The 56578-nt window shown below is 57.7% G+C and carries 57 protein-coding genes and 1 tRNA gene (1 of these 58 cut by a window edge); 36 read left to right on the top strand and 22 right to left on the bottom strand.

Annotated elements, in window-relative coordinates:
* From ABJM11_RS09825 to ABJM11_RS09795, 7 genes are all read right to left on the bottom strand, one after another.
* On the bottom strand, nt 1–1459 hold the 5' portion of the coding sequence (locus ABJM11_RS09825) for a 3-hydroxyacyl-CoA dehydrogenase NAD-binding domain-containing protein (protein WP_348296108.1). 662 nt of this gene lie to the left of the window's left edge; 1459 of the gene's 2121 nt are visible here — the first part of the coding sequence; the start codon lies at nt 1457–1459; its stop codon lies off the left edge, out of view.
* A gap of 48 nt (nt 1460–1507) precedes the next feature.
* Entirely contained in the window at nt 1508–2848 is a 1341-nt protein-coding gene (locus ABJM11_RS09820; protein ID WP_348296109.1) for an acetyl-CoA C-acetyltransferase, read from the bottom strand.
* 163 nt (nt 2849–3011) lie between these two features.
* The gene (locus ABJM11_RS09815) at nt 3012–3476 is read right to left on the bottom strand and encodes a universal stress protein (protein ID WP_348296110.1); all 465 of its coding nucleotides are present in this window, start codon (nt 3474–3476) and stop codon (nt 3012–3014) included.
* Entirely contained in the window at nt 3448–5067 is a 1620-nt protein-coding gene (locus ABJM11_RS09810; RefSeq protein ID WP_348296111.1) for a BCCT family transporter, read from the bottom strand. The genes ABJM11_RS09815 and ABJM11_RS09810 overlap by 29 nt, the downstream gene beginning before the upstream one ends.
* 78 nt (nt 5068–5145) lie before the next feature.
* The gene (locus tag ABJM11_RS09805) at nt 5146–5619 is read right to left on the bottom strand and encodes a hypothetical protein (protein ID WP_348296112.1); all 474 of its coding nucleotides are present in this window, start codon (nt 5617–5619) and stop codon (nt 5146–5148) included.
* 131 nt (nt 5620–5750) lie between these two features.
* Nucleotides 5751–6494 (bottom strand): copper resistance protein B, encoded by a 744-nt coding sequence (locus ABJM11_RS09800; RefSeq protein WP_348296113.1) that lies wholly within the window; start codon nt 6492–6494, stop codon nt 5751–5753.
* Complete coding sequence (locus ABJM11_RS09795) at nt 6491–7228, bottom strand: multicopper oxidase domain-containing protein (protein ID WP_348296114.1); 738 nt, start codon at nt 7226–7228, stop codon at nt 6491–6493. The genes ABJM11_RS09800 and ABJM11_RS09795 overlap by 4 nt, the downstream gene beginning before the upstream one ends.
* On the opposite strand from ABJM11_RS09795, the gene ABJM11_RS09790 reads away from it, so the two are divergent.
* From ABJM11_RS09790 to ABJM11_RS09770, 5 genes are all read left to right on the top strand, one after another.
* Nucleotides 7220–7975 (top strand): response regulator transcription factor, encoded by a 756-nt coding sequence (locus ABJM11_RS09790; RefSeq protein WP_348296115.1) that lies wholly within the window; start codon nt 7220–7222, stop codon nt 7973–7975. The genes ABJM11_RS09795 and ABJM11_RS09790 overlap by 9 nt on opposite strands.
* Nucleotides 7962–9311 (top strand): sensor histidine kinase, encoded by a 1350-nt coding sequence (locus tag ABJM11_RS09785; protein WP_348296116.1) that lies wholly within the window; start codon nt 7962–7964, stop codon nt 9309–9311. The genes ABJM11_RS09790 and ABJM11_RS09785 overlap by 14 nt, the downstream gene beginning before the upstream one ends.
* A 6-nt stretch (nt 9312–9317) precedes the next feature.
* The gene (gene cadR / locus ABJM11_RS09780; protein WP_348296117.1) at nt 9318–9782 is read left to right on the top strand and encodes a Cd(II)/Pb(II)-responsive transcriptional regulator; all 465 of its coding nucleotides are present in this window, start codon (nt 9318–9320) and stop codon (nt 9780–9782) included.
* A gap of 79 nt (nt 9783–9861) precedes the next feature.
* Nucleotides 9862–10497, top strand: coding sequence for a cation transporter (locus tag ABJM11_RS09775; RefSeq protein WP_348296118.1), 636 nt, complete (start codon nt 9862–9864; stop codon nt 10495–10497).
* A gap of 121 nt (nt 10498–10618) precedes the next feature.
* Nucleotides 10619–11182, top strand: a complete 564-nt coding sequence (locus ABJM11_RS09770; RefSeq protein WP_348296119.1) for a ferritin-like domain-containing protein — start codon at nt 10619–10621, stop codon at nt 11180–11182.
* 51 nt (nt 11183–11233) lie between these two features.
* Here the strand turns inward: ABJM11_RS09770 and ABJM11_RS09765 are convergent, their stop codons facing one another.
* On the bottom strand, nt 11234–12154 hold the full coding sequence (locus ABJM11_RS09765; RefSeq protein ID WP_348296120.1) for an AEC family transporter: 921 nt from the start codon (nt 12152–12154) through the stop codon (nt 11234–11236).
* A gap of 201 nt (nt 12155–12355) precedes the next feature.
* On the opposite strand from ABJM11_RS09765, the gene ABJM11_RS09760 reads away from it, so the two are divergent.
* Nucleotides 12356–13054, top strand: coding sequence for a Crp/Fnr family transcriptional regulator (locus tag ABJM11_RS09760; RefSeq protein WP_348296121.1), 699 nt, complete (start codon nt 12356–12358; stop codon nt 13052–13054).
* Nucleotides 13055–13127: 73 nt separating this feature from the next.
* On the opposite strand, the gene wrbA is transcribed toward ABJM11_RS09760, so the two are convergent.
* Nucleotides 13128–13727, bottom strand: coding sequence for an NAD(P)H:quinone oxidoreductase (wrbA, locus tag ABJM11_RS09755; protein WP_348296122.1), 600 nt, complete (start codon nt 13725–13727; stop codon nt 13128–13130).
* A gap of 172 nt (nt 13728–13899) precedes the next feature.
* Between wrbA and ABJM11_RS09750 the strand changes: the two genes are divergently transcribed.
* The 5 genes from ABJM11_RS09750 to ABJM11_RS09730 all read left to right on the top strand — a co-directional run bounded on the left by ABJM11_RS09750 (nt 13900) and on the right by ABJM11_RS09730 (nt 21261).
* Complete coding sequence (locus ABJM11_RS09750) at nt 13900–14589, top strand: hemolysin III family protein (RefSeq protein WP_348296123.1); 690 nt, start codon at nt 13900–13902, stop codon at nt 14587–14589.
* 84 nt (nt 14590–14673) lie between these two features.
* A complete protein-coding gene (locus ABJM11_RS09745; protein ID WP_348296124.1) occupies nt 14674–15816 on the top strand; it encodes an NnrS family protein in 1143 nt (380 codons plus the stop codon).
* Between the two features lie 235 nt (nt 15817–16051).
* The gene (locus tag ABJM11_RS09740) at nt 16052–18715 is read left to right on the top strand and encodes an MFS transporter (RefSeq protein WP_348300467.1); all 2664 of its coding nucleotides are present in this window, start codon (nt 16052–16054) and stop codon (nt 18713–18715) included.
* 215 nt (nt 18716–18930) lie between these two features.
* Nucleotides 18931–20292: a nitrate/nitrite transporter gene (locus ABJM11_RS09735; protein WP_348296125.1), complete on the top strand. Its 1362-nt coding sequence runs from the start codon at nt 18931–18933 to the stop codon at nt 20290–20292.
* 138 nt (nt 20293–20430) lie between these two features.
* Nucleotides 20431–21261 carry an ion transporter gene (locus ABJM11_RS09730; RefSeq protein WP_348296126.1) on the top strand — a complete coding sequence of 277 codons (831 nt, stop codon included), beginning with the start codon at nt 20431–20433 and terminating at the stop codon, nt 21259–21261.
* Nucleotides 21262–21279: 18 nt separating this feature from the next.
* Here ABJM11_RS09730 and ABJM11_RS09725 read toward each other — a convergent pair whose 3' ends face one another.
* Nucleotides 21280–21651, bottom strand: coding sequence for a SirB2 family protein (locus ABJM11_RS09725; protein WP_348296127.1), 372 nt, complete (start codon nt 21649–21651; stop codon nt 21280–21282).
* A gap of 129 nt (nt 21652–21780) precedes the next feature.
* Between ABJM11_RS09725 and ABJM11_RS09720 the strand changes: the two genes are divergently transcribed.
* Nucleotides 21781–22965 carry an NnrS family protein gene (locus ABJM11_RS09720; protein ID WP_348296128.1) on the top strand — a complete coding sequence of 395 codons (1185 nt, stop codon included), beginning with the start codon at nt 21781–21783 and terminating at the stop codon, nt 22963–22965.
* A 41-nt stretch (nt 22966–23006) separates the two neighbouring features.
* On the opposite strand, the gene ABJM11_RS09715 is transcribed toward ABJM11_RS09720, so the two are convergent.
* Nucleotides 23007–23519 (bottom strand): SRPBCC domain-containing protein, encoded by a 513-nt coding sequence (locus tag ABJM11_RS09715; protein ID WP_348296129.1) that lies wholly within the window; start codon nt 23517–23519, stop codon nt 23007–23009.
* Between the two features lie 180 nt (nt 23520–23699).
* Here ABJM11_RS09715 and fabA point away from each other — a divergent pair, with 180 nt between their 5' ends.
* Together fabA and fabB are read left to right on the top strand one after the other, a co-directional pair.
* Nucleotides 23700–24209 carry a bifunctional 3-hydroxydecanoyl-ACP dehydratase/trans-2-decenoyl-ACP isomerase gene (fabA, locus tag ABJM11_RS09710; RefSeq protein WP_348296130.1) on the top strand — a complete coding sequence of 170 codons (510 nt, stop codon included), beginning with the start codon at nt 23700–23702 and terminating at the stop codon, nt 24207–24209.
* A gap of 10 nt (nt 24210–24219) precedes the next feature.
* Complete coding sequence (fabB, locus tag ABJM11_RS09705) at nt 24220–25431, top strand: beta-ketoacyl-ACP synthase I (protein ID WP_348296131.1); 1212 nt, start codon at nt 24220–24222, stop codon at nt 25429–25431.
* Nucleotides 25432–25488: 57 nt separating this feature from the next.
* Here the strand turns inward: fabB and ABJM11_RS09700 are convergent, their stop codons facing one another.
* Complete coding sequence (locus tag ABJM11_RS09700) at nt 25489–25842, bottom strand: helix-turn-helix transcriptional regulator (RefSeq protein ID WP_348296132.1); 354 nt, start codon at nt 25840–25842, stop codon at nt 25489–25491.
* Nucleotides 25843–26020: 178 nt separating this feature from the next.
* Between ABJM11_RS09700 and yegQ the strand changes: the two genes are divergently transcribed.
* From yegQ to ABJM11_RS09660, 8 genes are all read left to right on the top strand, one after another.
* Complete coding sequence (gene yegQ, locus ABJM11_RS09695) at nt 26021–27337, top strand: tRNA 5-hydroxyuridine modification protein YegQ (protein ID WP_348296133.1); 1317 nt, start codon at nt 26021–26023, stop codon at nt 27335–27337.
* 501 nt (nt 27338–27838) lie between these two features.
* Entirely contained in the window at nt 27839–29287 is a 1449-nt protein-coding gene (gene sufB, locus ABJM11_RS09690; protein WP_348296134.1) for a Fe-S cluster assembly protein SufB, read from the top strand.
* Nucleotides 29288–29549: 262 nt separating this feature from the next.
* On the top strand, nt 29550–30323 hold the full coding sequence (gene sufC / locus ABJM11_RS09685) for a Fe-S cluster assembly ATPase SufC (RefSeq protein WP_348296135.1): 774 nt from the start codon (nt 29550–29552) through the stop codon (nt 30321–30323).
* A gap of 12 nt (nt 30324–30335) precedes the next feature.
* Nucleotides 30336–31622, top strand: a complete 1287-nt coding sequence (gene sufD / locus ABJM11_RS09680; protein WP_348296136.1) for a Fe-S cluster assembly protein SufD — start codon at nt 30336–30338, stop codon at nt 31620–31622.
* A gap of 6 nt (nt 31623–31628) precedes the next feature.
* Nucleotides 31629–32882, top strand: coding sequence for a cysteine desulfurase (locus tag ABJM11_RS09675; protein WP_348296137.1), 1254 nt, complete (start codon nt 31629–31631; stop codon nt 32880–32882).
* Nucleotides 32883–32895: 13 nt separating this feature from the next.
* Nucleotides 32896–33249 (top strand): iron-sulfur cluster assembly accessory protein, encoded by a 354-nt coding sequence (locus ABJM11_RS09670; RefSeq protein WP_348296138.1) that lies wholly within the window; start codon nt 32896–32898, stop codon nt 33247–33249.
* Between the two features lie 30 nt (nt 33250–33279).
* Entirely contained in the window at nt 33280–33822 is a 543-nt protein-coding gene (sufT, locus tag ABJM11_RS09665; RefSeq protein ID WP_348296139.1) for a putative Fe-S cluster assembly protein SufT, read from the top strand.
* Nucleotides 33822–34283, top strand: a complete 462-nt coding sequence (locus tag ABJM11_RS09660) for a SufE family protein (protein WP_348296140.1) — start codon at nt 33822–33824, stop codon at nt 34281–34283. Before sufT ends, ABJM11_RS09660 begins: the two co-directional genes overlap by 1 nt.
* A gap of 18 nt (nt 34284–34301) precedes the next feature.
* Here ABJM11_RS09660 and ABJM11_RS09655 read toward each other — a convergent pair whose 3' ends face one another.
* Nucleotides 34302–35492, bottom strand: a complete 1191-nt coding sequence (locus ABJM11_RS09655) for a flagellar assembly protein T N-terminal domain-containing protein (protein WP_348296141.1) — start codon at nt 35490–35492, stop codon at nt 34302–34304.
* Nucleotides 35493–35506: 14 nt separating this feature from the next.
* Nucleotides 35507–36040 (bottom strand): LPP20 family lipoprotein, encoded by a 534-nt coding sequence (locus ABJM11_RS09650; protein ID WP_348296142.1) that lies wholly within the window; start codon nt 36038–36040, stop codon nt 35507–35509.
* Between the two features lie 254 nt (nt 36041–36294).
* Here ABJM11_RS09650 and traF point away from each other — a divergent pair, with 254 nt between their 5' ends.
* The 6 genes from traF (at nt 36295) to ABJM11_RS09620 (ending at nt 42040) form a co-directional block, all read left to right on the top strand.
* Nucleotides 36295–37554, top strand: coding sequence for a conjugal transfer protein TraF (gene traF / locus ABJM11_RS09645; RefSeq protein WP_348296143.1), 1260 nt, complete (start codon nt 36295–36297; stop codon nt 37552–37554).
* 132 nt (nt 37555–37686) lie between these two features.
* The gene (locus tag ABJM11_RS09640) at nt 37687–38784 is read left to right on the top strand and encodes a multifunctional CCA tRNA nucleotidyl transferase/2'3'-cyclic phosphodiesterase/2'nucleotidase/phosphatase (RefSeq protein ID WP_348296144.1); all 1098 of its coding nucleotides are present in this window, start codon (nt 37687–37689) and stop codon (nt 38782–38784) included.
* A gap of 32 nt (nt 38785–38816) precedes the next feature.
* Complete coding sequence (locus ABJM11_RS09635) at nt 38817–39563, top strand: pteridine reductase (protein ID WP_348296145.1); 747 nt, start codon at nt 38817–38819, stop codon at nt 39561–39563.
* A 90-nt stretch (nt 39564–39653) separates the two neighbouring features.
* Nucleotides 39654–40832, top strand: coding sequence for an acetyl-CoA C-acetyltransferase (locus ABJM11_RS09630; protein ID WP_348296146.1), 1179 nt, complete (start codon nt 39654–39656; stop codon nt 40830–40832).
* Nucleotides 40833–40839: 7 nt separating this feature from the next.
* Nucleotides 40840–41304 carry a tRNA (uridine(34)/cytosine(34)/5-carboxymethylaminomethyluridine(34)-2'-O)-methyltransferase TrmL gene (gene trmL / locus ABJM11_RS09625; RefSeq protein WP_348296147.1) on the top strand — a complete coding sequence of 155 codons (465 nt, stop codon included), beginning with the start codon at nt 40840–40842 and terminating at the stop codon, nt 41302–41304.
* Nucleotides 41282–42040 (top strand): hypothetical protein, encoded by a 759-nt coding sequence (locus tag ABJM11_RS09620; protein ID WP_348296148.1) that lies wholly within the window; start codon nt 41282–41284, stop codon nt 42038–42040. The genes trmL and ABJM11_RS09620 overlap by 23 nt, the downstream gene beginning before the upstream one ends.
* Before the next feature lie 75 nt (nt 42041–42115).
* On the opposite strand, the gene secB is transcribed toward ABJM11_RS09620, so the two are convergent.
* Nucleotides 42116–42616, bottom strand: coding sequence for a protein-export chaperone SecB (secB, locus tag ABJM11_RS09615; protein ID WP_348296149.1), 501 nt, complete (start codon nt 42614–42616; stop codon nt 42116–42118).
* Nucleotides 42617–42758: 142 nt separating this feature from the next.
* Complete coding sequence (locus ABJM11_RS09610; protein WP_348296150.1) at nt 42759–43175, bottom strand: rhodanese-like domain-containing protein; 417 nt, start codon at nt 43173–43175, stop codon at nt 42759–42761.
* A gap of 146 nt (nt 43176–43321) precedes the next feature.
* Here ABJM11_RS09610 and gpmM point away from each other — a divergent pair, with 146 nt between their 5' ends.
* The 4 genes from gpmM to ABJM11_RS09590 all read left to right on the top strand — a co-directional run bounded on the left by gpmM (nt 43322) and on the right by ABJM11_RS09590 (nt 48332).
* On the top strand, nt 43322–44869 hold the full coding sequence (gene gpmM / locus ABJM11_RS09605; RefSeq protein ID WP_348296151.1) for a 2,3-bisphosphoglycerate-independent phosphoglycerate mutase: 1548 nt from the start codon (nt 43322–43324) through the stop codon (nt 44867–44869).
* The gene (locus tag ABJM11_RS09600; protein WP_407069988.1) at nt 44866–46002 is read left to right on the top strand and encodes a murein hydrolase activator EnvC family protein; all 1137 of its coding nucleotides are present in this window, start codon (nt 44866–44868) and stop codon (nt 46000–46002) included. The genes gpmM and ABJM11_RS09600 overlap by 4 nt, the downstream gene beginning before the upstream one ends.
* A gap of 105 nt (nt 46003–46107) precedes the next feature.
* A complete protein-coding gene (locus ABJM11_RS09595; protein ID WP_348296152.1) occupies nt 46108–47505 on the top strand; it encodes a S41 family peptidase in 1398 nt (465 codons plus the stop codon).
* Between the two features lie 11 nt (nt 47506–47516).
* Nucleotides 47517–48332, top strand: a complete 816-nt coding sequence (locus ABJM11_RS09590) for a divergent polysaccharide deacetylase family protein (RefSeq protein WP_407069990.1) — start codon at nt 47517–47519, stop codon at nt 48330–48332.
* 14 nt (nt 48333–48346) lie between these two features.
* Here the strand turns inward: ABJM11_RS09590 and hisF are convergent, their stop codons facing one another.
* The 5 genes from hisF to ABJM11_RS09565 all read right to left on the bottom strand — a co-directional run bounded on the left by hisF (nt 48347) and on the right by ABJM11_RS09565 (nt 51719).
* Nucleotides 48347–49120 carry an imidazole glycerol phosphate synthase subunit HisF gene (gene hisF, locus ABJM11_RS09585; protein ID WP_348296154.1) on the bottom strand — a complete coding sequence of 258 codons (774 nt, stop codon included), beginning with the start codon at nt 49118–49120 and terminating at the stop codon, nt 48347–48349.
* 8 nt (nt 49121–49128) lie between these two features.
* A complete protein-coding gene (hisA, locus tag ABJM11_RS09580; protein WP_348296155.1) occupies nt 49129–49866 on the bottom strand; it encodes a 1-(5-phosphoribosyl)-5-[(5-phosphoribosylamino)methylideneamino]imidazole-4-carboxamide isomerase in 738 nt (245 codons plus the stop codon).
* Entirely contained in the window at nt 49860–50501 is a 642-nt protein-coding gene (hisH, locus tag ABJM11_RS09575; RefSeq protein WP_348296156.1) for an imidazole glycerol phosphate synthase subunit HisH, read from the bottom strand. Before hisH ends, hisA begins: the two co-directional genes overlap by 7 nt.
* Before the next feature lie 49 nt (nt 50502–50550).
* Entirely contained in the window at nt 50551–51144 is a 594-nt protein-coding gene (gene hisB, locus ABJM11_RS09570; RefSeq protein WP_348296157.1) for an imidazoleglycerol-phosphate dehydratase HisB, read from the bottom strand.
* A gap of 113 nt (nt 51145–51257) precedes the next feature.
* On the bottom strand, nt 51258–51719 hold the full coding sequence (locus ABJM11_RS09565; protein WP_348296158.1) for an SRPBCC family protein: 462 nt from the start codon (nt 51717–51719) through the stop codon (nt 51258–51260).
* A gap of 197 nt (nt 51720–51916) precedes the next feature.
* Here ABJM11_RS09565 and ABJM11_RS09560 point away from each other — a divergent pair, with 197 nt between their 5' ends.
* The 4 genes from ABJM11_RS09560 (at nt 51917) to ABJM11_RS09545 (ending at nt 55683) form a co-directional block, all read left to right on the top strand.
* Nucleotides 51917–54112, top strand: coding sequence for an AsmA family protein (locus ABJM11_RS09560; RefSeq protein ID WP_348296159.1), 2196 nt, complete (start codon nt 51917–51919; stop codon nt 54110–54112).
* Nucleotides 54112–55176, top strand: coding sequence for an A/G-specific adenine glycosylase (mutY, locus tag ABJM11_RS09555; protein WP_348296160.1), 1065 nt, complete (start codon nt 54112–54114; stop codon nt 55174–55176). Before ABJM11_RS09560 ends, mutY begins: the two co-directional genes overlap by 1 nt.
* A gap of 52 nt (nt 55177–55228) precedes the next feature.
* On the top strand, nt 55229–55501 hold the full coding sequence (locus ABJM11_RS09550) for an oxidative damage protection protein (protein WP_348296161.1): 273 nt from the start codon (nt 55229–55231) through the stop codon (nt 55499–55501).
* A 106-nt stretch (nt 55502–55607) separates the two neighbouring features.
* Nucleotides 55608–55683 (top strand) — tRNA-Phe (locus ABJM11_RS09545).
* Nucleotides 55684–56176: 493 nt separating this feature from the next.
* Here ABJM11_RS09545 and ABJM11_RS22500 read toward each other — a convergent pair.
* Nucleotides 56177–56443, bottom strand: coding sequence for a hotdog domain-containing protein (locus ABJM11_RS22500; protein WP_407069987.1), 267 nt, complete (start codon nt 56441–56443; stop codon nt 56177–56179).
* Nucleotides 56444–56578 lie beyond the last annotated feature (135 nt).

Below are 56578 nucleotides of genomic sequence, written 5' to 3'. Positions count from 1 at the left end.
CCACTTTTTTAGCGGCCTTATCATGGTTAACCACCTCAACCAGTGGCATCAGGGCAACCGGATTAAAGAAATGCAGGCCGACCAGGCGTTTCGGGTCCTTGAGTTTCTCACCCAGGGTTTCCAGGGGAATGCTTGAGGTATTGGTGGCCAGGATAGCGCCCTGTTTCAACCTGGGCTCCACCTCTTCATAGACTTTCTGCTTGAGGTCCACCTTCTCGGGCACCGCCTCAATCACCAGGTCAGCCTGTTCAACGCCCCGGTTCGAGAAATCAGGTGTCAGGCGATCCAGTATATCCCGGCGCTGGGAGTCGGAACGGTGCTTCTTTTCACACAGAGCGGACAGCTTCCCGACCGCATCCGCCAGCTTTTCCGCCTCCATATCAAAGAGGGTGACGTTCAGGCCCTGGAAGGCGCACCAACCGGCGATATCAGCCCCCATCTCACCGGCGCCGACAACGTGCACATACCTGACCGGTTCTGCCCCGGTACGGGTCAGGCCCTTCATTTTTTCGCGCAGGAAGAACACCTTCACCAGATTACGGGAGGTGTCCGTCATCATCAGCCTGGCAAATGAGGCGATTTCTTCCTTGCGCATGGATGGACCAGAATCACCCCCGTACTGCTCCCACAGCTCGATCAGTGCTTCGGGGGCGGGATAATTCTCAGGGGGTGCTTTTTTGGCCGCCTGTGAACGCATCTGCCGGGCTTCCAGCTGGCGCGCCGGCTTTGTTGTAAGCACCCGACCACGCATGCTTTTGCTACTTTGCTCAATGTCGCCGGCAATCGCCGCCGCGATCGCTGCTTCAACGTGACGTTCCTCGAGCACCTGGTCTACCAGCCCCAGTTTCCTGGCCTTGAAATGGGGGACTGTCTTGCCGGTCAGCATCATGGTCATGGCTTCAATGGGGTCCACCAGCCTGGTAAAACGGGCGGTGCCGCCCAGGCCCGGATGCAGACCCAACTGCACTTCGGGGAATCCCAGTTTCGCACCCGGAATGGCAAACCGATAGTCACATGCCAGGGCCAGTTCCAGGCCGCCACCCAGACAGGAACCATGGATGACGGCGATAGTGGGAAACGACAATGCCTCAAACCGGTCGACCACTTCATGGGCCCGGCTGAGCTTTTCAACCACCTCGGATTCCGACTTGAGCTCGGTGAATTCCGAGATATCCGCCCCGAGGCAAAAGCCCGTGGGCTTGGTGGAGCGCAATACCAGCCCCTTGGGCGGCTTGCTCTCAAGTTCGCTGACAATCCTGTCAAGCTCTTCGAGAACCCCGGCCGAGATTACGTTTGCGCCGGCATCTTTTTTGTCAAAAATAAGCCATGCAACTTCATTACTGTCGCGATCAAGGTGCCAGTGCTGCCAGTTTTCTGCCTGTGCAGCGCTATCCGGGTTTTCAAATGGCCCCCGGGCCATTTCACGGGTACTCAGTGCTTCCAGAATATGACCTGTCATTGCTGCCTCCTGAATCCTGTGGCTAAAGCGTACTCGCTGAGAGAGTCGCTATACCGCCTCAATCAGCATGGCTCCGGACTGGCCCCCACCAATACATTCGGTGGCAATGCCCCGCCTCAGGCCCTTGCGGTGCAGAGTGTTCATCAGATGCAGCACAATGCGGTTACCGCTGGTGCCAACCGGATGGCCTATCGCCACCGCGCCGCCATCGACATTCAGCCGTTCGGGATCAAGTCTCCCCATGGGCTTGTCCAGACCCAGGGCCACCCTGCAGAACTCCGGGTCGTTCCAGGCCCTGGTGCAGGCCAGCACCTGCGCCGCAAACGCTTCATTGATTTCCCACAGGTCAATGTCTTCAAGGTCTGCCTTGTGTCGTTGCAGCAGCGCGGTGGAGCTTAGCACCGGGCCAAGCCCCATGATTTTGGGGTCGAGGGCGGCCCACTCACTATCAACCAGGACCGCCTTGGGCTTGAGCCCGTATTTTTTCACCGCCTCCTCGGATGCCAGTATCATCCAGGAGGCTCCGTCAGTGACCTGGGAACTGTTACCGGGCGTCACCTGCCCGAAAGGCGGTTCAAAGGCGGGCTTCAGTTTGGCCAGGGACTCGGTGGAGGTATCGGCGCGGACACCATCATCCTGCGTGAACAACGCTCCTTCCGGCGAGATGGCGGGCTCTACCTCGTCGTCCAGCCAGCCCTTTTCCTGGGCCCGGGCCAGGCGTTGATGGCTTGATACGGCGTACTCATCGGACTCCTGCCGGGAAATGTTGAACTGCTGGGCCAGAACCTCAGCCGTCTGCCCCATACTCAATCCGACAATGGGGTCCGTCAGCCCCTTGGCCAGGCTGATTTCCGGCTTGAAGTCCTTCGGGCTGAACTGGCCTAGCTGGCGGGCATAATCCTGGGGAGAAGAAGCAGCATTGAGCCCCGCCAGCCACTCCACTGCTTCAGTTTGCAGAACCATGGGAGCGTGGCTGAGAGCCTCGGTGCCGCCCGCCAGGATCAGGTCACTGTCACCCTCACGAATGTATTTGTAGGCGGTATCAATGGACTGCATACCGGAACCGCAGTTGATCTGCACGGTAAATGCGGGCATGGCTTCTCCCATCCCCAGCCGCAGGGCGGCGATCCGTGCCGGGTTCATCTCTGAGGGCACCACGTTAACGCAGCCAAGTATGACCTGGTCGTATGCGTCCGCCGGGATCGGCTGGCGCAACAGCAACGGGCGACCACACTGGACCGCGAGGTCCACCGGCGAGAATGGACCAGGGCGCCCCCTGGCCTTGAGAAACGGGGTTCGCGCGCCGTCGACGAGATAGACCCTGCGAGGCTTTGGCTCCCCTTGTGCCTTTGTATTTCCAGTAGTTGCTTTTGAAGTGCTCTGTGTCATTGGGATCTCCCTGTAAGCTGATTTCGAAAGTCAGCAAAACCATCGCACTACTACATACAACCGTGGACTCGATATCGGCTGTTTCAAGTGTAGCCTCCGCTGGACCCATTGGTTAGAAACCAGCACTTCCCCTATAGTTCTTCTCCGTTAATACCCGGGCCGATTATTCGCGGTGTTCTTCACTTTTCTCCAGTTCGGCTTTGTCCATTGACGGCAGAACCAGTACCGCACAGGTCGCATTTACTGCGACATACTCCACGGTTGCCCGTCGCAACGGCCAGTGCCCGCTGCTGCCACGGGAGACCAGTATCATCAGTTCAACGCAGAGCTGTCCGGCCAGGCCCACCAGCTTTTCTCCGGCACTGCCCGCCACCACGTGCAAGGTAGCGCTCCGGTTCAGGGGCAGGTATTTACGCACGAGAAGATCCAGCATTTCCCGAACCTCCGCCTCTTTTCGCTCAGGCGCCTCCTCCGTCACGTGTGGGAAAAACCCGCCACCGCCCGGGCTGAACACACTGGCAAGGTGGAGTTCACCGTCCTCGGCCAGCAGATCCATAGCGGCCTCCAGAGCGCGCTTGCCTTCGCCGTCGTCTTCCGGATCAATGGCGATCAACAGTTTCTGATACATAGTCGTTCTCCTGTGTGGATACGGAAGCGCCCTCCACTTCCGGGAAAGCCCTCCCCTGGACCAGTTCGTTCATGCTGTATCCGCGGTAATCTGCCCGCAGCGCCCTGAACAGCGCTACAGCCATAAAAACCAGCAAAATACAGAAAGGCAGGCCCAGCGACGTAATCACGTTCTGCAGCGCATCCAGCCCGCCCGCCAGCAGCAGGGTTGCAGCAATAACCCCCTGCGCGGCGGCCCAGAAGATCCGCTGGCGCACCAGAGACGGCTGATCGTCCCGCCGGGTCAGCATATCGATCACCAGGGAGGCGGAATCGGATGACGTGGTAAAGAAAATAACGATGATGACCACGCTCAGGGCCGATGCCACGTCTGCAAGCGGGAAGGCTTCGAGAAAGGCAAAAATGGCGACAGAGGGATCCTCTGCCACCTGTTCGGCCAGTGCGATCTGGCCGTTCATCTCCACCTGAATGGCGGATAACCCGAAAATACCAAACCACACCAGCGTAAACGCCGTGGGGGCAAACAGAACACCGGCGACAAACTCGCGGATGGTTCGTCCACGGGAGATCCGGGCAATAAAAATCCCCACATACGGAGCCCAGGAGATGGTCCAGGCCCAGTAGAACAGAGTCCATTGCCGTTGCCAGTCGGTTTCCTTGAAGGTTTGAGTCCAGAAGGCCAGCCAGGGCAAGTCATGGAGGTAATTGCCCACACTCTGGACCATGCCCTCGGCGATGAATACGGTTGGCCCCACGACAAGCACGAAGCCGAGCAGAATCATGGCCAGCACGATATTGAGCTGGGACAGCCGGCGCACTCCCTTGTCCAGCCCGAGAGCCACTGAAGTGGCAGCAATACTGGTAATCGTCGCAATCAGGAGAACCTGGACAAGGCCGTTGGAAGGTGTGCCGAACAGATAGCTCAGGCCACTGTTCAACTGCAGAGTCCCCAGCCCCAGCGAGGTCGCCACACCAAACAGGGTTCCCAGCACGGCGATGACATCGACCGCCCAACCCCAGGGCCCGAACGCCCGTTCTCCCAGAATCGGATAGAACAGACTGCTGATACGCATGGGCAGATTGTGACGGTAGGCAAAGTAGCCAATGGCAAGCCCTGGCAGTGCAAAAATGGTCCAGGTATGCAGGCCGAAGTGGTAGAGCGCTACCGTCATGGCATCGCTGGCTGCACGTTCAGAACCCGGTTGCACGCCCTCAAAGGGCGGATTGGCGAAGTGGGAAACCGGTTCCGCCACACCCCAGAACATCAGGATGGTACCGATGCCGGCGGCAAACAGCATGGTAAACCAGGTCAGGTTGGAATAGTCCGGCCGGCTGTCGTCTGCTCCCAGGCGGATATTGCCGTATCGGCTGACGGCCAGGCCAAGCAGGAACACCAGCAGAGAGGTAACGGCGAGAATATAAAACCAGCCGAGGTTGCGGGCTACCCAGCCAGTGAGTAGCCCGAAACTCCTGGCCACCACCTGGTCAAAAGGAACCGCCAGAGCGACAAACAGCGCCGCCACCCCGGCGGAGGTGAAAAACACCCCCGGGATAGTCTGCAGTCCCAATCGGCGTTGCAGCCGTTCCAGCACATGAGCCTCCGCTTCTTCAGAAAAGATCCACGAAAGGCCTTAAGCTACCACACGCAACAAACGGGTGTGGGACAGAGATCAATTCCGGTTCAGTTGCCGCTGGTGTTCCAGCATCTGTTCCATCATAAGCTGCATCTGATTCATGCGATTTTCCATCATGTTCAGACGCTGCCCGTTGTCCATCCCTGCTCCACCGGAGCGGTTGCCCTGCGAGTTACCACCCTGCTTTTTACCCTGGTTGTTCATCATGCCCTGGCCATCACCCATCATTCCCTGGCCCTGGCCCATCATGCCGCCACGCATCATACCCATGTGCTCGTGCATGGCTTCCATGTGTTTTTCGCGGAGACGCTGGCGCTCAGTCTCTGATGTTGCGCTTCGCATTTCCTGCATCATGGACTGCATCTGCGACATATTCTCATGCATTTGCTGCATCTGTTCCTGGTTCATCATGCCGCCATGGGACATTTGCTGGGAATTCCCCTGGGCAAAGACTAAAGCTGGCGCTGCCACGAGTACGGAACACGCGATTAAACGACGAAATCTGTTCATGAGATCCTCCTTAATAACTGCGCCTGACAGTTTTATATTCAGTAAAGACCATGAAGCTGAATCGAGGCTGAGAGAACCTCAAAGTCAGGTAAGAAATCGAGTCAAACTTGACCTGAATCATCAAGCGCGAGTCAAAACATCATCCGTGCCCCTAGCACTGCAAACCAGTCTTCGGTACTGCCACCTGAATCCCGCGCGAGATCGGCCGTGTCTCCATACTTACGCTCATGAACGACCCCCACATAGGGGGCGAAGGAACGGTCAAGCAAGTCGTAACTCAGCCTCAGGCCCACTTCGGTGGAATTGAGCCCCTTGCCCACGCCGATTGCCCGATCTTCCGAGAACGCCACGAGACTCTCAAACGAAGCTGACATAATCCAGAAGTTGGTGACCAACAGCTCGTATTCCGCCTCAAAGTCTACCGACGCGTCGCCTTCATCACTGACATAAAGGTTGGTGTCCACCTCGAACCAGTACGGTGCCAGTCCAGTGAGCCCGAGCACGCCATAGACCCGGTCCGGCCCCTCGGGAGTGTCAATGCGGACACCCGCCTTGGCATCCCAGAAGTCGTCCACTGGAGTCTGGGCAACAAACTGGTTTTCAAGGGTTTCCCACGCGTTGTGGGCTTCTTCCCACTCGCCCTCAAACAGCCAGCGGAACTTGAGCTCATCGGTGCCGTAATAGGCGTCACCCTCAATAACCGCCAGTTCCTCGTCTGAATCACTGTAACGGTACTCAAATTTTTCGGCAGACACGCCCCAGAAGGTCTTGGCTGTCTGGGTTTTCTTGGCAGGATCTTCCTGAGCGACAGCGGGGTTTGCCAGTGCAGCCACCGCCAGGGACAGACCACACATGGATACAGCCAGACGATTCATGATTCACCCCCCTGGTTCCCGCTTTGCTTGCCTTCAGCCACAGCACTATCCGGGCCACCCTCAACCACGATCTTGCGGAACATGCCGGAGGCCGCGTGATAAGACAGATGACAGTGGAAAGCCCACTCACCCGGCGCATCCACTTCCGTTTCCATATACACCGTAGTGGCAGGCGCCACGCTGATGACGTGCTTCAGGGGATTCCACTTGCCTTCGCCCACGTCGAGAATCGACCACATACCGTGCAGGTGCATCGGGTGGGTCATCATGGTCTCGTTGACGAATTTGAAGCGGACCCGCTCGCCGTATTGCAGCACGATGGGGTCGGCATCCTCGTACTTGGTGCCGTTGATGCTCCACTCGTAACGCTCCATGTTGCCGGTAAGGCGGAGCTCAATTTCCCGGGTGGGCTCTCTGTCTTCGTACAGCGGGTTCTGGGCTTTCAGGTCCGCGTAGGAGAGGAATTTACCGCCATTGCTCGCCGTAGGCATCAGCCCGCTGCCCTTGGCATAGAAGGGGTCTTCCGGAAGGGTTTCTCCTTCACCCTGGCCCATACTGCCATGGCCCATGGCGCTGTGATCCATCTTGGCATTGCCGCCCATGTCACTGTGATCCATGCCGGCCATGTCGTCACTCTTCATGTCACTGTGGTCCATGCCAGCCATGTCGTGACTGTTCATGTCCTTGTGATTCATCCCACCCATGTCATCGTGGTCCATGTTGCCATGATCCATTCCGCCATGGTCCATATGCCCGGCCATGTCGGCCATGGTCAGCAACGGGGCCTCACGCAATTCGGGCACTTTCGCAGTCATTCCTTTTTCTGGCGCCAGGGTGCCCCGGGCAAAACCGGAACGCCCCATGGATTCAGCGAAGATGGTGTAGGCTTTTCCGTCGATGAGGCTGGCACCGCAAAGCAGGCCGAGCATCTTGGCAAACAGGAAGACTACCGGGCTGTGGTACTGGACCTGGGACTACCTGATGGAAACGGCCTGGATGTTCTCAAAAGCTGGCGGGCGGACAAACTGGCGATGCCGGTGCTTATCCTGACCGCCCGGGGCGACTGGCAGGACAAGGTGAATGGCCTCAAGGCCGGGGCGGACGATTACCTGGCCAAGCCCTTCCAGACCGAGGAACTGCTGGCACGGCTGAATGCCCTGATTCGCCGCAGTGAAGGCCGGGTAGAGGCAAAGCTGAGCGCCGGTGGCTTCGAGCTGGATGAACACCGCCAATGCCTGCATACACCGGATGGCCAGGAGCACTCGCTGACGGGCACCGAGTTTCGCCTGCTGCGTTGCCTGATGAGCCGTCCGGGGCAACTGTTCTCCAAGGAGCAATTGCTGGAGCAGCTCTACAACCTCAACGACAGCCCCAGTGACAACACCATTGAGGCCTACGTGCGCCGGCTGCGAAAAATCACCGGAGCGGAAGCCATCACCACCCGTCGCGGCCAGGGATATATTTTCAATGCATCGGATTGATCCCCGGCGCTCTATCCGCAGAAGCCTGCTCACCTTGCTGCTGCCAGCCGCCATTGCGCTGATGGTTGCGGCCTGGATTGTCCATGGATTGTTGCTCGAGCGTATGGCCCGGGATTTTGTTGAAGACCGGTTGCAGGATGAAGTTTCCTTCCTGGAGCACCAGCTGCGGCAATCCGGCCCGCAGGAAATTCGCGACATTGCCGAAGGGGACTATTTCGAGGAAGTCTTCCACCATGCATTTGCCCTGCGCGCAGGCAGCCAGATTCACAGCTCTCCCGCTCAATGGTCGACGGTTCTCGAGCCGCTTCTCATCGAGGAAGACACCGGCCTGGTCCGCAAAACCACTCCTGGATCCAATGCCTCCATTGCTGATTTTCTGGCGTACCGCAAAGCCTTTTCACTCAATGGTGAAACCGTGGTGATCGTAGTGGCCGAGGACCTTAGCCACCTGCAGCAAAGTCAGCAGGAGCTGCACCTTTGGACGGCCGTGGTTTCCGCCATCCTGCTGGCACTGCTGATACTCGCAATTTGGCTCGCAATCCGGCTGTCCCTGAGCTCCGTTAACCGCATTCAACATGGCCTGACTTCCCTGCAAACCGGCGCCACCAACCGGCTGGATGTTGACGCACCTGCGGAGTTTCAGCCGCTGACCAGCCAGCTGAACCAGCTACTGGACACCCTGGATCAGCGACTTTCCCGGTCCCGGGACGCGCTGGCCAACCTCTCTCACAGTGTGAAAACACCGGTATCCGCCATTCGGCAGGTACTTGAGGACGATACCCGTGCCCTGGATCCGGGGATGCGACAACAGCTGGCCCAACGGCTATCCGACATTGACCGTCAGCTGGAAAGTGAAATGCGCCGCAGCCGCTTCGCTGGGCCCCAGGCAGGCAAGGCGGCAAAGCCCGTCAGCCAGGCCCGTGACCTCCTGTGGATGCTGGGCCGACTTTACCCCGACAAGAACTTCGAACTGGAAACCGAACTGGGCCCTGAAACGCGCTGGCCGATCGAAGAGCATGACCTGAACGAGATTCTGGGCAACCTCGTGGATAATGCAGGCAAATGGGCGAGGAAAAGTGCCGAGTTATCTCTGAATGAGAGCTCAAATCAGTTGATCATTACCGTGGAAGACGACGGGCCTGGCGCCAGGCCCGATGCACTTCAGACATTGGGTACCCGCGGCGTACGGCTGGATGAGCAGACACCCGGACACGGGCTCGGACTGGCTATCGTCAGGGAAATCACAGAGCGTTATGGTGGTAGTCTGTCATTCAGTATCGGAACCAGGGGCGGGCTCAGGGCCAGCGTCTCAATGCCCAAAGAGCGACAGGGGTAATCGGCTATGAAAATCGGTGAAATCTCGAAAGCGACTGGCGTTCCGGTGGAAACCATTCGCTACTACGAGAAAATTGGCCTGGTGCCGGAGCCAAAGCGGGAGGCCAGCGGCTACAGACAATACCGGCAAACCCATCTTGACCGGCTGCTGTTCATCAAACGTTGCCGGAACCTGGACATGGCTCAGGATGAAATCCGCGAACTGCTCCGGCTGGCCGACCATCCGGATGCAGACTGCAGCGAGGTGGATGCGCTTCTGGCTCGTCACCTGCGCCATGTGCGGGAGCGCCTGAAGGAACTGACAAGCCTCGAAGACACACTCGAGCAGCTTCAGAGAGCCTGTTCTGAGGGTCGCACTGTCAGTGAGTGCGGCATACTCGGAGGGTTGACGTCGAAGCCTGCGATCAACAACACCACAGGGAATAACAACCACGTTCCGGGCACTCATCACCACACTCCGGGATCGCGCTGAAGCGTTTCCACAGCACACCTGTTGACTCTGTAGTAGCTACAGGGTTTTAAATGGCCTTATTCAGATACAGGAGGTCATCATGGCGTGTAGCTGCTCCGCCCCCGAAACCAAATCACCCGCTCCGGGCTTTCGCAAAGCCCTGTGGATTGCTCTCTCGGTCAACCTGGCCATGTTCCTGGTGGAGGGCTACGCGAGCCTCCAGTCCGGCTCGGTGTCGTTGCTCGCGGACGCTATCGACTTCTTCGGGGACAGTGCCAACTACCTGCTCTCGCTGTCCGTACTTTCCATGGGTATGGTCTGGCGAGGCCGCGCCGCCATGGTGAAAGGCATAACCATGACGGTATTCGGCCTGGCGGTGCTAGGCCGTGCCATCTGGGTAATGCAGAACGATATAACGCCGGAACCTCTGACCATGGGAGCTGTCGGGCTATTGGCCCTGGTTGCCAATATGAGCGTTGCCATCATGCTGTTCAGGTTCCGGGAAGGCGATTCCGATATGCGCTCGGTATGGCTGTGCAGCCGCAATGATGCCATTGGCAATATTGCGGTCATGGTCGCCGCACTGGGGGTGTTCGGCACTGGCACAGCCTGGCCCGACCTTATTGTTGCGGCGATTATGGGTAGCCTGGCGATCACCGCTGGCATCAGTGTGGTACGCCATGCCCGTAGCGATATTGCCCAGGGAAAAGTAGCGGAAGCGGTTAATGCCGGCTGATCCAGGCCGCCGTCCACGCTGGCCTGTCGGCAGTATCCACAATGCACGGCTCCTGATCGAATGCTAAGGTTGTTTCGTACCGAACACAGCAGTATCCGCCAACTCTCAGAAGGAGCTGTATATGAGTACATCCAAGAACACCTCAGCCAGCGATAAGCAACCGTTTCTGTCCGACATCAAGAAAATCCGCGAACGCGCCCGCGCAAACATGCGTGACGGCGCCATCACCGATGGCTACGCGGCTGACCGGGAAACCGTGATCAGGATTCTCAACGAGGCACTCGCTACCGAGATCGTCTGCGTGCTGCGCTACAAGCACCACTACTACGCCGCCGACGGGCTGAACGCGGAAGCCGTGGCGCAGGAGTTTCTTGAACACGCTCAGCAGGAACAGGAGCACGCTGACCAGATTGCCGAGCGTATTGCCCAGCTGGGAGGCAACCCGAACTTTTCACCAGACAGCCTGACGGCTCGCAGCCACTCGGAGTATGTTGAAGGCGACACCCTCAAGGAGATGATCGAAGAGGATCTTGTGGCGGAGCGTATCGCCATCGACAGCTATCGCGAGATTATCCAATACTTGGGCGATGATGACCCGACAACACGCCGGTTAATGGAAGAGATCCTCGCCGTTGAAGAGGAGCACGCCGACGATATGGCCGGCCTGCTGCAGGATTACGACTGAGCGCCGGCGTCACAGAGCTGGGCTTTTCAGCAACGATTCCCTGACGTTCTGTCAGGGAATAACCAGCGCCACCATCACCGGAATAAAGGCGAGCGCGAACAGGGTGCTCAGCAAGGCAGTACCTGCGGCCTGTTTCGGGGCTGTATCCAGCAGGGTGGCAATTACCACTGTATTGGCCGCAATAGGGGTTATGGAAATCAGGAAAATCGCCTGGTAAACGGCAAGGTTATAGAGGCCGACTATGCTGGCATCCAGCCACCAGAATGCCAGGGCCACCAGTGGCCAGGACACGAACTTGCCAAAGAAGGCCAGGCCGGTGAAGCGAAGATTTCCCGCCAACCCGCGAAAACTGAGTATACCCATTCCAATGATCATCATGCCCAGAATGCTGTATGCCCCACGAAGGTTGTCGAACAGGGGTATGAATACATCCGGAATGGAGAAGCCCGCGAGGTTCAGCATTACCGCCAGCACAAACGCGTATACCGACGGCAGACGTGCGACTCGCACCAGAGCATCTTTCAGGCTGTAACGCCCCCTGGCAGCCAGGTAAAAACCCACGGAATTTTCGAACAGTGTTGTGCCCAACATGCACACAATATAGAGCGCCAGACCCTCGTGACCGAATAACAACAGGGCCACCGGTATGCCGAAGTAGCCGGTATTCCCCGTTCCCACCGACAATGGAATGATACTGGCACTCTCGTCGGTGATGAACCGTCTGGCGATCCCCAGATGCGCAAAAGCGATCGCGCAACAGATGGCGAAGGTCAGAAACGGCAACAGGATCACTTCCGCGGACAAAGGGGCAGCCATGACACCGGAAAACACCACCGATGGCGTCATGATGTAAAGCATAAGGCCGGCAATATGTTTGCCACTTACATCAAGGTAGCGCCTGGCAACCCAGCCCAGAGTTACCGTTACATACAGTGGGATCAACTTCAGAAAAAGAGCAAAGGCAGCGACCATCGGCACTCCGGTCAGGCGGGGAATTTATGGGCAGAGAGTAGCTGGAGTTTATCACTTAATTCCATGCATGCCGCTGAAGACGGGCGGTTAAAGTCATCAGGCTAAATCGACTCAGTGAAAAAGGCTTAATGATTTAAGTCATTTCAAAAGATGTTTTTCTGATACCATAATTGTCCTGACACTCATAACAGGGTCAACGCCATGAACAGCATCTTCAGGCCAACGGTATCCTCGGCACCTTGCATGCTGGGAGAGAACAACCCGGACATTATCCAGCAAGAGGCCGCGCCAGAGTCGACCGCCCTTCTTAATGGCCTGAGCCGGATTTTCGGTATTCGCCTGGCAGGGCATGAAAACGAACCGGACGCACGGTTCCTGGCAGATCTCGCCCGCCTGTTCCACCAGCGCAGGGTGGATGCCGAAACCACCCTGGAGAAACACGATAAACCCTGGGCGAACGTTTACCTGATTCAGTACGGCATCATGCGCCTGTTCCGGGAAGCACCCAGCGGCAAGGTTTCCGTGCACCATTTCTTCTCGGAGGGCGACATGGTCTGGCCGGTCTTTGGCCGCAGCCGCACCGTGCGAAACACCCTCTGCATGACCAGCGTAACCCCGGCCACGGCCTGGGTGGCTGATTTTTCTGCCTTCCGTTCCGCGATCCAATCTCACGGGGAAGGGCTATGGCCGCGTTTCGCGCTGGTGCTGACCGAGGAAATGGCGGAACTGACCAGTATGAGAGAGTTCCGGAAACACACCATGTCCGCCCGCGAACGATACCAGTTGCTGCTGGAAGAATATCCGGAGCTGGTCAAACGGGTGCCCGACAATCAGCTGGCTTCCTGGCTGGGCGTGGTGCCGGCCACCTTCTCCCGGCTCAAAACCGGCGCCTCGAAATAACACACGAAAAAGGGCAGCAAACTCTCGCCTGCTGCCCTGAAGATCGCTCAACGCTTGGTCACTCATGTGGCTATCAACCGAACAGCTTCACCGCCAGTTCTGCCACGTGCTTGCCCTGATAGCGGGCAATGTTCAGCTCCTTTTCACTGGGCTGGCGTGAGCCGTCGCCTCCGGCAATGGTAGAGGCCCCGTAAGGTGTGCCACCGTTCATCTCCGACACATCGAAGAAATCAGGAATACCGTACCCGAGCGGCACGATAACCATGCCGTGGTGAGCCAGTGTGGTCCAGAATGAACTGATGGTGTGTTCCTGGCCGCCACCCGTTCCGGTCGAGGTGAACACACTGGCAAGTTTGCCGTGGAGTTTACCATCGGCCCAAAGGCCGCCGGTCTGGTCCAGGAAAGTGCGCATCTGGCCAGACATGTTGCCGAACCTTGTCGGCGTTCCGAAGATAACGGCGTCGTACTCCGGTAATTCCTTGGGGTTCGCTATATCTGCCATCTGGTCGGTTTTTCCGCCAGCGCCCTGGAAAGCCTCGTCGGACATGGTTTCAGGAACACGCTTGACCGTCACCTCGGCGCCGGCGACACCCTTTGCGCCCTCGGCGACTGTACTGGCCATGGTCTCGATGTGACCGTACATGGAGTAATAAAGAACAAGTACCTTTGCCATCGTATAGAGCCTCCTGCTGGTTGCGTTTGATTGATGTGCTAAGCCTACTCCCAGGGCAGAGATCGAAAAACCGGAAGATTTCATTCGGCTTGTTCAGAATTTCTGATCATTCTCACGAAGAGGTCACACTTCCAGGATTGCGTACAGGTGTACGCTGAAGTACCGTAGCGACATGAGCAAACTGGAAAAATCCTCGATGAAAGTGACCGATACCACCATGGAATCCCCCCACTACCGCATTGAAGAATGGCTGAACAGTGCCACCCACGGGCTGGGAGCGGTGCTCAGCGTCATCGGCACTGTTGTCCTGATTGTTGCGGCCAGTCAGTTGGGGGATGCGTGGAAGGTTGTCAGCTTCAGCATTTTCGGCGCGTCACTGATCCTGCTCTACCTGGCGTCCGCGCTTTACCATGGCGCCCGCCACCCGCGCCTACGGGCGCTCTTCAAAACCCTGGATCATTGCGCGATATTCCTGCTGATTGCAGGCACCTACACACCCTTCCTGTTAGTCAACATGCGTGGCACTACCGGTTGGACGCTGTTCGCCATCATCTGGTCCCTGGCCGTCTCCGGGGTAGTACTCAAGCTCATCTTCAGGAACCGCTTCAAGCTCGCCCGGGTGGGCATCTACATTGCCATGGGGTGGCTGATTACCTTTGCATCATCCGACCTGGTCGCCAATCTGAGCGAGACCGCACTCCACCTCACCATCGCCGGCGGCGTGGTTTATACCGCCGGCGTGATTTTTTACCTGGCTGACCGCTTTCCCTACATGCATGCAGTGTGGCACCTGTTTGTCATCGGCGGCAGTGCGCTTCACTTCAGTGCCATCTATTACGGCGTGCTTCCCTACACTGTCTGATTCCGGCAGCAATCTGCGCGAGGCAGAACCACCGCACTGGCTGCTGTTATAGTGTCCACACATAAACCAATTGACTGACCTCCAATGCCCTGGCAAAAAACCGTTCATGCATTCATTTATTTTTTCCCGGCGGCCGCACTCTACGCAGCGGCAATCGTACCTCTTACCTTACTGGTCTCCTTTGGTAAGACCGGGTGGTTTCCGGGAGCGGCGGGCACGGGGCACGGGCATGAGCTGATTTTCGGGTTTGTGCTTGCCCTGATGGCCGGATATACCCTTGGTCCCCAACCCAGGCGGAAATTGCTCGGCCTTCTGGCGCTCTGGCTTCTGGCCCGCCTGTTGTGGTTAATGGCCCCGGATTTCTTGCTCAGCCAGCTAGCCAGCCCCGCATTTGCACTGATACTGGCCTGGCTGGTTGTTCCCCGGTTCAATGCTGCCAAAAAGTGGCGAAACCGCATCACCGGCCCTTTGATACTGATGATCTGCCTGATCCCGCTGGCCTGGCTTATCCTTACCCAGCTTGCTCCACACCTGCCCCTGCAGGTACCGATTCAGCAAACTGAGCTGATGCACTTCGGTATTCTGGCACTGTTACTGCTGATGACGTTCATGGGAGGACGGCTGATAGCACCGGCCGCCGCCGGCACACTGGAAAAAAAGGGAATTCCCCTGGAAGCAAGGGTACAACCGCGTATTGAGGCCGCACTCATCGTGCTGCTTCTGATATCGGCTGTGCTCTATCTGCATCCTGGCACCCGGCCCGGTGCCGCGATCATGCTGATGTTTGCGGCCATCCTGTTAGCCATTCGCTGCTTGCGATGGCAATTGTGGCGCTGCCCGGAACGCCCGGATCTGCTTTGCCTCGGTTTCGGTTACCTGTGGCTAGCGATCGGGGCAGCTGCCGTTTCCTGGCACCTCTTACAAGGACGCCCACCTGCCGCTTCCCTGCATCTGATAACGATTGGTGCACTGGGCACACTGTCATCGGGGATCATGTTGCGGCTGCTTTTCCAGCGCTATCAGCGAACCCCACCTCCGGCGTGGGCATGCCTTCTGTTGGTTACCCTGTTTGCCATAGCTGCAGTGCTGAGGTTTGCCTCGGGCGCCGCCCCTTTCGGTCACCCTGTACAACTGTGGCTCTCAGGGCTTGGCTGGTCAGCTGCCTATATACTGGTCGCTGTGATGTTCTGGCGCCACCCGCTCACAAATCGCAGCCCGAACCGCTGAGATATGATGGGCTACCTCTCCTGAGCTTAGTGGCACGCTTGTCTATCACCTCCGAGGTATTATCCGCAACGTACTGTTTAATAGATATTTTTTTGGCATTTTTTAGAAATCCCACTGACTGGAAAAGCCTTACACCAACGTTTACTGCTCAGCATTGATGTTTATCAATTATATCCCCGGGCCTAATATCTAAAGTCACCTCCATCATTCAGAATCAGCCACTTGGAGTGGATGTATGACGGCACAGGCTGCTACGGGCATGACCCCCGCCAAAAGGGCGCTTGCTCTATCGACAACTGCGTTCATGCTGTGCTTTGCAGCCTGGACCATATTCTCCATCATCGGCCTTCAGCTCAAGCAGGAATTTGGCCTGACAGAGACCCAGCTGGGCCTATTGATGGCAACGCCGATACTCACCGGCTCCATCAGCCGTCTACTCCTGGGCATCTGGACAGACCGATTTGGCGGACGAAGAATTTTCGGCATTCTGATGCTGATCACCGCCGCCTGCATCTACCTCCTCACGCTGGCGGACAGCTACTACATGCTGCTTCTGGCCGCTCTTGGTGTTGGCCTGGCGGGCGGCTCGTTCATCGTGGGGGTTACCTACACATCTGCCTGGTTCAGCACTGACAAGCAGGGACGGGCCCTGGGGATTTTTGGTGCCGGCAACGTCGGGGCGGCCATCACCAGTTTCGGTGCCCCTCTATTATTGGTTGCCCTGGGCTGGCAGGGCACTGCAATGGTTTACGCCGCCGTGATTGCCGTTGCAGGTGCTCTGTTCCTGCTTCTTGCAAAGGACGACCCGCAGGCCGAGGAAAGAGCCCGGAACCCGGTAACACTTTCTGCTCAGCTGATGCCGCTGACAGACCTGCGGGTCTGGCGGTTCTCCCTTTATTACTTCACGGTATTCGGCGCCTTTGTGGCCCTGGCCCTGTGGCTTCCGCATTACCTGGTGGAGGTGTACGGGCTCAATCTGCAGACCGCCGGTATCGTAGCAACGGCTTATATTCTACCCGCTGCGCTCTTCCGGTTTGTGGGTGGCATTCTTGCTGACAGATACGGTGCGCGGCGGGTCATGTACTGGTCATTCACCGCCTCTGCCATATGCGCGTTCCTGTTGAGCTATCCGCCCACCGAGTATGTTGTCCGGGGTATCGACGGCGATATCCGCTTCAGCATGACCATGAACCTCGCCGGCTTCATGGTCATCGCCTCCGCGCTCGGTTTTTTCATGTCGATCGGCCAGGCCGCGGTATTCAAGCATATTCCCAGCTATTACCCGAAGAACGTAGGCGCCGTGGGTGGTGTCGTCGCTATGATCGGTGGCCTTGGCGGCTTCCTGCTGCCACTGACCTTCGGCATGCTCAACGATGTGATCGGTATTTACCAGAGCTCCTTCATGCTGCTGTTTGTGCTGGTCGCCACTGCCCTGGCGTGGATGCATTACGCCATCCGGACAGCCGAGCGCTACGAATGGAGCCACAACGAAGAGAAAACGGACCTTCCGGAGTTCTCGACCCCGGACGCCTTCGTACTCGAAGACTGGCGGCCGGAGGATCCCGAGTTTTGGGAAACCAAGGGCAAGGCTATCGCCAAGCGTAACCTGTGGATTTCCATCCCCAACCTGTTCCTGGCCTTTGCTGTGTGGACGATCTGGAGCATTCTGGTGGTGAAAATGCCCCAGCTAGGCTTCAGTTACAGCTCCAACCAGTTATTCTGGCTGGCAGCCCTGCCGGCGCTGTCGGGCGCAACGCTGCGGATCTTCTACAGCTTCATGGTGCCGGTTTTTGGCGGTCGTCGCTGGACCACCATTGCAACAGCCTCGCTACTGATTCCCTGCCTGTGGATCGGCTTTGCCGTGCAGAATACCGATACGCCCTACCTCGTCATGCTGATTCTTGCGCTGCTGTGTGGCTTCGGAGGCGGGAACTTTGCCTCGAGCATGGCCAACATCAGCTTTTTCTACCCGCAGGCCCAGAAGGGCGGCGCCATGGGCATGAATGCCGGACTGGGCAACCTTGGCGTTTCCGCCATGCAGCTGCTTGCGCCACTGGTGATCGCCACCAGCATCTTCGGCCCCATCGGAGGTGACCCTCTGATCATACAGACCGGAGACAATGCCGGTGAGGCCCTGTGGCTTCAAAATGCGGCCTTTCTATGGGTTCCACTGATCATCCTGGGCAGCCTGGCGGCGTGGTATGGCATGAACGACATTGCCGATGCCAAAGCCAGCTTCAAAGACCAGGCAGTCATCTTCAAGCGTAAAGACAACTGGCTGATGTGCTGGCTGTACCTAGGCATGTTCGGCAGCTTTATCGGATTCGCAGCAGGGTTTCCTTTACTCTCGGGCATGCAGTTCCCGGATGTGGACCCCGTAAAATACGCGTTTATAGGGCCTCTTTTTGGTGCCCTGGCCCGCCCGTTGGGTGGCATTCTGGCGGACAAACTCGGGGGCGCGCGGGTTACGCTCTGGACCTTTGTGGTGATGATTGCCGGTGTGTTCGGCGTTCTGGCGTTCCTGCCCGGTAACGGTTTACCAGGGAGCTTCTGGGGCTTCTTCGGCAGTTTTCTGGTGCTCTTCGTGGCCACCGGAATTGGCAATGGCTCCACGTTCAGGATGGTACCGGTGATCTTCCGCAACCTGCTGGAACGCGAACTCCCGGGCCAGGCAGATGGAGCCCGCAAAGCCGCCAATCGCGAATCGGCCGCCGTGCTGGGCTTCATCTCGGCGTTCGCCGCTTACGGGGGCTTTTTCATTCCCAAGGCCTACGGCAGCTCTATTGATCTGACTGGCGGGGTCGCTGCAGCGCTGATCGGATTCATCGTTTTCTACGTCAGTTGCCTGGTTATCACCTGGTGGTACTACGCGCGAAAGAATGCGCCTACACCCTGCTGAGCAGAGGCACGGCGGACAAACCACTCACAGCGCCCCACGGGGCGCTTTTTTCATTCCCCCACCCAGCCCCCACCTACCCCCAACTACCCGGGAGAGGTACTTCCAATACCCTCAGCCATGCCCGTAATTCTTGATATTTGTCACGCGGCCGCGCGGCCCCATAGGGATACATTTGACGCAGGATAATGACAGTTTACTGCGGAAGGAAAGTCATCATGGCGAACGGAGTAACGAACCACGAGCAGTACCGGGCACTTGGCATAAGCACATTTGCGTTCACCCTGTGCTTTGCCGTCTGGACCATCTTTTCCATCATCGGCATCGAGATCCGCCAGGATTTCGGGCTATCGGATACCCAGTTGGGGCTGCTGATGGCCACACCCATCCTGACCGGGTCCATCAGCCGCCTGTTCCTGGGCATATGGACGGACCGTTACGGTGGCCGCTGGGTGTTCGGGGTGCTGATGCTGACAACGGCAGCGTGTGTTTATCTGCTCACCTTTGCCAACAGCTATCTGATGTTGCTGGTGGGCGCCCTTGGGGTTGGTCTGGCCGGCGGTTCATTTATCGTTGGCGTGACCTACACTGCCGCCTGGTTCGAGCGGGAACGCCAGGGCACCGCGCTGGGCATTTTCGGGGCCGGTAACGTTGGCGCGGCGGTAACCAATTTCGGCGCTCCCTTCCTGTTGGTTGCCCTGGGATGGCAGGGCACTGCGCAGGTCTATGCCACGGTACTGGCCATCATGGGCGTGCTGTTCATCCTCATGGCCAAAGAAGACCCCCTGGCGAAAGAGCGCGCCAGCAGGCAATCCCAGTCGTTCCTGCAACAGATGGCGCCACTGAAGGAGGTGCGGGTATGGCGCTTCGCACTCTATTATTTCTTTGTGTTCGGCGCGTTTGTTGCTCTGGCTTTGTGGCTACCGCACTACCTCATTGGGGTTTACGGGCTGAACATCAAATCTGCCGGCATGATTGCAGCGCTCTATACCATCCCCGCTTCCCTGTTCCGCGTTCTCGGTGGGTGGATGTCGGATCGCTATGGCGCCCGCCGGATCATGTACTGGACCTTCATCGCATCTGTGGTCTGCACTTTCCTGCTGAGCTATCCACCGACCGAATATGTGGTATATGGCATTAATGGCAATATCAGTTTCTATTTGGAAGTGGGCCTGGTTCCTTTCGTGGTGCTCACTTTCATTCTCGGGTTTTTCATGTCACTGGGAAAGGCAGCCGTCTTCAAGCACATTCCGGTTTACTACCCGTCTCATGTAGGCGCTGTCGGCGGCGTTGTCGGTATGATTGGCGGTCTTGGAGGTTTCCTGCTGCCGCTGACGTTCGGAGCGTTGAATGACCTCACCGGTATCTGGCAGAGCAGCTTCATGCTGATGTTCGTGATAGTCGCCTCCGCCCTTGCCTGGATGCACTACGCCATCCGCTCTGCGGAAAAAGTGGAATGGGCGGCCCAGGAATCCAAGACCGACCTGCCGGAACTCGCATCACCACAGCTGTTCTATCCGCTGAACCGTCCGTCGAGGGACGACACCCGGCTGCCCAGTGGTCATCCGCCAATGAGGTGACCCTTCCAGAAGCTTGTAGCTTTGACCTGCGCTACCATGCCTCCGACCTCCGGGGGCTTTTTTTCGCACACTGTATCCAACCCGCCCCACTCGCTTTAGAATTCAGGCTCCACGAACTGCCTGGAGCTGTTGTTTTCCATGTCACCCCAACCCAGTCCTGCCACCGGCTTTGAACAACTGCGCCGGATAGAGACCAGCCGCCTATTCCAGAGCGTAGTCATTGGCATCATTATTCTCTCGGCGCTCACCATTGGCGCAAAGACCTATGACCTGCCGCCATTGGTGGAAGGCTCGCTGATCGTGATGGACAATGCCATCACCATCTTCTTCCTGATAGAAATTCTGTTCCGGTTTGCCGCATGCCCCAACAAGAAACGCTTTCTGATGGACGGCTGGAACCTGTTCGACACCCTCGTTGTGGTAGGCAGCCTGATCCCGCTGGACAATTCCGATGCCGTGCTGCTGGGCCGGTTATTGCGGGTATTCCGGGTGCTGCGGCTGATTTCCGTCGTGCCGGAACTGCGGTTTCTGATCAACTCCCTGCTCAAAGCCATTCCCCGCATGGGCTACATCGCTGTGCTGATGTTTATCATTTTCTACATCTACGCCGCCATGGGCTCCATGTTCTTCGCGAATGTGGATGAAGAGCTCTGGGGAGATGTCGCCATCGCCATGCTCACACTGTTCCGGGTAGCCACCTTCGAGGACTGGACGGACGTCATGTACGCCACCATGGAGCAATATCCGCTGAGTTGGATCTACTACCTGACGTTCATTTTCCTGACGGCATTCGTGTTCCTGAACATGATGATCGGCGCGATACTGGAGGTGATGAGCGAGGAGCAGAATGCCAAAGAGGCGCAACAGGCCCACGACGAACGGGATGAAATTGCCCGGCAGTTGCAGGCTGTTCAGGAACAGTTGAAGGAACTGACGAAACGGATGCCAGAAAAGCCTGGGGGCCAATGACCCCCGGCCTTCAACGGATCAGAAGGGTTTGGCCAGTGCTAGATGGAAAATCGCCATAATCTGCACCAGAGCCAGTACAGAAGCAATCAGCCGAACCTGCAGGCTGCGGGTTTCCTTCATTGCAAACACGCCGGCGACGATGTAGCCCACCAACAGGACTATTTTCGCCGTCAGCCAACCGTGCACGAACGGCATCCAGGGCGTCACAAACAGCAGGCTGATGGCAGCCACCAGCAGAACCGTATCGTTGGCATGGGGTATCCAGCGCAGCGGCGTCTTGCGCCAGTTGGGCTTGCCCACTGCATCCAGCAGCAGACGCAAGGCAAACAGCACCACCGTCAGGTAGGCTGCTGTCATGTGGATACTTTTCAGAATCAGGTAACCGCTCATAAACTAATCCATTGGGAATCAAACCGATAGCGGCATTGTACGCAAAACTACCGCCTGATGGGTATGTTATTCTTATAAACATTTATCTAATATACACGTTATATTCAGCCAGCCAGTGGAGTCATTGTCATGCAGGCCATTCCCACAACCGAAGCCGCAGGGGGTGCAAGCATCCGCCAGCTGTTCGGCTACCCTTTCCGCATTTTCTTCCTTTCCATGACCTTACTGGCCATGGTCGCTGTCCCGGTATGGGTTCTGCAGGTCAGCGGCGCCATTCAGCTGCCGCTGGCCATACCGGGTTTGTTCTGGCATCAGCATGAAATGCTGTTCGGCTTCCTGTCCGCGGCTATTGCCGGCTTCCTGCTGACCGCCGTATGCGTGTGGACCCAAACCGAACGGACCCACGGTTTACGCCTGGTTCTGCTGTGGGGTGTCTGGCTTGCAGGGCGGTTATTACTGGCCTTCGGCGCAGGCCTGCCCGACTGGCTGGTTCATGGCGTCAATCTCGCCTTTCTGCCTCTGGTGATGCTGGATGCAGGCTGGCGCGTCGTGCATGCCAAACAGAAGCGGCAACTGATGATACTGGTAGTACTGGGTCTGCTCTGGCTAATGCAGATCGGCTTTGTGACCCGGCTCGACCCGGCATTCAGCTATGGTGCCCTGATCATGGCCATGGCGCTGATCAGCATTATCGGCGGCCGTATCACCCCTGCGTTTTCCGCCGGCTGGCTGCGCCAACGGGGCCTGGATGCCAACCAGGTCAAAATGGTACCGGCGCTGGACATGGCCGTGCTGTTCAACATGGTACTGCTGTTGGCCTCACTGGTTTCCGGCTGGCAAACCATGACTGCCATTCTGGCGGTGTCCGCCGCCGTCTTGATGCTGGTTCGACTCGCCGGCTGGAAAGGCTGGCTGTTCCGCACCGAGCCGCTGCTCTGGGTACTGCATCTGTCCATCCTCTGGGTGCCGGTTGCGCTACTTCTGCTCGCCGGCTCCATCCTCGCAGGCTGGCCCGCCAGCGCCTGGACGCATGCCGCCGGTACCGGGGCGGTTGGCTGCCTGATTCTGGGCGTTATCGCCCGGGTATCACTGGGCCATACCGGGCGCCCCCTGGTTCTGCCCGGGGGCCTGGTCACAGCGTTTATCATGATTCATCTGGCGGCGCTGGTGCGGGTAATAACTGCGTTCGATGTCATACCCTGGCATGCCGGGGTGGGAGTAAGTTCGCTGTTATGGGTGCTCGCCTTCGGCATTTTCCTGGTTCGCTACACCCGGATACTGGCATCACCCCGGCCGGACGGCAGGGAAGGCTGAGCCTTCAGGGACTTTAGGAAAACAGCAAAAGGAAGAGCTGGTCAGGCGGCCAGCTCTTCCTCGGCAATTACACTGAACGCTGCCCTCGCCTCGCGGAAACGATCTGCAGGGAAGTGAATGTGGATACCCTCAAGGGAGGCCATCAGCATTTCCAGGTGAGCATCCCAGCCAGCACAGGAAACCGCCACCCGGTGGTCATCCGGCAACAGCAGTGTCAGTTCTACCCTCGTTCCCTCTGCTTCCGGTATCAGGGTCCAGCGCACCGGGCGTTGCGGTTCGTTACCGGCACTCCAGGAATATTCCAAAAGCCGTTCCGGCTTGATAGCGCGAACATAGCTGTCGATCGCAGAACCACTCTGGCCAAAGTCGATTTTTACCGACCCGCCCGGCCACTGTTCAATCGTTCCCGGCGCCAGCCAGTTGGCCAGATTGGCCGGGTTGGTCAGCATTGCCCATACTCGTGCGGCGCTGTGGTCGGTGCTGCGCCTCAGCTTTGCACTTACGCGGTCGTCCCTGCGGCTCAGCTCGCCCCAGGCTTTACTATTCGCGGACATGGCAGCTCCTCGTATCTGTCAGGGTCAGCCTGAAAAATAACCAAAAGCTCCTCCCCACACCTTGATGACCATCAACGGTAAACAGCCACTTCATTGAAAACTGCAACCAATGGTCAATAGCCAACTGATGAATAACAGCTAAAGTATAAGAAACCATTTTGCAACAGGAACAATGGCACTATGACCCCCGACCACTTTGACAAGGCGGATCTGGAAGCCTGCGGGCAAGGTACGCTTTTCCCAGGCAAGATGCGGCTCCCCATCAACGAAATGCTGATGATGGACCGCGTGACCCATTTCAGCGAAACCGACGGGCTTTACGGCAAAGGCAGCATTGTTGCCGAGCTGGATATCAACCCGGACCTGTGGTTCTTCAAGGTTCATTTTGTCGATGACCCGGTCATGCCTGGCTGCCTGGGCCTGGATGCCATGTGGCAACTGGTAGGCTTTTTCCTCGCGGCCACCGGTGGGGAAGGCAAGGGTCGGGCGCTGGGAAGCGGCGAAGTGAAGTTTTCAGGCCAGGTGCTGCCAACGAACAAACTGGTTCGCTATCACCTCGATATCAAACGGGTAATCCGCCGCAAGCTCACCATGGCGATCGCCGATGCCCGCATGGAAGTGGATGGCCGCGAGATATACACTGCCAAGGATCTGAAGGTTGGCATGTTCAATTCTACGGATGACTTTTAGGAGCCATTAAATGCGTCGTGTAGTTATTACCGGCATGGGGATTGTCTCCAGCCTCGGAACCAATCAAGACGAAGTGACCCGGTCACTGCGGGATTCGATACCCGGCATTGGCTTCAGCCAGGAAGCCAAGGACAACGGTCTGCGCAGTCATGTCTGCGGCCAGATCGATCTGAACCTGCCGGACCTGATAGACCGCAAGCTGATGCGCTTCATGTGTCCGGCCTCCGGCTATACCTACCTGGCGATGAAGGAAGCCATCGAGCAGGCAGGGCTGACAGACGAGCAGATCCGCGCCAACTCAACGGGCGTTATTACCGGCGCAGGTGGCGCCTCCACCGTGGAGCTGATGGACGCGATTGATACCCACCGCGCCAAGGGCATCCGCCGCGTCGGCCCCTACCGCGTGCCACGTACCATGGGTAGCGCCATCAACGCTTCCCTGGCCACCGCGTTCGGTATTACCGGCGTCAACTACGGCATTACCTCTGCCTGCGCCACCAGTGCCCACTCCATCGGCCACGCCGGTGACCTGATAGCCCTCGGTCGCCAGGACGTGATGTTCGCGGGTGGTGGTGAAGACATCCACTGGACCCTGAGCCTGATGTTTGACGCCATGGGTGCGCTGTCTACCAAGTACAACGACACCCCTGGACAAGCCTCCCGCACCTACGACAGAGACCGGGACGGTTTTGTCATCTCCGGCGGTGGCGGCGTGCTGGTACTGGAAGCCCTGGAGCACGCAGAGGCCCGCGGTGCCAATATCCTGGCTGAACTGGTTGGTTTTGGTGCCACCTCTGACGGCGCGGACATGGTCGCGCCCAGCGGCGAAGGCGCGATTCGCTGCATGCAGCAGGCCATGAAAAACGTCGATGGCGAGATCAGCTACGTGAACACCCATGGGACCAGCACACCCGCCGGGGATGTCACCGAGCTGAAAGCACTGAAGGAAACCTTTGGCGACAAGATACCGCCCCTGAGCTCAACCAAGCCACTGTGCGGCCACGCCTTGGGCGCTGCGGGGGTGCATGAAGCCATCTACAGCCTGATCATGCAGCGGGGGAACTTTATTGCGCCGTCTGCCAATATCGAAAATCTGGACGAGGGCGCCGAAGGTTATCCCATCGTGCGGGAACGGCAGGACAACGTGGACCTACCGCTGGTGATGAGCAACAGCTTCGGCTTTGGCGGCACCAACGGTACGCTGATCTTCAAGAAAGTCTGATATGTAAAACAAGGCTCCGGGGCGTGCGCGTTCGCAGCCCCGGCGTCTGACTACGCGTTACGCCGCCATCGAGCGGTAAGCCCCCGGCGACTTGCCCATCCAGCGCTTGAACGCGCGACTGAACGCACTGAGTTCCGAAAACCCCAGTTGTTCGGCAATTTCCACCAACGACTTGCTACGGTCATCAAGATAGGCCAGCGCACGCTCGCGCCGGATCTCTTCCAGCAAGGCCGCAAAAGTCAGGCCCTCTCGCTTGAGCCTTTTGTGAAGCGTATGCCGGCTCATGTGTAATTGGGAGGCAATGGATTCCACCCCTACCCGACCACGTTCCAGATGTCCGGCAATCAACGAAGTCACTCGCGCACTGAAGGGTGCTTTCGCCGCGAAAGACTCCATCGGTTCTGATTGCATGTCTCTTACTCCTGCTATCTCAATACAGGCAATAAACCCCTGCGGACGTCAGCGTACACATGTTAGCCGAAAATAACCATATCCAGCCTTGAGTCGCATCAAGGGAAAAAACCGATCGATGAGGCACTATGGGCCGCTCTCATACCCAGAACAACCGAAGGTCTTATCCGGAGCCCCGATGCATACCCCAGAACTGCTGGCCCCCGCCGGCACTGCCGAACATCTCGAAACCGCCTTTGCCTATGGCGCCGATGCCGTCTATGCCGGCCAGCCGCGATACTCGCTAAGGGTAAGGAACAACAGCTTCAAAAACGTTACAGCTCTGGGCGCCGGCATCAACCGCGCCCACGAATTGGGCAAGCAGTTCTATCTCGTTTCCAATATCGCCCCTCATAACGACAAGGTGCGAAGTTACCTGCGGGACCTGGAACCGGTACTCGAGTACCGGCCCGACGCCCTGATCATGTCTGACCCCGGCCTGATCATGCTGGTACGGGCAAAATGGCCCGACCAGCCCATACATCTGTCGGTACAGGCCAACGCCGTGAACTGGGCGACCGTGGAATTCTGGCGCCGGCAGGGCATAAGCCGCGTTATCCTTTCCCGGGAACTGGCCCTGGACGAAATCCGCGACATCTGTGAAAAAGTCCCTGCAATGGAACTGGAAGTCTTCGTACACGGCGCCCTGTGTATGGCCTATTCCGGCCGCTGCCTGCTCTCCGGCTACATGAATCACCGCGACGCCAACCAGGGCGCCTGCACCAACGCCTGCCGCTGGAACTACAAGGAAGTCAGCCACAGCCACGACCAGACCGGCGACCTCATCGCTTCGTCAAACGGCGACATCCAGATGGCAGAACCGAAGGAAATCCTGCTGGAAGAACCCAACCGCCCCGGTAGCTACATCCCCGCCTACGAGGATGAGCACGGCACCTACATCATGAATTCAAAGGACCTTCGCGCCGTGCAGCATGTGGCCAAACTGGCGGAAATGGGCATCCACTCCCTGAAAATCGAAGGCCGCACCAAAAGCACCTACTACGTCGCCCGCACCGTCCAGGCCTACCGCCGCGCCATCGACGACGCAGTGAGCGGAAAACCCTTCGACATGAACCTGATGAACCAACTGGAAGCCCTCTCGAACCGCGGCTACACCGAAGGCTTCCTGCGCCGCCACGTGCCCCAGGAATACCAGAACTACGAACAGGGCTCCTCCCTGAACGGCAGCCAGCAGGTGGTCGGTACTATCACGGACGTGGATGACCGATGGCTGACCATCGACGTGAAGAACAAGTTTGCGCCCGGCGATTCGCTGGAACTGATCACACCGGCAGGTAACCTTAGGTTCTCGGCTGAAACAATGGAGAACCGGAATGGTGAATCCATGGGTTATGCCCCCGGCAGCGGCCATATCGTTCGTATCCCGAAACCAGAACGACTGCCGCAATCGTTAGATTACAGTTACCTGACAAAAATTCTGACTTCCTCTCCGTAGTAACTGTCGGGCTCATGGAGACCAGCACTTAGTCGAAGGCGTCGGGCGGGGCTTCCTCCCAAAACCGTGCATTGCCATGGATGGCAATGCCGAGCCCCCATGGATGGGTTCACGGCGTGTTTTGGGAGGAAGCCCCGCCTGACGCCGCCACCGCAACATCCAGTCTTACCCCAAGCCAGGCCAAAGCTATCACCACGATTGCCAGCCCCTTAGTGCCCCAAGGGCCGAATAAGGTATAATCCTGACACGCGCAATTTAATACCTGACTAATTTACTCTGGTATTGTATACTCGCTCACCAGAAGAAACGGATTTTGCCCTTGGTTATCAACAGGGCAACATCAAATCCGTCATCCAAAAACCGATTGCAGGGCGTACCCACTGGCTGGGCGACCACTGCAACGCCTGAAATATTTACATCCGCAAGGCAGCCACCCAAGCAAGGCTGCCGGCGACACCAGGGGCTGAAAGGCCCGAGATGAGAGAATACGGAGCGACGATCATGGCGACCACCGACAAAGAGGTGAACGAGCTGATCAAACGGGAATACGAGCACGGTTTCGTAACAGAGATCGAATCCGACACGTTCGAACCCGGCCTGAATGAAGACGTCATTGCCCGCCTTTCCGGCATCAAGAAAGAGCCGGAATGGATGCTGGAATGGCGCCTGAAAGCCTACCGTCGCTGGCTGGAAATGGACGAGCCAGACTGGGCTCACGTCGGGTACCCGAAGATCGACTACAACTCGATTTCCTACTACTCCGCGCCCAAACGCCCGGAAGACATGCCCCAGAGCCTGGACGAAGTGGACCCGGAGCTGCTCAGAACCTACGAGAAGCTGGGCATCCCCCTGCACGAGCGTGAAAAGCTGGCAGGCGTGGCCGTTGACGCCGTATTCGATTCGGTCTCCGTGGCCACCACCTTCAAGGAACCGCTGGCCAAAGCCGGCGTGATTTTCTGCTCCATCTCCGAGGCCATCCAGGATTACCCGGAACTGGTTAAAAAGTATCTCGGTTCTGTGGTCCCTGCTGGCGACAACTTCTTCGCCGGCCTGAATTCTGCGGTCTTCTCCGACGGCACCTTTGTGTATGTGCCCAAAGGTGTCCGCTGCCCCATGGAGCTGTCCACCTACTTCCGCATCAACGCGGCCAACACCGGGCAGTTCGAGCGCACGCTGATTATTGCCGAAGACAGCAGCTACGTAAGCTACCTGGAAGGCTGCACGGCCCCCATGCGGGACGAGAACCAGCTCCACGCCGCCGTGGTTGAACTGGTGGCTCTGGACGATGCGCAGATCAAATACTCCACCGTCCAGAACTGGTATCCGGGCGACGAGAACGGCAAGGGCGGCATTTTCAACTTCGTCACCAAGCGTGGCGCCGCCATTGGCAAGAACTCGAAGATCTCCTGGACGCAAGTCGAAACCGGTTCCGCGGTGACCTGGAAATATCCAAGCTGTGTGCTGCGCGGCGACAACAGCGTGGGCGAGTTCTATTCGGTTGCACTGACCAACAACTTCCAGCAGGCCGATACCGGCACCAAGATGATCCACCTGGGCAAGAATACCTCCAGCACCATCATCTCCAAGGGTATTTCCGCCGGCAAAAGCTCCAACGCCTATCGCGGCCTGGTGAAGTTCGGCCCGGGTGCGGAAGGTGCGCGTAACTACACCCAGTGCGATTCGCTGCTGATCGGCGACCGCTGCGGTGCCCACACGTTCCCGTACATCGAGAGCAAGAACAAGTCGGCCATCGTCGAGCACGAGGCGACTACCTCCAAGGTCAGCGACGAGCAGATGTTCCTCTGCCGCCAGCGTGGTATCGACCCTGAGCAGGCTGTTTCCATGATTGTGAACGGCTTCTGTAAAGAGGTCTTCAAGGAGCTGCCTATGGAGTTTGCCGTTGAGGCTGGCAAGTTGCTTGAGGTTAGTCTTGAGGGGTCTGTGGGTTAATGACCTCATTGCCCCGCTGAGTTTGGTGAAGGTCAGCGAAACAACATTAATTTGTTCCGGACGGCAAACACAAAAGTATGCGGAAGCCCTCGGGCAGGCCCTTCCGGGATCGTAAAAATCAGGGATGATTTTTCCGAGCGTACATGGACGTATTCACAGCGTATCCCGGAAGGGCCTGCCCGAGGGCTGACTCACCCAAAGTCTGAAGTTGGTATTGAGGGTGAGTACAAGAATTCAGACATCAGGAAGAGAGAAGCCACAAATGCTGAGCATCAAGAACCTGCACGCATCCGTTGAGGGTGAAGAGATCCTCAAGGGCATCAACCTGGAAATCAAGGCCGGGGAAGTCCACGCCATCATGGGCCCCAACGGCTCGGGCAAGAGCACGCTTTCCCAGGTGCTTGCAGGCAATGAAACGTTTGAGGTGACCGAAGGCGAAATCACCCTCAACGGCGAGAACCTGCTGGACCTGGAAACCGAAGAGCGGGCCCGCGAAGGCATCTTCCTGGCATTCCAGTATCCGGTTGAGATCCCGGGTGTCAGCAACCTTCAGTTCCTGCGTACCGCCGTCAACGCCATGCGAGCACACCGTGGCAAGCCGGAGATGAACGCGGCTGAGTTCATGAAGCTGGCCAGAGAAGTCTCCAAGCAGGTCGACCTTGACCCCGCGTTCCTCAAGCGTGGCGTCAACGAAGGCTTCTCCGGTGGCGAGAAGAAGCGTAACGAGATTCTTCAGGCTCTTCTGCTCCAGCCCAGACTGGCGATCCTGGACGAGACCGACTCAGGGCTCGATATCGATGCCCTGCAGGTGGTTTCCAAGGGCGTGAACGCCCTGCGCGCGGAAGATCGAGCTATCCTGATGGTGACCCACTACCAGAGGCTGCTGAATCACATCGTGCCGGACTACGTACACGTTCTGGCCGGTGGCAAGATCGTCAAATCCGGTGGCCGTGAACTGGCGCTGGAGCTTGAAGAGCGCGGTTATGGCTGGCTCGGCGTGAAAGACGAAGAAACCACTCCCAGTGCAGCCAGCTAAGGAGGCCGTTGAATGAAACCAGCACCAACGCTTTCCAGCGCCTTCCTTGAGCCGGCAGGGCAATCACTGCCTGCGCCGCTGATTGAGCTGCGCAAACAGCGGGGTACGGCACTGGTGGACATGCCACTGCCCACCCGCAAGACCGAAAACTGGAAATACTCCAGCCGGCACCTGAAGCTGACGGATGATCTGGCGACTACCCTGCCGGCTACCGGCAAGGACGGTCTCAGCCTGTCGCTCCCGGGTTACCGGGTGGTGTTCCACAACGGCGTGATGATTCCCGAGGCGTCGGATTTTCCGGACCTCAACGGTATCCGCATCCAGCGCTTCACCGATCTTGATGACGACGAAGCGGCAGCCCTTGCCGAGCGGCTGGACAATACTCTGGATTCCCGTGCCGTGCAGATGGCCAGGCTTAATTCAGCTCGCTTTGAAGATGGATTGTATATTCAACTGGACAAGGAAGCGGTTCTCGACCAGCCCCTGTTCATCGTCCACGAAGTAACCGGCACTGCTTCAGGCTCTGCCTACCCGCGCATCTATGTAGACGCGGCGCGCCACAGTCAGATTACGCTGGTGGAGGAATTCCTCTCGAGTGGCGATGAGCCGGTCATGGTCAACGCAGTCACCGAGTATATGCTGGGTGATGGCGCCAATGTCACCAGCGTACGGCTGGTCATGGAAGGTGACAATGTACAGCACATCGGCGCCACCGGTGTTCGCCAGGCCGCCAACTCCCGCTTCGAAAGCCATTGCGTGGGCTTCGGCGGCCCACTGCGCCGGCACGACCTGATGGTTCGCCTCGAAGGCGAAGGTGGCGAGTGTAAGCTCAACGGCGTGGTCGTCACCCAGGGCAAGCAGCATTACGACAACCATACCTCCATTGAGCACGTGGCTGCCCACTGCAACAGCGAGGAAACCTATCGCAATATCGCGGCAGATGAGTCCCATGCCGTGTTCAATGGCCGTATCCATATTCATGAGGATGCGCAGAAGTCGAACGCCAACATGAACAACAAGAACCTGTTGCTCTCCACTGGCGCCGAGATAGACACCAAGCCCGAGCTGGAAATCTATGCGGATGACGTCAAGTGTGCTCATGGCGCGACCATTGGCCAGTTGGACAAGACCTCCCTGTTCTATCTGGTTTCCCGCGGGATCGGGCGCCGTGAAGCCAATACCCTTTTGACTATGGCCTTCATTAACGAACTTGTTGAACAGATTCCGGTGCAGGCAGTCAAAGACGCTGCACAGCTTCGGCTGAATGAGTTTTTCGACCAGACATTTGAGGAGGCCTGACCGGTTATGACAGACCTTTCCGTGGCAAACAAGGCTGGCAGAGCGACGTTTGACGTCGAAGCTGTCCGCCGGGACTTTCCGATCCTTGATCAGCAGATCAACGGCAAGGCCCTCGTGTATCTGGACAACGGTGCTTCGGCTCAGAAGCCGATCGCCGTTCTGGACGCCATGGATCGGTATTACCGGGAGATGCACTCCAACGTCCACCGTGGCGCCCACACTCTGGGTGACCGTGCCACCAGCGCGTTTGAAGGGGCTCGCGAAAAAGTCCGGGGGTTCCTGAACGCCGGCAGCACCCGTGAGATTATCTGGACGCGAGGCACCACAGAGGCTATCAACCTGGTGGCCAACGGCCTTGCTGCCCGCCTGAAGCCAGGCGACGAAATCCTGGTCAGTCATATGGAACACCATGCCAATATCGTGCCCTGGCAAATGATCGCAGAGCGCACGGGGGCAAAAGTGGTACCTATGCAGGTCACGCCCCAGGGCGAGCTGGATCTTGATACGTTCAACAGCCTGCTCGGCGAGCATACACGGGTACTGGCCCTCACCCATGTATCCAATGTTCTGGGCACCATCAATCCGGTGGCCCCGCTGATTGAACAGGCCAAGGCGCGCGGCGTGATCACCGTGATCGACGGTGCCCAGGCAGTGCCTCACTTCAAGCCCGACGTTCAGGCTCTGGGTTGTGATTTTTACATGTTCTCCGGCCACAAAATGTTCGGCCCCACCGGCATCGGGGTACTTTACGGCAAGGCCCAGCTACTTGAGGAAATGCCCCCCTATCAGGGCGGCGGCGAAATGATCGAGCGGGTATCGTTCGAGCGTACCACCTGGAACACCCTTCCCTACAAGTTCGAGGCAGGCACCCCGCCTATCGCCGAGGCAGTCGGTCTGGGCGCCGCGATTGATTATCTTGATGGCCTTGACCGGGCGAGCATAGAGTTGGCGGAAAATGCACTGCTTGCCCGTGCCAATGAGCTGGCGAAAACCGTTCCCGGTATGGAAATCATTGGTACTGCGGAGAACAAAGTTCCGGTCATGTCCTTTAAAATCGCCGGCCTGCACCCCAGTGATATAGGCACATTGCTGGACCAGCAGGGTATCGAGATCCGCACCGGCCACCATTGCGCCATGCCGCTGATGGACTTTTACGGGGTTCCCGGTACAGCCCGGGCATCCTTTGCGTTTTATAATACACTGGAAGAAGTGGAACAGTTATTTACTGCCCTGCAGAAAATCCAGCGCCTGTTTGCCTGATGGAGGTGGAAACATGACAGCCAAAGTCTACACACCAACCGTAGCAGTCACCATGACGCCCACTGCGGTTAAACACGTACGCAAGCAACTGGACAAGAAGCCGGAGGCGAAGGGTATCCGCCTGGCCATCAAGAAAAGCGGCTGTTCCGGGTTCAAATATGAAACCCAGTGGGTGGAAGAAATCAGCACGGACGACAAGGTTTTCCACATCGACGGGGTAGACCTGTTTGTGAAGGAAGAGCACCTGCCGCTGGTGAACGGCATTGAAATCGACTTTGTGACGGAGGGAGTGAACTCCCTGTTCCAGTTCCGGAATCCGAATGCGACCGCTGAGTGCGGATGTGGTGAAAGTTTTACCGTCGCCTGAATACGAGCAGAAAACGAGGCCCCAAACGGCATGCAAGAACGGGAAGTGGTCCTGACCAAACGCGAAGTGGAGGCACGCCTTGTGCCCACCGGAACGGAAATCATGATTCCGTCGGATACCTTTGTGACTATCACACAGTCACTGGGCGGCAGCTTTACCGTTGCTGTAAACGGCAACCTCGCTCGCATTGAGGGCCACAACGCCGATGCCCTGGGCAAGAAGCCACTGGAAAGCAGCTTCGATACTCCTGAAGACGGCACCGTGAACGAAAACCAGGTGTGGGAAGCCATGCAGAACTGCTACGACCCGGAAATTCCGGTGAACGTGGTGGACCTGGGGCTCATCTACGATTGCAAAATCGAAAACGGTACCGAAGACGGCAACCATGTATACGTGCTGATGACCCTGACCGCCGCCGGTTGCGGGATGGGCCCGGTGATTACGGAAGACGTCAAGAGCAAGCTTGAGCACGTGCCCAATGTCGACAAGGTGACCGTTGAACTCACCTTCGACCCTCCGTGGAACAACGACATGCTCACCGACGAAGCCAAGCTTGAGCTGGGGATGCTGTAATGACTGCCTCTGAACAGGAATTTATCAACAACCCGTTGGGTAAAGACACCACCCTGGAAGACGTCCTGGATGGTTTCGAATTTCTCGACGACTGGGAAGAGCGCTACGCGTTTATTATTGACCTGGGCAAGCAGCTGCCGCCGTTTCCGGATGACGAACGCACGGAAGAAAACTACGTGCACGGTTGCCAAAGCCAGGTCTGGCTGATTCATCACTACGATGAAACGAGCGGCAAGCTGTACCTGTTGATTGATTCCGACGCCATTATTGTTCGGGGCCTCGCTGCGATTATTCTCGTAGCTCTGAACGGCAAGACACCAAGAGATCTTCTGGCGACTGACATCGACGAGCTGTTTGAACAGCTCGATCTGTTCCGCCATATTTCCCCCACCCGGGGCAACGGACTCCGGGCCATGGTGGGCAAGATCCGCGATATCGCGGCGGAAACCGCCGCGGCCTGACCTTGCTCGCCAGAGCTTCTACCAGACGATCGCCACATCGTCCCGCTGAATATTGATCTGCCCCCCTGAGACCGGAATATGGCCATTGCTGAAGTCCGGGTGGACGTTGTTCAACGTCATGGTTGTACGGCTGTCCTGCAACTCGGGGGTTGCACCCGGCGAGTCGAAGAAACTGCCGCTGCGGTACAGCTTCAATTCATCCCCCGGCCGCAGCCCGGCGGTGGCACCGGAAGCCAGAGTCACCTTGTCGCCCTCCACTCGGGTAACCCGGGTGATAAACGGCTGGCATGCCAGTGCATCGTTTACCGCCGACGTCATATCCTTCATCAAACCACCGACGGCCTGGCCATACCGGGTTTCCTGAAAGCCGGCCGAACCGAAACCGTCTGAGGAACCCGGCCCGGCATCCCACTGCGCTTCGGTCTGGAAACGCTCCTGGTAGATCGGAGAACCACTGAACCCATCGTAGATCATCAGATCTGCCACAAACCGCCTGTTCTGATTGGCAGCGCCAATTCCCCTCTGCAGGCGATCGATAACGGAACTTCCCCAGGCGTCGGGGTCCGATACGCCCACATCCCGGATCACGCCTGCAACCACAAACTGAACCCCCAGTTCCCGCGCCACCTGGATGACGTTGGTAAGCCGGTTATTGAACTTCTGCTGGGTCGGCGCATTCAGCAGATCACTGAACAGGCGCTGGGTGGTGGCACCGAATACCTGGAGGTTGCCCGTGCTCCGAAGCTCGGCCTGCAATAATTGCGGCAAGATCTCGCCGGCATCATCAATACGGCCAATCCGCGCCTGGTCGGGGTACACCATGGGGAAGCCGGTCACCGCAACGCGTTTTCTCAGGCTACCGGCCTCACCCGCGCTGCAGCTTCCGCTTTCGGACATATCGGCCCGCACGGTTAGCCGCAGCAGATTGCCACTGCGATATTCATCAACCACCTTTACTGACGTCGCCCTGGACGACGACGCCACCTGCAGGCGGGATTCGGTCACCACACCATTTTCCATGGTATCGCGGCTGCTGATTCTCGTCTCATACTGCAGGGAAACATCCCGCAAAGCAGCCTTTCTGGCCTCCTGCCTGGCGCTTTCGAGGTCGTCATTGTAGATGGTCGCATGGCCGATGCCCTCAAGTACGACGGCCTGAGCATTGGCCGCAAGCATCAGCGCTGCAATAACCAGAATTAGCGGCTTCATGGATAGATAATCTCTCAGTCGAGGTAGTAGAGGGAATCCACGCCCCGGCTCTGCACATCGCCGATGCTGTCGTTATCCCGGGGCATGGGAATCGGGCACAGATCCTGAACCTCCCTGTCGGAAACACGGGAGACACAGGCACGGAACCTGGGTTCCAGCTTCAATTCCATCACTGTTTCCACAACCCCGTCACTGTGTTCATTCACAGCCACCATCTTGGCACCACGGATGTAACTGTCCACGTAAGTGCGGAACATGTCGTTCTGCAGCACAAAGTCATTCACCGTTGAACTGCCGTAAATCACCGTACCGTATACCCGTTCCGCCAGATTGCGGTAGGCATCAAGCTGAGACGCCCGGCGGGCCAGCAGCCGTTTACGGGTATTCAGGCGGTCTTTCGAGACGTTCTCATAGGTACCAAAGCCGCTGACCCGCACTGTTATAGGCTCCAGCTCAGCCTGTTGCTGTGAGTTCCGCTGCTGACCAATCGATGCACAGCCCATTATTGTCACCACCAGCGCAGGTATCAGTATCCACCGCAGGGTCATGTTGATTCTCCGAAAAAACATCAGTTCAACAGACCCATGAAAAATTCACGCCAACCTTTGTAACTGGCTGAAATTCATCGCCCCACATCCTTTAACCCTGTTGCCAGTCCACCGAAGCGGCAAAAAACCACCGCCATTTACACTAGCAAAACAAACCGTTACCGCATCACAGGTGAGTCAGCAAAGGAACTGGATTAGTCTGAACATCGCGTAATATTTAAACCGATACTACAAATGCATTATCAGGATCCATCATGACCGACAACCGTCTGACCAAGCTCTCCCTGGCCATCGGCCTTTCCATTGCCACCACGTCTGCAATGGCCAGCCCGCAAACCTTTATGTCGTCACGCTCCTTTGCCATGGGCGGCACCGGTGTGGCCGTGGCCCACCCGGCGGCGGCAGGCGCTTCCAATCCGGCAATGATGGCGGCCGAGCACCACGAGTGGTCCGACGACTTCGGCCTGATCCTACCCTCCGTCAACGCCCGAGTTGCCGACGAGGAAGAAACGATTGATCAGATAGATGATATTCAGGACACGATTGACCGGTTCGAGGAACTGGACAAGACCTCCAGCCAGCAAGAAGCCCGGGAAGCCGCCGGCGAGCTCAGGCAGCAATTGAACAACTTTGACCGCGACACTATCCGCGTAGATGCCGGCCTGGGTATCGCGTTGGCCATACCAACCAATTCCATCTCCGTTGGCTTCTTCACCAACGGCAACCTGCGTGCCACTGTGCGCGGCGAATTCGACGAGAATGACGATCAGTTCCTGGCCGACCTGGAGAACGCAAACACCGCCGAACTGCTGCAGGCCGACCTCGACCGTGACCTGCAATCCCGCGGCAGCATCCTGGCCTCAGCCGTGACAGAGGTAGGACTCTCGCTCGCCACCTCGGTCGACCTGCAGAACGAGTCACGTTTGCAAATCGGGGTTTCGCCGAAATATGTCCAGTTGCGCACCTATCAGTACACCCAGACCGTGGCCGGCTTCGAAGATGATGACTTCGACAATGACGAAAATGAAACCGAAAAAAGTGGTTTCAACCTGGACGTTGGTGCCGCTTATGCCTTCGGCTCACACAACCAGTGGAACGCTGGCGTAGTGGTCAAGAACCTGATCCCCATGGAACTGGATTCGGCAGCGAACCGCCCCACGGAAGAAGAGAGGACCCTTGAGCTCAACCCCATGGTCACTGCCGGTATCGCTCACAAAGGCGACTTCCACGTGGTCACCGCGGAAATGGATCTGACCAAGAAGGAAGCTTTCGGCTACGAGGATGACACCCAGTGGCTTGCGCTCGGCGCCGAATTCGACGCCTTCCGTTACGCCCAGCTCCGCGTCGGCGTGCGCCAGAACCTGGCCAGCAACGACGACAACAACGGCATTGAGGAAGACACCCAGTTCACCGCCGGCATTGGCCTGTCCCCATTCGGTGCCCGACTGGACATCGGCGCACTGGTCAGCGACGCAGACCTTGGCGCCGCCATTGAGCTTGGTGCTGCGTTCTGATCTACCCGGAGTGACTCTCCTCCCAAAGCCCGGCTCCGTGCCGGGCTTTTTTGTGGTCTGCCGGTTTGCCAGTGCGGGGCCTTACCCTGATAATCCCCTGAACAATATCCCACACGGAGCATTACCCGATTCATGAAGACCTACCTGGTTGGCGGCGCCGTACGTGATGAACTTCTTGGTCTGCCGGTAAAGGACCGGGACTGGGTGGTCACCGGAGCCACACCGGACGAAATGCTGGAGCAGGGCTTCAAGCAGGTAGGCGCCGATTTTCCGGTGTTCCTTCACCCCGATACACGGGAAGAATATGCGCTGGCGCGAACGGAGCGAAAACAGGGGCGGGGCTATCACGGGTTCACCGTCTACAGCGCACCGGACGTCACCCTGGAAGAGGATCTCAAGCGGCGGGACCTGACCATCAATGCCATGGCAAAATCCACCGACGGCGAACTGGTGGACCCATTCGGAGGCCGCGAAGACATCCACACCCGTAGCCTGCGCCACGTGTCCGAAGCCTTTGCCGAAGACCCTCTGCGCATTCTCCGCACAGCGCGTTTTGCAGCCCGGTTGCAACCCCTGGGATTTACCGTGGCAAAGCCCACCATGCGGTTGATGCAGGAAATGATCAAAGCGGGTGAGGTCGAACATCTGGTGCCCGAACGGGTCTGGCAGGAAATCCTGCGCGCCCTGCACGAAAATGAACCCGGTACGTTTTTCGATGTGCTCCGGGATTGCGGTGCGCTGGCGACTATTATCCCGGAACTGGACCGGGGCCACACCTATTCAGCAGCACTGGAAGCAGTGCGTTGTGTCCATTGCAACTCAGGCTCAACCAATGCCCGCTTCGCTGCCCTGCTGTCGCCACTGGCTCCGAACGAAGCCCGCAAACGGGCCGCGCAACTAAAAGCCCCGAACGACTGTCAGGACCTGGCTCGCCTCACCACCAGCCTGCTGCCACAGATTCTGGCCATGCCCGGGCATCAGGCGGAAGCGCTGCTCGAGGTACTCGACGAAGCCGATGTATGGCGCCGCGCCAGCCGTTTTAAAGAATTGCTGCAGGCACTGAACTGCGCCCTTCCCGACGCCGAACGGGAAAAACTGGGGTGGCTGGAGGAAGCAAACCAGGCAGCCACAGCTGTTCAGGCAAAAGAGCTGATGGCACGGGGGTATAGCGGAAAAGAACTGGGCCAGGCAATCCGGAACGAACGGTTGCGGCGTATTTCTGAACTCTGAGCTGAATCCCAATCGACACAGTGAGAGAAACCATGGACGCACCCACCCCTGTTGCACTGATCACCGGAGCGGCCCATCGCCTGGGCGCGCACACGGCCAGGCATCTCCATCACCGTGGCTGGAACCTGGTAATTCATTATCGCACCCGCGAGGCGCAGGCGTATTCTCTCTGCAAAGAGCTGAACAACGTCAGGGCCGGGTCCGCGGTTGCCATCCAGGCTGACCTGTCTAATCCCGGGGAAGCCGAAACGCTGGGTACCGAAGCGGTTTCCATCTGGGGACGCCTGGATGGACTGGTCAACAATGCGTCTGTTTTTTACCCCAACCCCACAACACAGGCCACCTCCGACGACTGGGAGGCAATCATGAACACCAACCTGCGCGCCCCCTTCCTCCTGGGCCAGACCTGCCTGCCTGCGCTGAAACAATCCCATGGTGCCATCGTGAACATGATCGATATCTACAGCCAGCGCCCGCTGGCCGACCACCCGCTTTACTGCGCCAGTAAATCCGGCCTCGCTTCGCTGACTCTGTCCTGGGCAAAAGACCTGGCACCGGAAGTCCGGGTTAACGGCATCTCCCCGGGCGCTATCCTCTGGCCCGAGGGCGAGGCAGCCATTGACGAGACCTATCAGCAGAGCATCCTGGCCAGGACGCCACTGGCTCGCACCGGAGCGCCGGAGGACATTGCCGGCGCCATTGCCTTTTTCCTTTGTGATGCGCCGTTTGTAACCGGCCAGATACTGGCGGTGGATGGTGGTCGCAGCCTTAATATGTGAGCCGATTAGACCGGTGCGCTTTGGCCTACCCCGGCTTTCCGATACAATGCGGAAAGCCTTTTAATCCTGCCCGCAAACCGGAGAGACCTCATGCGTGATGTTGTTATCGTAGCCGCCAAACGTACCGCCGTCGGAAGCTTTGGCGGCGGGCTTTCCAGCCTCCGTGCCGATCAGCTCGGCAGCGCCGTTATCAAGGCCCTGCTGGAAGAGTCCGGCGTTTCCGCCGACCAGGTCAACGAAGTGGTCCTGGGCCAGGTGCTGACGGCTGGCTGCGGCCAGAACCCGGCGCGCCAGGCATCCATCAATGCCGGCATTCCCACCTCGGTGCCTGCCATGACCATCAACAAGGTGTGCGGCTCAGGCCTCAAGGCTGTGCATATGGCGGTTCAGGCCATCCGTTGTGGCGATGCCGAGCTGATGATTGCAGGCGGTCAGGAAAGTATGAGCCAGGCTCCCCACGTGCTTCCCGACAGCCGCAACGGTCAGCGCATGGGCAACTGGACCATGGTGGATACCATGATCAAGGACGGCTTGTGGGACGCCTTCAATGACTACCATATGGGCGCCACCGCAGAGAACATCGTGGAAAAATACGGCATTACCCGCGAAGAGCAGGACGAGTTTGCCGCTGCTTCTCAACAGAAAGCTGCAGCAGCAAGGGACGCCGGTTATTTCGACAGCCAGATTGTTCCCGTCACCATTCCCCAGCGCAAGGGCGACCCGCTGATCGTCGACAAAGACGAGTCCCCCCGTGCCGGCGTTACCGCCGAAAGCCTGGGCAAGCTACGCCCGGCGTTCAGCAAGGATGGCACCGTCACCGCAGGAAACGCGTCTTCTCTTAACGACGGTGCCGCCGCGGTTATAGTCTGCAGTGCCGACAAGGCCAGAGAGCTGGGCCTTACGCCACTGGCTACCATCAGGGCCCATGCCAATGCGGGTGTTGATCCCACCATTATGGGCACTGGCCCTATCCCGGCCAGCCAACGCTGCCTGAAACTGGCTGGTTGGTCGGTCGATGACCTGGACCTTGTGGAAGCCAATGAAGCTTTTGCAGCCCAGGCCATTTCCGTTAACCGGGACCTCGGCTGGGACACGGCAAAGGTCAATGTGAATGGCGGCGCTATTGCACTGGGCCATCCGATCGGAGCCTCCGGCTGCCGGATTCTGGTCAGCCTGCTCCACGAAATGGCTCGACGGGATGCGAAAAAGGGTCTGGCCACCCTGTGTATCGGCGGCGGCATGGGTGTAGCCCTCGCTGTAGAGCGCTGATCGCCGGATGCTGAATGTGGTGTTGTTTGAGCCCGAGATACCGCCGAATACCGGCAATATCATCAGGCTCTGTGCCAACACCGGCTGCCGCCTGCACCTGGTTGAGCCCCTGGGCTTTACCCTTGAAGACAAGCAGATGCGACGGGCGGGGCTGGACTATAGCGAGTACGCAACAGTCACGGTTCACCCGGACTACAAGAGCTTTCTGGACAGCGAACAGCCGGCGCGGCTGTTCGGACTGACCACCAAAGGCTCCCGTGGATATCATGAAGTGACATACCAGAAGGGTGATTATCTGATGTTTGGCCCGGAAACCCGGGGCCTGCCAGCAGGCATTCGCCAGGCACTTCCGGACGCACACTGCCTGAGAGTGCCGATGCGCCCGGAAAGCCGCAGCCTCAATCTGTCCAATACGGTTGCGCTGGTGGTCTATGAAGCATGGAGACAGCTTGATTTTGAAGGAGCTCAATAACCACCCCCAGGCCGCAATGCTGACCCTTGCAGCCGTTCTGTTGCTGTTCGCATCCAGCGCCTGGCCCCATAACAGAAATGCCGAAAAATCGAGAGAAAATACCCGGGTTATAACCACCCCCTCAATCACATCCGAGGTCTCGGTGGTACTGGGCAAAAAAATTGTCCGGCAGCTTTACGCCCGCTGCGGGCTTACCATCAGCTATCTGGACGTGCCCGCAGCCCGGGCCGTTATGATGGCGGAAAAAAGCCAGTCAGACGGTGAACTTGCACGCATCCCCATGGCCGTAAAGGAAGGTGCCCCCCTGCTCCCGTTGCATGTTCCGATCGAAACAGCGCGGCTGGTTCCCCTGTTCCTCAACACCGAATCAGCGAAAACACACACCAGCCTGACCGGTACGCGCGTCGGCTTTCTCAACGGTTACCGTATGATTGCTGCGGTATTGCCCGAGGATGCTACTCAGGTCGCCACAGCCGATACCTTTCAGCTGATCAGCCTGCTTAAACGCCAACGAATTGATGTAGCGTTGACGCTGGAATGGGACGCACTGGCCGCCAGGCACCACAATCCGGAGATGGTGATTGGCCAACCGGTGCTGGAGTCCCCCATCTATCACTGGGTACACGAATCCCGGCAAGAAGATATCCCCTGCCTGTCTGAGGCTCTCAGCGACATGAAGGCAAGCGGGGAACTTCAGCGCATAATCCGGGAAGGCATCGAATCGAGCTCGCCATAACGAGCTCTCCATAAAAAGAAACCCCCACTGGCGTATGCGCCGGTGGGGGTTTCTTTGCTCCGGAGTAAGGCAGGCTCAGTGAGTCTGCTCTTCCTTGGACTCGCCAGCGGCCTCTTCCTGCTTGCGCTTGAGCGCCTGGGCGTATATGGCATCGAAGTTCACCGGTGCCAGCATCAGCGCCGGGAAGCTGCCTTTACCAACTACTCCATCAATGGCTTCCCGTGCATAAGGGAACAGGATATTCGGGCAGTACGCGCCCAGCATCTGACCGAGCTGCGGGCCTTCAATACCCTTCACCAGGAACACGCCGGCCTGCTGGATCTCCACGATGTAGGCAACCTTTTCGTCGACCTTCGCCGTCACCGTCAAAGACAGAACCACTTCATACTGGTTATCGCTGACCTTGTTATGGGCCGTGTTGAGGTCCAGATTGACCTGCGGCTTCCACTGGTCCTGAAAAACCGTGGGTGAGTTCGGGGACTCGAACGACAGATCCTTCACGTAAATACGCTGAAGCGCAAACTGAGGTTGTGTCTGGTTTTCGTTGCCTGCTGCGGCCTGCTCATTTTCAGCCATTTTCAGTCCTTTCTTCGATTAAGGGGGCAACCAGGGCCCATTATTATGTTGGATGCTGCCGGAACAGTTTAATGCCTGGCTCCGCCTGCTGATGTGAAACAGTGCGACAGTTTACCGTTCAGTTCAAGGCCCTGGTAGCTGGTTACTTCTTCACCAGCGGCAGATTGCTGCCTTTCCAGTCGGCGATTCCACCATTCAGACGAACCACATTGGTGTAGCCTTCAGCATTGAGCTGCTTGACGGCCATGGCGGAATGCTGGCCCATCTTGTCAGCCACGATAATCTGCTTATCCTTGAACTTCTTCAGCTCCGACGCACGGCTTTTGATACTATTGAGGGGAATATTGATTGCACCGGTAATCCGGCCCTCGTTAAAATCCTTGCGGTCACGGATGTCGACAACAACAGCTTCATCGCGGTTGATCAGGTTTACCGCGCCCTGCGCCGAGATTTTCGCACCGCCACGGCGGGATTCCAGCACCAGAATGGCAAGCAGGAAAGCGACAAACAGAGACACCAGAATGTAATGGTTAACCGCGAATTCGAACACCCTTTCCATGAAAACACCTTGCTGAATAGTTTGTGGCGGGATTATACACACCCTGCTCCACTGACAGAAGATAAGCGAGGTGGCCGGGGGGTGCGAAAATGTTTAGAATCAATGTTCGTTTTAGTAAATTTACCAAACCACCATCGGATTAAGTGATGACTGCCACGCGTAAGCCTACTGCACTGATTATTCTTGACGGCTGGGGTCACCGTGACCCGGCGGACGATAATGCCATCAGCAACGCCAATACGCCATTCTGGGATAAACTCTGGAAAAATCAGCCAAAAACACTGATCAACACGTCCGGAATGTTTGTTGGCCTGCCCCAGGGCCAGATGGGTAACTCCGAAGTAGGCCACATGAATCTCGGTGCTGGACGGGTGGTTTATCAAAGCCTGACACGCATCGACAAGGACGTGGAAGAAGGTACTTTTACGCAAAACCCCACTCTGTGCAGCGCCATGGACAAGGCCATCAGTAGTGGCCGCGCCGTTCACCTGATGGGCCTTCTCTCCCCCGGTGGTGTGCACAGCCACGAAGGCCACATTCTGGCTGCTGCGGAAATGGCTGCGGAGCGAGGCGCAAAAGAAGTCTACATCCACGCCTTCCTCGATGGACGCGACATGCCACCCCGCAGTGCCATGGCGTCACTGGAGAAAGCCGCTACCAAACTGAAGAACCTGGGGGTTGGCCGGGTAGCCTCCATTGTCGGCCGCTACTATGCGATGGACCGTGACAACCGCTGGGACCGGGTTGAAGAGGCCTACAATGTCATGACGCTGGGAGAGGCCGAGTTCACGACAGCCGATCCGGTAACGGCGCTGGAACAGGCCTATGAACGGGGAGAGAATGACGAGTTCGTCAAGGCGACTCGCATCAAGGCCAGTGGCGACACCGAAGGCACCATCAACGATGGCGATACCGTGATATTCATGAACTTCCGGGCTGACCGCGCCCGGGAGATGACACGGTGCTTTGTGGAGACGGACTTTGACGGCTTTGACCGCCGAAAGCATCCGGAACTGGCCGACTTTGTGATGCTCACCGAGTATGCTGCGGACATCAAAACGTCCTGCGCCTATCCGCCGGAGCAACTGACCAACGGGCTGGGCGAATACGTTTCCAGGCAGGGCAAAACCCAACTGCGGATTGCCGAAACCGAGAAGTACGCCCACGTTACTTTCTTCTTCAACGGCGGCATGGAAACACCGTTCGAAGGTGAAGACAGGATTCTGGTGCCGTCCCCGAAAGTAGCCACCTACGACCTGCAGCCCGAGATGAGCGCGCCGGAGGTGACGGACAAGTTGGTGGAAGCGATCAAGAGCGGCAGATATGACCTGGTGGTGTGCAACTACGCCAACGGCGACATGGTCGGCCACACCGGCAAGCTGGACGCCGCCATCAAGGCAGCCGAGTGCATTGACCAGTGTGTTTCCCGCATCACCGAAGCTCTTGAACAAGTGGGTGGTGAAGCGTTGATTACGGCCGACCACGGCAATTGCGAACAAATGACCGACCCCAGTTCCGGCCAGGTTCATACCGCCCATACCATCGGACCGGTACCTCTGGTCTATGTGGGCCCCCGCAAGGTCTCCCTCAAGGATGACGGCAGCCTGAGCGATGTGGCCCCTACCCTGCTAAGCCTGATGGGCCTTGAACAGCCGGCGGAAATGTCAGGCCACAGCCTGGTGAAGATCGATTGATTGCCCGTCTGTGGCTGGCGCTGGCACTGCTTGCAGCTGCCACGCCGGCACTGGCGGAGCAACAGGTCACGCCTGGCCAGATAAAAGCACTCCGGGAAGAGATCGCCGAGATCGACGAATGGCTTGCTGATGCCGAAGAGGATCGCTCGTCGCTTGAGCGACAGCTCTCCGGACTGGAGCAGGAAATCGGCCGCCTTACCCGCGAACGCAGGGAACTGCGCCAACAGGCCCAGGACCAGCAACAGCGTCTCAATCAGCTTGCCGAAGAAGAGGCTGAACTGACGCGAACCCTGGACAGTCAGCGCGACAGCCTGAAAAAACAGATCCGCGCCGCCTGGATGGAGGGCGATGCGCCCGCCGTGAAAGTCCTGCTCAACGAGATAGACCCGGACAAGATCGCCCGCACCATGACCTACTACGAATACCTCAGCCGCGATACTATCGAACGGCTGGAGGCATTCGCAGCCAACCTCCGCCAACTTAGGAGCACCCAGAAACAGGTCAAGGCAGGCCGACTGCGCCTGGCTGAACTGGAGCAGGACGTGGCGGACCGGCAACAAAAGCTGAACAACAGCAAAAGCGAACGGGAACAAACCCTGACTGCTCTCAAGGCCGACATCAGTGACCGCAGGAGTGAGCGCCAGGAACTGGAAGCAGACCGGAGTCGGCTGGAAAAACTGCTGAAAGAGGTGGAAGAGGCCATCGCCAGCATTCCCACCCCCAATGAATCAGATCCCTTCCGGTCACTGCGGAATAAACTGCCCTGGCCGGCAGACGGCAAGGTTGCCAGCAAGTTCGGGGACAGCTATGCCGGCGGCAAGCTGCGTTACAACGGTCTGCTGATCAATACCGATGAAGCGAGCGATGTCAAAGCGGTTCACTATGGCCGAGTCGTCTTTGCCAACTGGCTCAGGGGTTTTGGCCTGATCACCATCCTGGATCACGGTGACGGCTACATGACCCTCTACGGGCATAGCAGCAGCCTGTACACCAGCCCGGGAGACTGGGTGGAAGCTGGCGAGGCCATTGCCCAGGCTGGCCGCACCGGCGGCACTGATGAGCCGGCGGTATACTTCGAGATCCGCCACAACGGCAAACCGGATAACCCGCATCGCTGGCTTGGCAATCGCTGAAACGGGTCGTGGTATCCTAAAGGCTGACAAATCAGTCTGGTAACGCCATACTGTCCTGCAATACACGGGAACCAATCAGTCATCGGAACAACACAGGATATGTGAATGAGACGGGTAAGACGTTTTAACCACGCCCCAACCATGAGCGCACTCGCTCTTGCCTCTTGCCTGACCGCCCTGCCCGGCCTGATTCATGCCCAGCAACCCGATGAAGAGACCCGGCGCCTGCTGGAGGGTATCCAGCATGGCGAGCAGGTTGAAATAGAACTTCCGGACCCGGAAGAACAACTGCCCCTTGAAGACCTGCGCAAGTTCGCCGAAGTATTCGGTCGCATCAAGGATGCCTACGTGGAAGAAGTGGATGATCGCAGGCTTCTGGAAAGTGCCATCAAGGGCATGCTCTCGGATCTGGACCCTCACTCCACCTACCTTGCCCCGAAAGACTACGAACAACTGGAAGAAAGCACCTCCGGAGAGTTCGGAGGCCTGGGTATCGAAGTGGGCATGGAAGACGGTTTCGTCAAGGTGATTTCTCCCATCGACGACACCCCGGCCCAGAAAGCCGGCGTCCAGGCCGGTGACCTGATCATCAAACTTGGCGACCAGCCGGTCAAGGGCATGTCCCTGGAGGAAGCCGTCAAGCTGATGCGTGGCAAACCCGGCACTGTGCTTACACTCACGATCATGCGTGAAGGGGAATCCGCGCCCATTGAGATCGATGTAAAGCGCGACATCATCAAGGTTACCAGCATCAAGTCCCGCATCATCGAGAACGGGTATGGTTATGTTCGGATTACCCAGTTCCAGGCAGATACGGGCTCCCAGTTCACCACGGCGCTTGAAGACCTTGAAAAGGAACATGGCAGCGACCTGGATGGCCTGATTATCGACCTGCGCAACAATCCGGGTGGCATCCTGCAAGCCGCTGTTGAAGCGGCAGACGCCCTGCTCGATGAAGGACTGATTGTTTACACCGAAGGCCGGATCCAGAGCTCGCGCCTGCGCTTCAATGCCAAGCCGGGCGATATAATGCCGAATACGGCCATTGTGGTCCTCATCAATGGCGGCTCGGCATCAGCTTCTGAAATTCTTGCAGGCGCACTGCAGGATCAGGAACGTGCAGTGGTCATGGGCACCCAGTCGTTTGGCAAGGGTAGCGTGCAAACCGTTATCCCCCTGGATGAAACCCATGCCATCAAGATGACCACCGCCCGCTATTACACCCCGGACGGTCGCTCAATCCAAGCCAAGGGCATCAAACCGGACATTGAAGTGAAGCCGGCCCAACTGACCGAACTGGACAGCCAGCCCTTCTTCACAGAGGCAGACCTGAGCGGACATCTTGAGGGCCAGGATGAAGAAGAACAGGACGCCAGGGAAGAAGAAAGCGAAGAGACCGCTCCCGCAAATCAGGACTACCAGTTGCGCTCGGCACTGAACCTGCTCAAGGGCCTGAGCATCCTTAACAAGCGCAACATACCAGAACAGGGAAGCGCGGATTGAAAGTAGCAACTATGCTGCTTGCCGCGATTCTCGCGGTGGCAGCACCGGCCAGTTCAGCGCAGGAGCGGAATAACCCGCAGCCGGTTCCACCCACCATCGCCATTATCATCGATGACATGGGGCACAACCTCACAGAGGGCCGCAGGCTGATAGGACTGGAGCAGCCTATCACCCTCGCCTTCCTGCCCTACCGTCGACATACCACGGAACTGGCGGAGCATGCGCACCGCCGGCAGAAAGAGATCATGCTTCACGCTCCCATGGCCAACACCCGCAATATTGGCCTTGGCGCCGGCGGCCTGAATTCCGGCATGGACAAAAACAGTATGGCAACGACCCTGCGCCGCGCCCTACAGTCCATTCCTCATGTCCGTGGGGTGAACAATCACATGGGCAGCCTGCTTACCCAGCAGCTCGACGCCATGGACTGGGTAATGTCGGAACTGGACCACTACCCCGTCTATTTCGTCGACAGCCGCACCATTGCCTCTTCCATCGCTGGTGAAGTGGCCGCGGCCTATCGTATCCCCACCCTCACCCGCGATGTCTTCCTCGACCATGAACAGACCGAGGAGTACGTGGACAAGCAGTTCCGGCTGCTGATTAGAAGGGCAAAAGAGAACGGTAGTGCGGTTGGCATCGGCCATCCCCACAAGGTAACGGTGGATTATCTGGAGAAGCGTTTACCGGAGCTGGATGAAGAGGGCATCGCCATCGCCACCGTTAGCGCGGTGTGGGCCATGAGGAATGGTAACCGCCCAATGTTTGCGGAAGGCGAGAAGCGGGCAATTCGGCCGGCGCTGGCAAAACAGAGCAGGTCGGATTAGGCAAGGCCCAAAGCTTATTCCCGAACCTCAATCCCCTGCGCCTTCATGAACGCCTTGGCTTCCGGAATGGTATGCTGCCCGAAGTGAAAGATAGACGCCGCCAGAACCGCATCGGCACGACCCTCTGTCACACCATCCGCCAGGTGCTGAAGCTCGCCCACACCACCTGAAGCGATCACCGGCACTGACACCGCGTCACTGATGGCTCGCGTCAGCCCCAGATCAAACCCGACCTTGGTACCGTCCCGGTCCATACTGGTTAACAACAGCTCACCCGCACCCATAGCAGTCATCTTGCGAGCCCATTCCACCGCATCCAGCCCTGTGGGCTTGCGACCCCCGTGGGTATAAATCTCCCAGCGCGGCACTTCACCCTCACCACTGACCCGCTTGGCATCGATCGCCACCACAATGCACTGGCTGCCAAAGCGGTCGGCGGCTTCGCGAACGAATTCGGGATTGAAGACCGCAGCGGTGTTGATCGAAACCTTGTCCGCCCCGGCATTCAGTAGCTTGCGGATATCTTCCACGGTGCGCACGCCCCCGCCAACCGTGAGCGGGATAAACACTTCAGCGGCCATGCGCTCAACCGTTTCGTAGGTGGTGTCGCGGCTTTCATGGCTGGCGGTAATGTCCAGGAAAGTGATTTCGTCGGCGCCCTGCTCGTTATATTTGCGGGCCACTTCCACCGGGTCACCGGCATCGCGGATATCAACAAAGTTTACGCCTTTCACAACGCGGCCTTTGTCTACGTCCAGGCAGGGAATAATGCGTTTCGCCAGAGCCATAATTTGTCTTACCCCTTGAGGCTGTCACAGAAGGCCTGGGCTTCCGCTACGTCCAGCGTGCCTTCATAGATGGCACGGCCAGTGATCGCACCGAGGATGCCCTTGTCGGCCACGGTAGCCAGACGCTTGAGATCGTCCATGTTGGTGACGCCGCCAGAGGCGATTACGGGAATACCGCCTTCTTCCGCCAGCGCTGCCGTGGCTTCCACGTTAACGCCCTGCATCATGCCGTCGCGGCTGATATCGGTGTAAACAATCGCGTCCACACCATCATTGGCGAAACGTCTGGCCAGGTCAGTCGCCATGACTTCGGATACTTCCGCCCAGCCATCGGTCGCAACGCGACCGTCTTTGGCATCCAGGCCAACGATAATATGGCCGGGGAATTTCTTGCACATCTCGGTGACGAATTCCGGTTCCTTGACAGCCTTGGTGCCGATAATCACCCACTGTACGCCAGCCTTCAGGTAGGCCTCAATGGTTTCGGCCGAGCGGATGCCACCGCCAATCTGAATGGGCAGGTCCGGGTATTTGCGGGCGATGGCCTGGACGATTTCACCGTTGACCGGTTCACCTGCAAAGGCACCATTCAGGTCCACCAGATGCAGACGACGGGCGCCGGCGTCTACCCAGCGGGTTGCCATGTCGACGGGGTCGTCACCAAAAACGGTGGAGTCGTCCATGCGGCCCTGGCGCAGCCTTACGCACTTGCCGTCTTTCAAGTCTATGGCCGGGATAATCAGCATTTTCCAGTCCAGTTGGTAAAGTTTTTCAGTAACTGCAGTCCCGCCCGTGCACTTTTTTCAGGGTGGAACTGCACCGCAAAGATATTATCTCTTGCCACCGCTGCCGCCAGGTCGACACCGTAGTGGGTGCGGCCGGCAATGTCCGGATTGCCTTCCGCTTCGGCGTAATAGCTGTGCACGAAATAGAAACGGTCGCCATCGGGAATGTCATGCCAGAGCGGATGGTCCATGGTCTGGTGGACTTCGTTCCAGCCCATGTGGGGCACTTTCAGGCGCTCGCCGTTTTCGGTGAGGTTGTCGCCGAAGAAACGCACTTCCGACTGGAACAGGTCGATACAGTCCACCCAGCCGTTTTCCTCGCTGCGGGACATCAGTGCCTGCATGCCAACACAGATGCCGAGCAAGGGCCGGTCCGCGGACACTTCCCGTACCAGGTCATCAATGCCCAGGCGGCGGATTTCCGCCATGCAGTCGCGGATGGCACCCACGCCCGGCAGGATCACCCGGTCTGCACCGCGGATCTGGCCGGCGTTGTCGGTGACCAGTACTCGGGTGTCCGGCGCTACGTGCTCAACCGCTTTGCTGACGGAATGAAGGTTCCCCATGCCGTAGTCGATAATGGCAACGGTTTTCATGTGAAGAGAGACTTCCTGAATCGTGGTTCTTTTTGAGCCCGGGAGTCGCTTACAGCGACCCCTTGGTGGACGGTGTGATACCCGCCATGCGCTCATCCATTTCTATCGCCATGCGCAGGGCGCGACCGAAAGCCTTGAACACGGTTTCAATCTGGTGATGGGTGTTCTTGCCCTTCAGGTTGTCGATGTGCAGGGTAACCATGGAATGGTTTACAAAGCCCTGGAAGAACTCTGCAAACAGGTCCACGTCAAAACCACCAACAGCGCCGCGGGTGTAGGGTACATCCATCATCAGGCCCGGGCGGCCGGAGAGGTCGATCACCACGCGGGACAAGGCTTCGTCCAGCGGCACGTAAGCGTGACCATAACGACGGATGCCTTTCTTGTCGCCAACAGCCTGCTTGAACGCCTGGCCGAGGGTGATGCCAATATCTTCCACGGTGTGGTGGTCGTCGATGTGCAGATCACCCCTGGAGACGATGTTCAGATCCACCAGCCCGTGGCGCGCGATCTGGTCCATCATGTGTTCAAGGAAGGGCACACCGGTGTCGAAACTGGACTTGCCGGTGCCGTCGAGATCGATCTCGACCGTGATCTGTGTTTCCAGGGTATTTCGTTCTACCCGAGCCTTGCGTTCGGCCATGGAGACTCCAAAGTCATCAATCGGCAAATGCCGGAAAAGTGTCTGCGGACATTATACCTTTTATCCCTTCCCGCGTCCCGTAACAGCCTTTATGGAGGTGATAGCCGCAGGCCTCAGAACGCTTTTTTCAGATTGTTCATGTAGGTATCAACCAGGCTGTTGAACTCATGCTTGATTACCGGGCTGATCGCCAGTTTCAGCAGGCTCGGCAGTGGCACGGTCAGCTCGGCGCTGGTCTGGAACTTCACTGAGGTGGTGTTATCGTCTTTCGCCTTTAAGGTCCAGGAGCCTTTGACTACGCCATTACCCTCGCCTTTCACCGGCTCCCAGGTGATTTTGCCGTTATCCTTGTCGGCGTAATACTTACAGGCGTAAATGGACTGGATGGCATGCTTGTCCACTCCAACCTTTTCCATTTCCCAGCGGTAGGTGTTGTCGCCCAGATCCACCAGGTTATGCACCTTGGGAAAATGGCTGGCTGATTTCGGAACGTCTGCCAGCAGATCAAAGACCTCATCATACCCGGCCGGCAGATCCAGCTCACGGTTAAGCTCAATAGAGACAGTAATAGCCACTGCTTGCTCCTTTTTATCGTTGTAAGACGCGCAATACGTTGTCGTATGAAAAATCGTATAGAAACAAGGTGCCTATTTTGGCTGATCACTAACGCATTGTCATACATCCAGGCTTTTATTTTGTTACCCCTGGGTTATGCTTGAGCTAACAATTCTCTCATTCCCCGGACAAGAATTAACGGAAGGACGCCAGAATCATGAAAGCTGTTCGTTATGTGGCTCTCGCCATAGTGGGCTTGATCATCCTTGCCATTGCCGCTGTGGCTGTTGCCGTCGCCGTCATTGACCCCAACACCTACAAGCCGCAGATTGAAAAGGCCGTTGAAAGCAGCACCAACCTCGAATTGATTCTGGCTGGCGATATAGGCTGGTCGTTCATCCCACTGGGACTGGAACTCAATGACGTGGAGGCCACCCTGGAAGACGAGCGCCTTGTTCGCCTTGACCAACTGGTGGCCCAGCTCAGCTTCTGGTCGCTGGTGACCATGTCACCCCGGGTAGACACCTTCCTGCTGAACGGCCTGGACGCCAACCTGTCGGTGGACGAAGACGGCAACGGCAACTGGACACGGATCATGCCGGAAGGCGAGGCCAAACCGGAGCAGGAAGAGACCGCACCGGAGGAGACAGCCGACCAGAGCACCGGCGAGGCCGAGCCCCTGAACTTCAATGTGGAAAGCGTGGAAATCAGCAATGCCCGCGTTCATTACGAGGACAAGGGCACAGGCCAGGCTTTCACCCTGGAAGATTTCACCTTGAATGCCAGCGAAATCACCCTGGGTTCCAGCTTCCCGCTGAGCGTGGCCTTCCGGTTTGCCACCAATCAGCCTCAGCTTGAAGTAGATGGCGATATCAGTGCCCGCCTCGCAGCCAATGAAGCGCTGAATGAGTTTGGAGTGTCGGATCTCAAAGCCACTTTTGACATGAGCGGCGAACCTTTGGGAGGCGAATCCGTCCGTGCCGAACTGGCTGGCTCACTGGAAGCCAACCTGGAAAACGAAACCGCCACCCTCAGTGGCTTCACCGCCAGTCTGGCCGACTTTACGCTGAACACCGATCTGTCCGTGAACGGTTTTGGCGACCAGCCCAAGCTTGAGGGCAGCCTGAGCATCGACGAATTCTCATTGAAGGCTCTGCTGGCCGCCCTGGGCCAGCCCGCGATTGAAACAGAAGATCCTGAGGTGATGAAGGCCATTGCCTTCTCCACCAACATCGGCGGCCCTGCAGGTACCGTTGAGCTCAGCGATCTTGCCATTACCCTGGACGACACCACGTTCAAAGGGAGTGCAAGCTATGGCTTCACCAACAGCGCCATTGGCCTGAAACTGAATGGAGACGCCATCAATGCTGACCGCTACCTGCCCCCTGCCAGCGATGAGGAAAAAGCCGCCAACCAGGAGCAGGAACAGCCACAGGACAGCTCTTCCGGAAGCAGCCCCGCGGAAGAAGGCGAACTGTTACCCCTGGAAACCCTGCACTCACTGGCTCTGGACATCAACCTGGGATTGGGCGAACTGATTGTCAGCAACCTCACCATCAATGAGATCAACTCCGCGATCACCGCCCGGGACGGACTGTTGAAAGTGGAGGATTTCAGTGGCCAACTCTATTACGGATCGTTTGATTCGACTGTAACCCTGGACGCCCGTACGGATAATCCGCAGTGGACCGTCACCAAAGACATCAAGGACGTACAGACATTGCCGCTGCTCGCTGACCTTGCCGATGTGGACATGCTATCCGGTGGCGCCAACATGGCCGTCAATGTCAAAACCACCGGCAACCGTATTTCAGACCTGCGCAGCAATGCCAAAGGTGAGATCAACTTCAACCTGGCTGAAGGCGAATTCACCCGGATGAACCTTACCCGCATGGCGTGCCAGGGCATTGCCCTTGCCAACCAGGAACAGCTGGGCAGCTCGGGCTGGGGCACCAGCACCCCGTTCAATGACATGAAGGGCACGCTCAGGATTGACGGCAATACGCTGAACAATACCAACCTAGTGGCTGCGCTGGCGGGCATGAGACTGGAGGGTGACGGTACCGTGGACCTGGCTGCCTCCGAGCTCGATTATGAAATTGGCCTGCGCATCGTCGGTGAGATACACCGGGATGAAGCCTGCCGGGTGACCGAATACGTTGAAGACGTGGTCATTCCTGTCGAGTGCCGTGGCGACTATACCGAAGACCCGGCCGGCCTTTGCTCCTTCGACGGCTCACGCTTCCGCGACACACTGAAAACCATCGCTGCCAACGCAGCAAAAGCGAAAGCGCGGGAAAAGGTGGACGAGGCAAAAGCCAAAGCCGAAGAGAAGGTGTCCGAGAAACTGCAGGAAAAACTGGGCGAAGAAGGCGAACAGGTGAAAGACGCCCTGAAAGGACTCTTTAAATAATGAGGGACGGCTTTGCCTGCAAACTTCTGACCTGGTACGACACCAACGGCAGGCACGACCTGCCCTGGCACCATGACCGGAACCCATACCGCGTGTGGGTTTCGGAAATCATGCTGCAGCAGACCCAGGTAACCACCGTTATCCCCTACTTCGAAGCCTTTATGCAGCGGTTTCCGGATGTGGAAGCGCTTGCTTCTGCCCCCGTGGACGATGTGCTCAGCCATTGGTCCGGCCTTGGCTATTATGCCCGCGCCCGCAACCTGCAAAAGGCTGCCCGGAAAGTGGTGGAAGAGCACGGGGGTCAGTTCCCAGAGAATCTCGAACAACTGCAGGCACTGCCAGGCATTGGCCGCTCTACCGCTGCCGCCATCCTGGCCCAGGCCCACCAGCAGCGTGCCGCGATACTGGATGGCAACGTAAAGCGGGTTCTGGCCCGCTACCACGCCATTGCCGGCTGGCCCGGCAAGACCAACGTACTGAACCGGCTCTGGGAGCGTGCCGAAGAGCACACGCCCAACGAGCGCATCCGCGACTACACCCAGGCCATCATGGACCTGGGCGCAATGGTCTGCACCCGCAGCCGCCCCACGTGCGAAAGCTGTCCGCTACAGGCCGGATGCGACGCCTACGCCAAAGGCGAGATCAGCCTCTACCCCGGTTCCAAGCCCAAGAAGATCAAACCCGAGAAAACCACCTGGATGGTAATACTGGAAGACCACCAGGGACGCATCCTGCTGGAACGCAGGCCTCCCAGTGGCATCTGGGGAGGACTGTGGAGCCTGCCAGAGCTTGACCCGGCCTACAGCCCGGAAGAACTGCCGGAGGCCTGCGAACAGGCCTTCGGCTTTAATTGCGGTGAACCGGAGCTCACCAGCGGCTTTCGCCATACCTTCAGCCACTACCATCTTCACATTCAGCCAGCGCGGCTGACCGTTCACAGCTCTGGGCAGGTCAACGACACCGACAATCAACAATGGATTCACCGTGACCAGGCCCTAACCCTGGGCCTGCCTGCGCCCATCCGCACTCTGCTGACGTCTCCGGAACAAACCGTCCTGCTCTGATCTGTTATCATCCCTGCAGATTCAGCAACACGACCTCCAAACAGGAGCAGACATGAGCCGCACCGTATTCTGTCGCAAATACCAGGAAGAACTCGAAGGCCTGGACTTCCCGCCAATGCCCGGCAAGAAAGGCGAAGACATCTACGAGAACGTCAGCAAGAAAGCCTGGGAAGAATGGCAAGCCCAGCAGACCATGCTGATCAACGAAAAGCACCTGAGCCTGATGGACCCCAATACCCGCAAGTACCTGCAGGCGCAGATGGAACGCTTCTTCAACAACGAGCCGTTCGACAAGGCCGAAGGTTATGTTCCGCCGGAGGACTAGTCCCGCAACCTGCGGAAGCGCCTATTAAAATTTTCCCGGAACAACCTTGACTCAGGCAACCTAAACCGGTTTAATAGCGCCCCGTTGCACAGCAGTAGCGCAACACGCCCGGATAGCTCAGTTGGTAGAGCAGGGGATTGAAAATCCCCGTGTCGGTGGTTCGATTCCGCCTCCGGGCACCACTAATATCAAGCCGAATCAAGAACTTACCATGAGCAAGAGTTGATTCGGCTTTTTAGTTTCTGGCGACGCCAATACGCTCTAAGACGTTGGTTTACGCTGGATTACATTGGCGCCCTTCCCCTCCATTCCCCCTTCTAAATACCTTCAAACTACTGGAGGTATAAGTGAATACTGCAACAAAGAAACGTACAAGATTCCTAATTCAGTGCGCAACTGAAGGCATAGAAGTAGTAACAGAATTTTCGTAGGGTGACCGGAGAAGCTTCAGGAATTCGCCGACAAAATGGGGCAAGTGAGATCTATGGCAAAAAGAACCAAATGCACATCAACGCTTCAATCTCCCGTGCCTCTTTAGGAAAGGCCGTTGAAATGAGATCGTCACAAAACCTAAGACATAAGAGATTGTTGGAAATTGAGTATGGTTTTTATCGATGCTCAATTGAAATTAGACTCCTTGAACCACCACACATATTGTACTGCGGGAAAGCTGAGCTAATTTCGAGCATCTTGCGCAAGATTGTGACGACGGAAGCTGCCGGAGGCTGTTGCCACTATGACACCTTCCTCCCCAATCAACTCCGCATTCGAAAAAAAGATTCGCCGCCCCCCTCCTACCCGCCGTGCCCTAGCTATTAGGGAACCTTTGGTAGCTTTGGCCATGAAGTGGACTGTAAGGGATATTGTCGCTGCACGTACTTCCTCTGACTCGGAGTTCGAGTAAGAGCCACTATACCCACAAGCCACATCTAATAGCTGCATATTCCGGCCCATCGTGACCGCCCATTCCGTTTGAACGTGACCGCCCGTTCCGGGTGATCGTGACCGCTCATTCCGTTTTATCGTGACCGATTTTGGACGTTTTTCCGGAATCGCTGGTCACGATGCCGGAATCCC

Source organism: Marinobacter sp. (assembly GCF_039977835.1).
Taxonomy (GTDB): Bacteria; Pseudomonadota; Gammaproteobacteria; order Pseudomonadales; family Oleiphilaceae; genus Marinobacter.
Note: the sequence above shows the minus strand (reverse complement) of the source record. Positions and strands in the feature narration are given on the sequence as shown.

Coding starts and splice junctions, on each gene's coding strand:
- ABJM11_RS09820 (WP_348296109.1), bottom strand. CDS start 2,848: ATGACACAGAGCACTTCAAAAGCAACTACTGGAAATACAAAGGCACAA.
- ABJM11_RS09815 (WP_348296110.1), bottom strand. CDS start 3,476: ATGTATCAGAAACTGTTGATCGCCATTGATCCGGAAGACGACGGCGAA.
- ABJM11_RS09805 (WP_348296112.1), bottom strand. CDS start 5,619: ATGAACAGATTTCGTCGTTTAATCGCGTGTTCCGTACTCGTGGCAGCG.
- ABJM11_RS09800 (WP_348296113.1), bottom strand. CDS start 6,494: ATGAATCGTCTGGCTGTATCCATGTGTGGTCTGTCCCTGGCGGTGGCT.
- ABJM11_RS09790 (WP_348296115.1), top strand. CDS start 7,220: ATGATCCATTCCGCCATGGTCCATATGCCCGGCCATGTCGGCCATGGT.
- ABJM11_RS09795 (WP_348296114.1), bottom strand. CDS start 7,228: ATGGATCATGGCAACATGGACCACGATGACATGGGTGGGATGAATCAC.
- ABJM11_RS09785 (WP_348296116.1), top strand. CDS start 7,962: ATGCATCGGATTGATCCCCGGCGCTCTATCCGCAGAAGCCTGCTCACC.
- cadR (WP_348296117.1), top strand. CDS start 9,318: ATGAAAATCGGTGAAATCTCGAAAGCGACTGGCGTTCCGGTGGAAACC.
- ABJM11_RS09775 (WP_348296118.1), top strand. CDS start 9,862: ATGGCGTGTAGCTGCTCCGCCCCCGAAACCAAATCACCCGCTCCGGGC.
- ABJM11_RS09770 (WP_348296119.1), top strand. CDS start 10,619: ATGAGTACATCCAAGAACACCTCAGCCAGCGATAAGCAACCGTTTCTG.
- ABJM11_RS09765 (WP_348296120.1), bottom strand. CDS start 12,154: ATGGTCGCTGCCTTTGCTCTTTTTCTGAAGTTGATCCCACTGTATGTA.
- ABJM11_RS09760 (WP_348296121.1), top strand. CDS start 12,356: ATGAACAGCATCTTCAGGCCAACGGTATCCTCGGCACCTTGCATGCTG.
- wrbA (WP_348296122.1), bottom strand. CDS start 13,727: ATGGCAAAGGTACTTGTTCTTTATTACTCCATGTACGGTCACATCGAG.
- ABJM11_RS09750 (WP_348296123.1), top strand. CDS start 13,900: ATGAGCAAACTGGAAAAATCCTCGATGAAAGTGACCGATACCACCATG.
- ABJM11_RS09745 (WP_348296124.1), top strand. CDS start 14,674: ATGCCCTGGCAAAAAACCGTTCATGCATTCATTTATTTTTTCCCGGCG.
- ABJM11_RS09740 (WP_348300467.1), top strand. CDS start 16,052: ATGACGGCACAGGCTGCTACGGGCATGACCCCCGCCAAAAGGGCGCTT.
- ABJM11_RS09735 (WP_348296125.1), top strand. CDS start 18,931: ATGGCGAACGGAGTAACGAACCACGAGCAGTACCGGGCACTTGGCATA.
- ABJM11_RS09730 (WP_348296126.1), top strand. CDS start 20,431: ATGTCACCCCAACCCAGTCCTGCCACCGGCTTTGAACAACTGCGCCGG.
- ABJM11_RS09725 (WP_348296127.1), bottom strand. CDS start 21,651: ATGAGCGGTTACCTGATTCTGAAAAGTATCCACATGACAGCAGCCTAC.
- ABJM11_RS09720 (WP_348296128.1), top strand. CDS start 21,781: ATGCAGGCCATTCCCACAACCGAAGCCGCAGGGGGTGCAAGCATCCGC.
- ABJM11_RS09715 (WP_348296129.1), bottom strand. CDS start 23,519: ATGTCCGCGAATAGTAAAGCCTGGGGCGAGCTGAGCCGCAGGGACGAC.
- fabA (WP_348296130.1), top strand. CDS start 23,700: ATGACCCCCGACCACTTTGACAAGGCGGATCTGGAAGCCTGCGGGCAA.
- fabB (WP_348296131.1), top strand. CDS start 24,220: ATGCGTCGTGTAGTTATTACCGGCATGGGGATTGTCTCCAGCCTCGGA.
- ABJM11_RS09700 (WP_348296132.1), bottom strand. CDS start 25,842: ATGCAATCAGAACCGATGGAGTCTTTCGCGGCGAAAGCACCCTTCAGT.
- yegQ (WP_348296133.1), top strand. CDS start 26,021: ATGCATACCCCAGAACTGCTGGCCCCCGCCGGCACTGCCGAACATCTC.
- sufB (WP_348296134.1), top strand. CDS start 27,839: ATGGCGACCACCGACAAAGAGGTGAACGAGCTGATCAAACGGGAATAC.
- sufC (WP_348296135.1), top strand. CDS start 29,550: ATGCTGAGCATCAAGAACCTGCACGCATCCGTTGAGGGTGAAGAGATC.
- sufD (WP_348296136.1), top strand. CDS start 30,336: ATGAAACCAGCACCAACGCTTTCCAGCGCCTTCCTTGAGCCGGCAGGG.
- ABJM11_RS09675 (WP_348296137.1), top strand. CDS start 31,629: ATGACAGACCTTTCCGTGGCAAACAAGGCTGGCAGAGCGACGTTTGAC.
- ABJM11_RS09670 (WP_348296138.1), top strand. CDS start 32,896: ATGACAGCCAAAGTCTACACACCAACCGTAGCAGTCACCATGACGCCC.
- sufT (WP_348296139.1), top strand. CDS start 33,280: ATGCAAGAACGGGAAGTGGTCCTGACCAAACGCGAAGTGGAGGCACGC.
- ABJM11_RS09660 (WP_348296140.1), top strand. CDS start 33,822: ATGACTGCCTCTGAACAGGAATTTATCAACAACCCGTTGGGTAAAGAC.
- ABJM11_RS09655 (WP_348296141.1), bottom strand. CDS start 35,492: ATGAAGCCGCTAATTCTGGTTATTGCAGCGCTGATGCTTGCGGCCAAT.
- ABJM11_RS09650 (WP_348296142.1), bottom strand. CDS start 36,040: ATGACCCTGCGGTGGATACTGATACCTGCGCTGGTGGTGACAATAATG.
- traF (WP_348296143.1), top strand. CDS start 36,295: ATGACCGACAACCGTCTGACCAAGCTCTCCCTGGCCATCGGCCTTTCC.
- ABJM11_RS09640 (WP_348296144.1), top strand. CDS start 37,687: ATGAAGACCTACCTGGTTGGCGGCGCCGTACGTGATGAACTTCTTGGT.
- ABJM11_RS09635 (WP_348296145.1), top strand. CDS start 38,817: ATGGACGCACCCACCCCTGTTGCACTGATCACCGGAGCGGCCCATCGC.
- ABJM11_RS09630 (WP_348296146.1), top strand. CDS start 39,654: ATGCGTGATGTTGTTATCGTAGCCGCCAAACGTACCGCCGTCGGAAGC.
- trmL (WP_348296147.1), top strand. CDS start 40,840: ATGCTGAATGTGGTGTTGTTTGAGCCCGAGATACCGCCGAATACCGGC.
- secB (WP_348296149.1), bottom strand. CDS start 42,616: ATGGCTGAAAATGAGCAGGCCGCAGCAGGCAACGAAAACCAGACACAA.
- ABJM11_RS09610 (WP_348296150.1), bottom strand. CDS start 43,175: ATGGAAAGGGTGTTCGAATTCGCGGTTAACCATTACATTCTGGTGTCT.
- gpmM (WP_348296151.1), top strand. CDS start 43,322: ATGACTGCCACGCGTAAGCCTACTGCACTGATTATTCTTGACGGCTGG.
- ABJM11_RS09595 (WP_348296152.1), top strand. CDS start 46,108: ATGAGACGGGTAAGACGTTTTAACCACGCCCCAACCATGAGCGCACTC.
- ABJM11_RS09590 (WP_407069990.1), top strand. CDS start 47,517: ATGCTGCTTGCCGCGATTCTCGCGGTGGCAGCACCGGCCAGTTCAGCG.
- hisF (WP_348296154.1), bottom strand. CDS start 49,120: ATGGCTCTGGCGAAACGCATTATTCCCTGCCTGGACGTAGACAAAGGC.
- hisA (WP_348296155.1), bottom strand. CDS start 49,866: ATGCTGATTATCCCGGCCATAGACTTGAAAGACGGCAAGTGCGTAAGG.
- hisH (WP_348296156.1), bottom strand. CDS start 50,501: ATGAAAACCGTTGCCATTATCGACTACGGCATGGGGAACCTTCATTCC.
- hisB (WP_348296157.1), bottom strand. CDS start 51,144: ATGGCCGAACGCAAGGCTCGGGTAGAACGAAATACCCTGGAAACACAG.
- ABJM11_RS09560 (WP_348296159.1), top strand. CDS start 51,917: ATGAAAGCTGTTCGTTATGTGGCTCTCGCCATAGTGGGCTTGATCATC.
- mutY (WP_348296160.1), top strand. CDS start 54,112: ATGAGGGACGGCTTTGCCTGCAAACTTCTGACCTGGTACGACACCAAC.
- ABJM11_RS09550 (WP_348296161.1), top strand. CDS start 55,229: ATGAGCCGCACCGTATTCTGTCGCAAATACCAGGAAGAACTCGAAGGC.
- ABJM11_RS22500 (WP_407069987.1), bottom strand. CDS start 56,443: ATGCAGCTATTAGATGTGGCTTGTGGGTATAGTGGCTCTTACTCGAAC.